At 35.2% G+C, this 56802-nt stretch carries 49 protein-coding genes and 14 pseudogenes; 27 read left to right on the top strand and 36 right to left on the bottom strand.

What is annotated here, in order from left to right:
* Window positions 1-554: pseudogene (locus WIW72_RS00600) on the bottom strand (IS701 family transposase); the annotation flags it as partial.
* 45 nt (window positions 555-599) lie between these two features.
* Window positions 600-755, bottom strand: a pseudogene (locus tag WIW72_RS00595) (RNA-guided endonuclease TnpB family protein); the annotation flags it as partial.
* Window positions 756-1492: 737 nt separating this feature from the next.
* Here WIW72_RS00595 and WIW72_RS00590 point away from each other — a divergent pair.
* The 3 genes from WIW72_RS00590 to WIW72_RS00580 all read left to right on the top strand — a co-directional run bounded on the left by WIW72_RS00590 (window position 1493) and on the right by WIW72_RS00580 (window position 3870).
* Window positions 1493-2755: an ATP-binding protein gene (locus WIW72_RS00590; RefSeq protein WP_337703260.1), complete on the top strand. Its 1263-nt coding sequence runs from the start codon at window positions 1493-1495 to the stop codon at window positions 2753-2755.
* A 447-nt stretch (window positions 2756-3202) separates the two neighbouring features.
* On the top strand, window positions 3203-3430 hold the full coding sequence (locus WIW72_RS00585) for a hypothetical protein (RefSeq protein ID WP_337703261.1): 228 nt from the start codon (window positions 3203-3205) through the stop codon (window positions 3428-3430).
* The gene (locus WIW72_RS00580) at window positions 3427-3870 is read left to right on the top strand and encodes a hypothetical protein (protein WP_337703263.1); all 444 of its coding nucleotides are present in this window, start codon (window positions 3427-3429) and stop codon (window positions 3868-3870) included. The genes WIW72_RS00585 and WIW72_RS00580 overlap by 4 nt, the downstream gene beginning before the upstream one ends.
* A gap of 568 nt (window positions 3871-4438) precedes the next feature.
* On the opposite strand, the gene WIW72_RS00575 is transcribed toward WIW72_RS00580, so the two are convergent.
* Window positions 4439-5356 carry a hypothetical protein gene (locus WIW72_RS00575; RefSeq protein WP_337703265.1) on the bottom strand — a complete coding sequence of 306 codons (918 nt, stop codon included), beginning with the start codon at window positions 5354-5356 and terminating at the stop codon, window positions 4439-4441.
* A 1225-nt stretch (window positions 5357-6581) separates the two neighbouring features.
* Window positions 6582-6830: a hypothetical protein gene (locus tag WIW72_RS00570; RefSeq protein WP_337719424.1), complete on the bottom strand. Its 249-nt coding sequence runs from the start codon at window positions 6828-6830 to the stop codon at window positions 6582-6584.
* A gap of 353 nt (window positions 6831-7183) precedes the next feature.
* Here WIW72_RS00570 and WIW72_RS00565 point away from each other — a divergent pair, with 353 nt between their 5' ends.
* The gene (locus tag WIW72_RS00565; protein WP_337719423.1) at window positions 7184-7426 is read left to right on the top strand and encodes a hypothetical protein; all 243 of its coding nucleotides are present in this window, start codon (window positions 7184-7186) and stop codon (window positions 7424-7426) included.
* Between the two features lie 3 nt (window positions 7427-7429).
* Here WIW72_RS00565 and WIW72_RS00560 read toward each other — a convergent pair.
* The 10 genes and pseudogenes from WIW72_RS00560 to WIW72_RS13205 form a co-directional block, all read right to left on the bottom strand.
* A pseudogene (locus WIW72_RS00560) lies at window positions 7430-8325 on the bottom strand (lipopolysaccharide biosynthesis protein); the annotation flags it as partial.
* A 187-nt stretch (window positions 8326-8512) separates the two neighbouring features.
* Window positions 8513-9418 (bottom strand): type III-B CRISPR module-associated protein Cmr3, encoded by a 906-nt coding sequence (gene cmr3, locus WIW72_RS00555; RefSeq protein WP_337719422.1) that lies wholly within the window; start codon window positions 9416-9418, stop codon window positions 8513-8515.
* The gene (gene cas10 / locus WIW72_RS00550) at window positions 9411-12515 is read right to left on the bottom strand and encodes a type III-B CRISPR-associated protein Cas10/Cmr2 (protein WP_337719421.1); all 3105 of its coding nucleotides are present in this window, start codon (window positions 12513-12515) and stop codon (window positions 9411-9413) included. The genes cmr3 and cas10 overlap by 8 nt, the downstream gene beginning before the upstream one ends.
* A complete protein-coding gene (gene cmr6, locus WIW72_RS00545) occupies window positions 12515-13135 on the bottom strand; it encodes a type III-B CRISPR module RAMP protein Cmr6 (protein ID WP_337719420.1) in 621 nt (206 codons plus the stop codon). Before cmr6 ends, cas10 begins: the two co-directional genes overlap by 1 nt.
* A 284-nt stretch (window positions 13136-13419) precedes the next feature.
* Complete coding sequence (gene cmr1, locus WIW72_RS00540; RefSeq protein ID WP_337719419.1) at window positions 13420-14892, bottom strand: type III-B CRISPR module RAMP protein Cmr1; 1473 nt, start codon at window positions 14890-14892, stop codon at window positions 13420-13422.
* The gene (cmr5, locus tag WIW72_RS00535) at window positions 14885-15379 is read right to left on the bottom strand and encodes a type III-B CRISPR module-associated protein Cmr5 (RefSeq protein ID WP_337719418.1); all 495 of its coding nucleotides are present in this window, start codon (window positions 15377-15379) and stop codon (window positions 14885-14887) included. The genes cmr1 and cmr5 overlap by 8 nt, the downstream gene beginning before the upstream one ends.
* Window position 15380: 1 nt before the next feature.
* Window positions 15381-16250, bottom strand: a complete 870-nt coding sequence (cmr4, locus tag WIW72_RS00530; RefSeq protein WP_337719417.1) for a type III-B CRISPR module RAMP protein Cmr4 — start codon at window positions 16248-16250, stop codon at window positions 15381-15383.
* Window positions 16251-16421: 171 nt separating this feature from the next.
* A pseudogene (locus tag WIW72_RS00525) lies at window positions 16422-16708 on the bottom strand (lipopolysaccharide biosynthesis protein); the annotation flags it as partial.
* Between the two features lie 147 nt (window positions 16709-16855).
* A complete protein-coding gene (locus tag WIW72_RS00520; protein ID WP_337719416.1) occupies window positions 16856-18238 on the bottom strand; it encodes an oligosaccharide flippase family protein in 1383 nt (460 codons plus the stop codon).
* 385 nt (window positions 18239-18623) lie between these two features.
* Complete coding sequence (locus WIW72_RS13205) at window positions 18624-18701, bottom strand: transposase (protein ID WP_443294708.1); 78 nt, start codon at window positions 18699-18701, stop codon at window positions 18624-18626.
* A gap of 856 nt (window positions 18702-19557) precedes the next feature.
* Between WIW72_RS13205 and WIW72_RS13200 the strand changes: the two are divergent.
* Window positions 19558-19752: pseudogene (locus tag WIW72_RS13200) on the top strand (transposase); the annotation flags it as partial.
* Window positions 19753-19876: 124 nt separating this feature from the next.
* Here the strand turns inward: WIW72_RS13200 and WIW72_RS00515 are convergent.
* A pseudogene (locus tag WIW72_RS00515) lies at window positions 19877-20853 on the bottom strand (IS630-like element ISC1048 family transposase).
* A gap of 197 nt (window positions 20854-21050) precedes the next feature.
* Between WIW72_RS00515 and WIW72_RS00510 the strand changes: the two are divergent.
* Window positions 21051-22274, top strand: a complete 1224-nt coding sequence (locus WIW72_RS00510; RefSeq protein WP_337719415.1) for a glycosyltransferase — start codon at window positions 21051-21053, stop codon at window positions 22272-22274.
* On the opposite strand, the gene WIW72_RS00505 is transcribed toward WIW72_RS00510, so the two are convergent.
* Both WIW72_RS00505 and WIW72_RS13195 read right to left on the bottom strand, forming a co-directional pair.
* A complete protein-coding gene (locus tag WIW72_RS00505) occupies window positions 22255-24375 on the bottom strand; it encodes a hypothetical protein (RefSeq protein WP_337719414.1) in 2121 nt (706 codons plus the stop codon). The genes WIW72_RS00510 and WIW72_RS00505 overlap by 20 nt on opposite strands.
* Window positions 24376-24620: 245 nt before the next feature.
* Window positions 24621-25181: pseudogene (locus tag WIW72_RS13195) on the bottom strand (IS630 family transposase); the annotation flags it as partial.
* A gap of 322 nt (window positions 25182-25503) precedes the next feature.
* Here WIW72_RS13195 and WIW72_RS00495 point away from each other — a divergent pair.
* From WIW72_RS00495 to WIW72_RS00485, 3 genes are all read left to right on the top strand, one after another.
* Complete coding sequence (locus WIW72_RS00495) at window positions 25504-26613, top strand: transposase (protein WP_337721209.1); 1110 nt, start codon at window positions 25504-25506, stop codon at window positions 26611-26613.
* 206 nt (window positions 26614-26819) lie between these two features.
* Window positions 26820-27005 (top strand): class I SAM-dependent methyltransferase, encoded by a 186-nt coding sequence (locus tag WIW72_RS00490; protein ID WP_337721208.1) that lies wholly within the window; start codon window positions 26820-26822, stop codon window positions 27003-27005.
* A 44-nt stretch (window positions 27006-27049) separates the two neighbouring features.
* Window positions 27050-27484, top strand: a complete 435-nt coding sequence (locus tag WIW72_RS00485) for a class I SAM-dependent methyltransferase (RefSeq protein ID WP_337719411.1) — start codon at window positions 27050-27052, stop codon at window positions 27482-27484.
* A gap of 134 nt (window positions 27485-27618) precedes the next feature.
* Here the strand turns inward: WIW72_RS00485 and WIW72_RS00480 are convergent, their stop codons facing one another.
* On the bottom strand, window positions 27619-28740 hold the full coding sequence (locus WIW72_RS00480; protein WP_337719410.1) for a glycosyltransferase: 1122 nt from the start codon (window positions 28738-28740) through the stop codon (window positions 27619-27621).
* Between the two features lie 1201 nt (window positions 28741-29941).
* Between WIW72_RS00480 and WIW72_RS00475 the strand changes: the two genes are divergently transcribed.
* The 5 genes and pseudogenes from WIW72_RS00475 (at window position 29942) to WIW72_RS00455 (ending at window position 32748) form a co-directional block, all read left to right on the top strand.
* Window positions 29942-30709: a glycosyltransferase family 2 protein gene (locus tag WIW72_RS00475; RefSeq protein WP_337721207.1), complete on the top strand. Its 768-nt coding sequence runs from the start codon at window positions 29942-29944 to the stop codon at window positions 30707-30709.
* 332 nt (window positions 30710-31041) lie between these two features.
* A complete protein-coding gene (locus WIW72_RS00470) occupies window positions 31042-31167 on the top strand; it encodes a hypothetical protein (protein WP_337703307.1) in 126 nt (41 codons plus the stop codon).
* Window positions 31168-31442: 275 nt separating this feature from the next.
* Window positions 31443-32043 (top strand): annotated as a pseudogene (locus WIW72_RS00465) (IS6 family transposase).
* A gap of 107 nt (window positions 32044-32150) precedes the next feature.
* Window positions 32151-32363 carry a VapB-type antitoxin gene (locus WIW72_RS00460; protein WP_337703309.1) on the top strand — a complete coding sequence of 71 codons (213 nt, stop codon included), beginning with the start codon at window positions 32151-32153 and terminating at the stop codon, window positions 32361-32363.
* Complete coding sequence (locus WIW72_RS00455; RefSeq protein ID WP_337703364.1) at window positions 32356-32748, top strand: PIN domain-containing protein; 393 nt, start codon at window positions 32356-32358, stop codon at window positions 32746-32748. Before WIW72_RS00460 ends, WIW72_RS00455 begins: the two co-directional genes overlap by 8 nt.
* 613 nt (window positions 32749-33361) lie before the next feature.
* Here WIW72_RS00455 and WIW72_RS00450 read toward each other — a convergent pair.
* Window positions 33362-33718: an aspartyl protease family protein gene (locus tag WIW72_RS00450; protein ID WP_337703311.1), complete on the bottom strand. Its 357-nt coding sequence runs from the start codon at window positions 33716-33718 to the stop codon at window positions 33362-33364.
* A gap of 230 nt (window positions 33719-33948) precedes the next feature.
* On the opposite strand from WIW72_RS00450, the pseudogene WIW72_RS00445 reads away from it, so the two are divergent.
* Window positions 33949-34123, top strand: a pseudogene (locus WIW72_RS00445) (DUF4322 domain-containing protein); the annotation flags it as partial.
* Here WIW72_RS00445 and WIW72_RS00440 read toward each other — a convergent pair.
* The 5 genes and pseudogenes from WIW72_RS00440 to WIW72_RS00420 form a co-directional block, all read right to left on the bottom strand.
* The gene (locus WIW72_RS00440) at window positions 34118-34414 is read right to left on the bottom strand and encodes a PIN domain-containing protein (RefSeq protein WP_337703313.1); all 297 of its coding nucleotides are present in this window, start codon (window positions 34412-34414) and stop codon (window positions 34118-34120) included. The pseudogene WIW72_RS00445 and the gene WIW72_RS00440 overlap by 6 nt on opposite strands.
* 114 nt (window positions 34415-34528) lie before the next feature.
* Complete coding sequence (locus WIW72_RS00435; protein ID WP_337721206.1) at window positions 34529-35026, bottom strand: hypothetical protein; 498 nt, start codon at window positions 35024-35026, stop codon at window positions 34529-34531.
* 17 nt (window positions 35027-35043) lie between these two features.
* Window positions 35044-35643 (bottom strand): hypothetical protein, encoded by a 600-nt coding sequence (locus tag WIW72_RS00430; RefSeq protein WP_337721205.1) that lies wholly within the window; start codon window positions 35641-35643, stop codon window positions 35044-35046.
* A gap of 618 nt (window positions 35644-36261) precedes the next feature.
* A pseudogene (locus tag WIW72_RS00425) lies at window positions 36262-36378 on the bottom strand (IS1 family transposase); the annotation flags it as partial.
* A gap of 259 nt (window positions 36379-36637) precedes the next feature.
* Window positions 36638-37412: pseudogene (locus tag WIW72_RS00420) on the bottom strand (Zn-dependent hydrolase).
* Between the two features lie 568 nt (window positions 37413-37980).
* On the opposite strand from WIW72_RS00420, the gene WIW72_RS00415 reads away from it, so the two are divergent.
* Window positions 37981-39120 carry an AAA family ATPase gene (locus WIW72_RS00415; protein ID WP_337703320.1) on the top strand — a complete coding sequence of 380 codons (1140 nt, stop codon included), beginning with the start codon at window positions 37981-37983 and terminating at the stop codon, window positions 39118-39120.
* Window positions 39121-39458: 338 nt separating this feature from the next.
* On the opposite strand, the pseudogene WIW72_RS00410 reads toward WIW72_RS00415, so the two are convergent.
* A pseudogene (locus WIW72_RS00410) lies at window positions 39459-40465 on the bottom strand (NAD(P)-binding domain-containing protein).
* A 113-nt stretch (window positions 40466-40578) separates the two neighbouring features.
* Here WIW72_RS00410 and WIW72_RS00405 point away from each other — a divergent pair.
* Together WIW72_RS00405 and WIW72_RS00400 are read left to right on the top strand one after the other, a co-directional pair.
* Entirely contained in the window at window positions 40579-41697 is a 1119-nt protein-coding gene (locus WIW72_RS00405; RefSeq protein WP_337721204.1) for a hypothetical protein, read from the top strand.
* 227 nt (window positions 41698-41924) lie between these two features.
* Window positions 41925-42191, top strand: a complete 267-nt coding sequence (locus WIW72_RS00400; RefSeq protein WP_337703324.1) for an HD domain-containing protein — start codon at window positions 41925-41927, stop codon at window positions 42189-42191.
* 82 nt (window positions 42192-42273) lie between these two features.
* Here WIW72_RS00400 and WIW72_RS00395 read toward each other — a convergent pair whose 3' ends face one another.
* From WIW72_RS00395 to WIW72_RS00385, 3 genes are all read right to left on the bottom strand, one after another.
* Window positions 42274-42618: a nucleotidyltransferase domain-containing protein gene (locus WIW72_RS00395; RefSeq protein WP_337721203.1), complete on the bottom strand. Its 345-nt coding sequence runs from the start codon at window positions 42616-42618 to the stop codon at window positions 42274-42276.
* Complete coding sequence (locus WIW72_RS00390) at window positions 42594-42980, bottom strand: HEPN domain-containing protein (protein WP_337703328.1); 387 nt, start codon at window positions 42978-42980, stop codon at window positions 42594-42596. Before WIW72_RS00390 ends, WIW72_RS00395 begins: the two co-directional genes overlap by 25 nt.
* Before the next feature lie 262 nt (window positions 42981-43242).
* The gene (locus tag WIW72_RS00385) at window positions 43243-43404 is read right to left on the bottom strand and encodes a hypothetical protein (RefSeq protein WP_337703330.1); all 162 of its coding nucleotides are present in this window, start codon (window positions 43402-43404) and stop codon (window positions 43243-43245) included.
* Window positions 43405-43961: 557 nt separating this feature from the next.
* Between WIW72_RS00385 and WIW72_RS00380 the strand changes: the two genes are divergently transcribed.
* Window positions 43962-44408 carry a hypothetical protein gene (locus WIW72_RS00380; RefSeq protein WP_337703331.1) on the top strand — a complete coding sequence of 149 codons (447 nt, stop codon included), beginning with the start codon at window positions 43962-43964 and terminating at the stop codon, window positions 44406-44408.
* Between the two features lie 28 nt (window positions 44409-44436).
* Window positions 44437-44892 carry a hypothetical protein gene (locus WIW72_RS00375; protein ID WP_337703333.1) on the top strand — a complete coding sequence of 152 codons (456 nt, stop codon included), beginning with the start codon at window positions 44437-44439 and terminating at the stop codon, window positions 44890-44892.
* Window positions 44893-45008: 116 nt separating this feature from the next.
* Here WIW72_RS00375 and WIW72_RS00370 read toward each other — a convergent pair.
* Window positions 45009-45351 (bottom strand): annotated as a pseudogene (locus WIW72_RS00370) (IS6 family transposase); the annotation flags it as partial.
* A 275-nt stretch (window positions 45352-45626) separates the two neighbouring features.
* Window positions 45627-46855: pseudogene (locus WIW72_RS00365) on the bottom strand (ATP-binding protein).
* A gap of 275 nt (window positions 46856-47130) precedes the next feature.
* On the opposite strand from WIW72_RS00365, the gene WIW72_RS00360 reads away from it, so the two are divergent.
* Together WIW72_RS00360 and WIW72_RS00355 are read left to right on the top strand one after the other, a co-directional pair.
* Entirely contained in the window at window positions 47131-47358 is a 228-nt protein-coding gene (locus WIW72_RS00360; protein WP_337721202.1) for an antitoxin VapB family protein, read from the top strand.
* Window positions 47355-47606 carry a type II toxin-antitoxin system VapC family toxin gene (locus WIW72_RS00355; protein ID WP_337721201.1) on the top strand — a complete coding sequence of 84 codons (252 nt, stop codon included), beginning with the start codon at window positions 47355-47357 and terminating at the stop codon, window positions 47604-47606. The genes WIW72_RS00360 and WIW72_RS00355 overlap by 4 nt, the downstream gene beginning before the upstream one ends.
* Window positions 47607-47833: 227 nt before the next feature.
* Here WIW72_RS00355 and WIW72_RS00350 read toward each other — a convergent pair whose 3' ends face one another.
* Window positions 47834-47956, bottom strand: coding sequence for a hypothetical protein (locus WIW72_RS00350; protein ID WP_337721211.1), 123 nt, complete (start codon window positions 47954-47956; stop codon window positions 47834-47836).
* 390 nt (window positions 47957-48346) lie between these two features.
* Between WIW72_RS00350 and WIW72_RS00345 the strand changes: the two genes are divergently transcribed.
* Entirely contained in the window at window positions 48347-48472 is a 126-nt protein-coding gene (locus WIW72_RS00345) for a hypothetical protein (protein WP_337721200.1), read from the top strand.
* A gap of 153 nt (window positions 48473-48625) precedes the next feature.
* Here the strand turns inward: WIW72_RS00345 and WIW72_RS00340 are convergent, their stop codons facing one another.
* Window positions 48626-48964 (bottom strand): nucleotidyltransferase domain-containing protein, encoded by a 339-nt coding sequence (locus WIW72_RS00340; protein ID WP_337720502.1) that lies wholly within the window; start codon window positions 48962-48964, stop codon window positions 48626-48628.
* A gap of 36 nt (window positions 48965-49000) precedes the next feature.
* Here WIW72_RS00340 and WIW72_RS00335 point away from each other — a divergent pair, with 36 nt between their 5' ends.
* Complete coding sequence (locus WIW72_RS00335; protein WP_337721199.1) at window positions 49001-49390, top strand: HEPN domain-containing protein; 390 nt, start codon at window positions 49001-49003, stop codon at window positions 49388-49390.
* A 528-nt stretch (window positions 49391-49918) separates the two neighbouring features.
* Here WIW72_RS00335 and WIW72_RS00330 read toward each other — a convergent pair.
* The 3 genes from WIW72_RS00330 to WIW72_RS00320 form a co-directional block, all read right to left on the bottom strand.
* The gene (locus WIW72_RS00330; protein WP_337703348.1) at window positions 49919-51163 is read right to left on the bottom strand and encodes an ATP-binding protein; all 1245 of its coding nucleotides are present in this window, start codon (window positions 51161-51163) and stop codon (window positions 49919-49921) included.
* Window positions 51164-51501: 338 nt separating this feature from the next.
* A complete protein-coding gene (locus WIW72_RS00325) occupies window positions 51502-52929 on the bottom strand; it encodes a phytoene desaturase family protein (protein WP_337703350.1) in 1428 nt (475 codons plus the stop codon).
* On the bottom strand, window positions 52926-53393 hold the full coding sequence (locus tag WIW72_RS00320; RefSeq protein ID WP_337703352.1) for a sterol desaturase family protein: 468 nt from the start codon (window positions 53391-53393) through the stop codon (window positions 52926-52928). The genes WIW72_RS00325 and WIW72_RS00320 overlap by 4 nt, the downstream gene beginning before the upstream one ends.
* Before the next feature lie 98 nt (window positions 53394-53491).
* Here WIW72_RS00320 and WIW72_RS00315 point away from each other — a divergent pair, with 98 nt between their 5' ends.
* The 3 genes from WIW72_RS00315 to WIW72_RS00305 are packed head-to-tail and all read left to right on the top strand — an operon-like array spanning window position 53492 to window position 55939.
* Window positions 53492-54382 carry a phytoene/squalene synthase family protein gene (locus WIW72_RS00315; protein ID WP_337703354.1) on the top strand — a complete coding sequence of 297 codons (891 nt, stop codon included), beginning with the start codon at window positions 53492-53494 and terminating at the stop codon, window positions 54380-54382.
* Window positions 54343-55041, top strand: coding sequence for a lycopene cyclase domain-containing protein (locus WIW72_RS00310; RefSeq protein ID WP_337703356.1), 699 nt, complete (start codon window positions 54343-54345; stop codon window positions 55039-55041). Before WIW72_RS00315 ends, WIW72_RS00310 begins: the two co-directional genes overlap by 40 nt.
* Window positions 55031-55939, top strand: a complete 909-nt coding sequence (locus tag WIW72_RS00305; RefSeq protein ID WP_337703357.1) for a hypothetical protein — start codon at window positions 55031-55033, stop codon at window positions 55937-55939. Before WIW72_RS00310 ends, WIW72_RS00305 begins: the two co-directional genes overlap by 11 nt.
* A 108-nt stretch (window positions 55940-56047) precedes the next feature.
* On the opposite strand, the gene WIW72_RS00300 is transcribed toward WIW72_RS00305, so the two are convergent.
* On the bottom strand, window positions 56048-56802 hold a 755-nt coding region (locus WIW72_RS00300; RefSeq protein WP_443294701.1), incomplete at its 5' end, for a hypothetical protein.

The raw sequence follows: 56802 nt of genomic DNA, 5'->3' as shown, positions 1-56802 counted from the left end.
AAGTACCCCTTGAGCACGTCCAACATCTCCTTGGCCAAGTCGATCTTGGTCTTGAACTCGGTGACCATCCCCAAATCCAACATCTTCCTCACGGCGTAGGGGAAGGCTCCCACCATGAACGCCCTGCCCGTGGAGAGGTCCACTATGGCGACCGTGAGGAGTTGTATACCCCTCTCGAACCTCCCGTGGGCGTGGCAGTAGATCCAGTAGTTCCCGTGGGGGCTCACGTCCTTACCGCGGGAGTACTCCTTGTGGTCCACGGTGTCGTCTATGATGACAACAACCTCACCCTTCACCAGCCCCGACAGGACCTTCAAGTAGTCCCTCCACGCGTCTTCGAGTTCTCCCAACGCCTCCAGCAGGTTTGCGTAGTCTAACCCGAACGTCTCAGCAGCATTCTTCACGCTGGCCCTACCACCTAGCAGGACCATCAAGACGAGTGCTAACCCGACCTTCCTGCTCCTCCCGTTCCTCCTGACCACGCCCAGAACTTGGTTGACCGCCTTGACCAACTTCTCCCTAGCCAGTTTGACCTGTCCCTTCCGGTTTGACATTTTCATCTTTTCAGTGGAACGACGTCTAAAATTAAAAACTTCTCGCTAATACCGGCTTCTTGGTATTACCTCCCTAAGATTCCCATAACTGCTGTTAACTATTACAATAACATCACGATCATTCTCATAACCACAAACACACTCAAACCAACGATAATCAACTTCCCTCATCTTTCTACCACACTTAGGTGTAGTGATGGAAAAGGAGTGATAAGGCCGAGTGATTAATAGTCACGATGAAGGATGAAATCTACTTACACGTTGTTGCTTAAGATTATAGTCAATCTCTTCTCTAACTTTATCATCTTTAACATAATATTCTATCTTTTCATCAAGTTCACCTAGATTGGAATACATCTCTATATTTTAAAAATACTTTCCAAAGTGCTCCTTCTTTCCTCAATATAAACCCAGAACATCCCGCAATTTCAAAAACTCACATATTACACGCCTCTGCTCTTAAATCAGTAGGGTGATGAATGTTGAGATTAACCTTAGTCTGATTTATGATCTTTAGATAATCTTCTCCATATATTCGGTAGACCCCAAAAATCATTTCACAAAAATTATCTCAGCAAATTATTTACATAATAGAAAAATTAGAAATTAATAGGAAAAATTTAAGGTTAGGAGAGCTGGTATTACCAGTGGGAGATGAAACTTGATAACACGAAGCTCTCCAACTAAGTAAATGTTCACCAATAGCACTTGTAGGGAAATCGTTACATTTTTACGTTAAAAACATATAAGAAAAATCCTCCTATTGGTTAAAAAAAACATATGATAAGTAATAAATAAAAAATAGAGGAGTAAATTCAAAGTATTTATTATCTCATGAGCGAATATTATAATTTTTTGTGTGAGGAAATTTCATTAAACTACTGTTAATTTACTATTCTTAGACGTTAAGCATAATTTTAAATATCATATTTCAGAATATGATATTTATGAATATGGTAGATAGAGAAAGAGAGTTACAAGCCCTAAAGAAAAGGTTTTCATCAAATGACTTAGAGCTTATAATAATCTATGGAAGGAGAAGAATAGGAAAAACTTTCCTCATCCTAAACGCTGTTAATGGTTATGATTTCATATATTATTTAGCCACAGAAAAAAACAATTTGAGAAAATTCAAGAAATTGGCGGAAAGCAAATATGAAGACATAAAATACGTTAAGGAAGATTGGGAGGCAATTTTTCACTATTTGAGAGATAAGATTATCATAATAGATGAGTTTCCGTATATGATAAAAGAGGATGAGAGCGTATTATCAACCTTCCAAAAAATTGTTGATGAGACTCTAAAAGGTAGTAAAACTAAACTAATTTTACTTGGCTCTTCCATTTCCATGATGGAAGACGCGATATCCTATAAAAGCCCTCTTTACGGTAGGAGGACTGCGTCTTTCGAATTAAAAGAGCTCAAATTTAAAGATCTGAAAGGATTTAATTTCTCTCTAATTGATGCAATACACGTTTACGGTTTTGCCGGTGGAGTGCCTTTTTACCTCACAAAGGCTAAAACTCCATTCTTAAAATGGATCAATGCAGAATTAAAAGAAGTTGACTCTTTTATAAAAGATGAGATAGACTTTATGTTAAGATACGAGTTTTCCGAGATTGGTACGTATAAGGAAATATTACACGCAATTTCTTCTGGCAAAAATACGTTAGGGGAAATAAAGGACTTTGTTAAAATAAGTGGAGACGTTTCTTCATACTTAAATAAACTTGAGAAAATAGGAATAATAGGAAAGGAGTTCCCCTATAAGATGAAGAAGGGTGCTAGGTATTATATTAAGGATAATTTTACACTGTTTTGGTTCACATTTATTTATCCAAACTTAAGCTTAATAGAGGAAGGAATTTATGAGATAAAAGAAGACGAATATAACGTATACTTAGGGAGAATTTTTGAGAAAATAGCCAGAGAATACGTGGAGGACGTGTATAAAGTTAAGGTAGAAAGGCTCTGGTTTAAGGATGTGGAAATAGATATATATGGAGGCGGAATAGCTGGTGAATGTAAGTGGAGTGAAGGAATAAATGGGGAGAAAGTACTTTACGAATTAAAAAGAAAAGTTGAAGATTTAGGACTAGACGTTAAAAAATACATAATATTTGCAAAAAGCTTTTCAAAAACTAGTGAAGAGGCTGAGTTTATAGATCCCAAAAATCTAGAACAATGGTATAAAACTTAAAATGAAAAGATATATTACAAAACGTATAAGATTCTTAATAACTAGAAAGACTAAAAAATTCAGATACATTAACCTAGAGTATGATTAATAATTTCATTTATTTGAGATTTATTCAAAATTACAAAAATTGGGAGTTAAGGAGCAAAAAGCCCCGCCAGCGGGAATGTGAGTGCGGGCAACAATTTTGTTAATTCAGTATAAATTATATAAGGTGTAAATTTAATTTCAATTCAACACAAGATTTATCAGTTAATAAAATATAGTGTTGTAATATTAACCATGTCCAAAAATTTTATTGTGAATCAGAGAGTTTAAATGATACAACTTTAAGAAAATTTTAACCAAATTTCAAATGAATAAAATTGTTGTCCACACTCAAAAATGCTGACTCAAACCTAAATTTATTAGAGGAGTAAAAGTTTTTAGCGTCAGATGAGTTTTAATTCTATGTATGAGTTTATTTTACAACAAAATGTCTCGTACAATGCTTCTGTTCAGAACTTTTCATTGAATATGATTTTACCAACCATTAGAGAATATGATGACGGTATTTTGATAGAATTCGGAGGTTCTCCTTACGATGTGGAATATCACAATGCCAACGTTCAAATTTGGAGGGATAAACACGGTAGAATAGTCGCAATTGATATAGTTTACGAGGACGATAGTAAATGATAGTTCTTGATGACTATGAGTTAACTTCTATTAAGCCCGGTATTCTAATAATGAGGGTAGGGGATGAAGAGCTTAAGATCAGAATTTATCCTATACCAATTCACGTGATTAAGAGCGGTGAAAATTACAGCGTCCAAGTAAATGCAGTAGTTTCTGTAGATACTAATCAGCCTAAATTCGGTGAACCGTGTAATCCCCAAAATCTAGTGTTCCATAGAGGTATAGTGCCTAAAGAGGTTAATGTTGTTGAGAAGCCTGAAGTAGAAATAAGCGTAGAGGGTAAGAGAATTAACGTTTATTTGGAGATCACAAACTTAACGGTTTACCCGGATTTAAGGGACTCAGGGGGGGAGTCCTTGTACAATGATTTCATGGAGTTTATTCCAAACTGTGAAATAAGCCAACACGCATTAGATAGAATTAGCATTTTCAAGTCTTAAGAAACAGAGGGATAGATACTAGTGTTATCATTAATGCTATAAGGAGAGTTTGTAATAATCCTGAGTTCTATGATAGAGAAGAACGAGAGAGTAACAAGAGATATGTTTGCTTTAATCTCCCTCAAGGGTTTTACTTCATTATTGTTTATATTTTAGTTCCTCCTTTAGTTAGGATAATTACTGCAATTCTAACTAATAAATATCGTGATGTGCTAAATAAGTGTGGTCGTTCACACAATTTGACAAGTTAAAAATAATTCCATTCCTTTTATTAATGCTTTAAGAACCTTATACTTTAAGAATGGCATATTATAAGTATCAAATACTAATTTAGAATATATTTTGATTTTAAATAATATAATAGAATTGTATTTTACTTTTAATATAGGAAAAATTAAAATTGGCTAGATACGTTCTTTTTACAAATCAAGGAAATTACGATTATCTCCTAGATTATGTGATAAGATGCAATTAATCAGATCTATGTAATACGGATCTGACTAATATGTTTTATACAAGGGAAATAAGGAGCATGAGGCCGAGAGGTTGAATACAAATTCATGAAACATCAATGAAAGTTTGAACCCCTCTCTATATAACTCATTCCTTTGAAGCTTATATTGACTAGGAATTCGGTAATTAAAACGAACAATACCAGAACGGTAATCATTGACATCGTAGAAAATACAAAGACAAAGTCTTCTATTAGATATGCGATATTAAAATAAGCCAAAAAAGTTGTAACTATTGAGATAGCAAATGTAATTATAACTGAAATTTTAATTACTAATTTCAATACGTTAATAACATGTTCCAATATTTTATTAAAGGAATAAAATAATTTCACTGCTTTATCAATTGTAGTAGGAGTTGATACAATTTCGTTCTCGGTAACCCGTTCCATTAAAAACTCTACCACAAATAAAAAGATATCTAAACCAAAGATCAGTGAATCTATCATTGAATAAGCAGAGTCTAGAGGTAGCAAATGGTCTATTGCATAAAGAAAAGTCAAATGGATAGGGAAAATCGTAATAAGGAAAATAAATCTTAGAGATAAAGATATGAGTATAATAATGATAAGTTCAACAATACTAGGAAATAGAGTATGGAAAACAGAGCTTGGCAATAAATTTCTAATAAAAACCTTGAAATAAAGGAAAATATATAGTCCGTAGAATATTATTAACCCTGCAATCGACGCTAACAAATAGCTAATATCGTTAGTGTAAGTTCTAGTATTGTGTATTAACTCAGTTAACTCACTTTCAGAAACATTATAATACATAAGCTCGGATGCCGTATCGTTCACTGTTATTGATTTATCATTTGGTTTTATTTGCTGAGGTGATAAGAAATATTTCATTATAGAATTCTGTGTGTATGCATACGCATTAAATATATTTTCAAAGTAAATTGTGTAAATTATTCCTGAGAAAATTAAAGCGATTATGAATATAATAGAAACGACTGTGGCCAACTTCATAATAGGAGCAAATCTCCTAAGCGAATAAAAATCTACTTTAGGAGTATAGTGGTACAAATTCGGCATATTGTCTTAGGTATTACCAGAAGCTTTGTAGAAAGACGTTTATGCTATTTGTGTCTATGAATGGAATAATCAGGTGGAAAGAAGTGGATTATAAAAAAGTTATCGACACTGCCCAAAAGGTGCTTTATTACGTTAGATATGGAGTATTGGATAAAGGAATAGATCTAGTGAAAGCAATTATTATTTCTAGTATAATCAACGTGGTATTTGAAACCTTAAAATATTACAACTTGAGAGTACTACCACAAAATTCTTTTTTTTTTTTTTAGCTCTAACCTTAGTATCTCTTGTTTTCGTCCTCGGAAAGGTTTTCAAATATCGCAAACTTTACGACGAAAACAAATTCTACGTCATACCCTACGTAGTAGGTGAAATAATACTTCTTGCTTTAGTCGTGAAGCCTCTAAATGCATCATTGCCGACTGAGATAGTAAAAGACGCTATACCGCTGTTTATAGCGATAACGTTAACACGTGTTAAAAAATGAACTGAATTATAATCACACAATTCTTCTCAGATGAGGTGAACAAGTTGAACCCAACTGCCATGTTGATTCCCTTATTTCTCACAAGTCTCACATCACCCATAATTTCCGAATCAATTTCAGGTATATTATCATTCATATATCATTATATGTATATATGTAGCGATACGAAGTAGGAGTTAACAGAGTGGGAGTATTGGGAGCACTATTCAGGAATATTGAGATACCTCTAAAGGGAGGATATCAGAAAAAACTACTTAACCTTCATGACGCGATATACACATTAAAAAACTCCGAACTTTTTTATATTTCCTCGCACTCGTAATTTTTACATTACCGCGTTATCGCTATCTATTGTTCATTCTTCCCTCTTTATTCAACATAATCTATATATTTCTGGATCCGCTAGTAGTAGGATCGGCAATAACAAGGTTAATTAGAGTTAATTATGAATAAATTGCCTACGAAACAACGAAGAAGTCTCGGTCTTATTTTTGACCCCTATTTCCTCCTAATGCTCAGTATTTTTCACTGCATTTGAAATTCTGACTTATAGGCTTTACTCAAATATAAACCTTGAGAGTGTAATAGGGAATGAATTGATCACAATAATTGCAGTTCAAGTATAAGAGAGTTCTTATAGCGTCAAAACTGCAATGCAAAGAGGACTTTGAATCAGTATTTTTTCTTAGCTGGTGTTATAAGACCAAAAATTAAAGCACACACAAATAACGGTGTTGTAGAGGGAAAAGTGGTAGACATAAGAGACGATTTAGTTTTAGATACAGAAAAGGTGAAGTTTATATCGCTTGGAAGGACATAACCTATTATGAAGTAGTAAAAGAGGAATGGCAAGACTTTATAAGTTATAGCTAAGACGACAGTTAACAATAATGAGTTTCTTATGTTAGTAAACCTTAACATAAGTTAGCTTCTAATTCTCTCTTTTTCCCGTCGTTTGTCTCTAATCCTCTCCTTTTCTTTTGAACAGTCTTATACCCCCCGTACTTGAAGTTGTCACGTCACGTTTCCTCCTCGAGTAGTTCAGAAACACTTAGTCCTTACTTCCTCCTCATAAGCGAAACGGGATGAAGAAGAGAGTCTTGATTGTACTCTTAATTAAATCTCCTTCGTTATGAACCTAGTTATGAAACCCTTATTTCTTAATGTTATTGGGACAAGCTTCAACGCCTTCTCTGACGTAAAGTTTAATCATTATCCACTTCGTACGATATAATCACTCGTAGTCTTTCATCACCCTTCTCTCAGCACCTCTTATGTCCATTTTAACAATCGAGATTTTGTCTGATGATTTTATCGTAATACCAGACATGACGCCTTTTCTTGATCTTAGAGCTTTGTTCCTTCATCAAAAACATAACGTCATCAATGTCATACAAGCCTTATCCAGTAAGACCACGTCCCATAAGTTATCCATCTCCGCGTTTTTCGTAATAAAGACTCAACAGCTACTTAAACTTCTAGCAACTTATACAACTAAATTCTCTGTGAATACTTGAGCGTCAAGCACTGTGTCGGTATTTTCTGTCTTTTAAAAAATTTTTCTTAAGCGTATAAACTCCGTTCGCACTTATAACCCTCATGATCGCGACAATAAACTTCAGCTTAGAAGGTAAAAAAGACTCAATAATTTTTACATCTTCGATTATACTATTTTCAACAACTTAAACAGTAGAGGAACGAGAAGAACTAACAAAAAGTCTAAATATGGTGGATCCACGAACACCTCATGAACTCCTATTAAAGGCATCATTACGAACAGTGTAATCTCCCTCCTACCGACCGACGGTGAAAGTGTAGGTCCTTGTAGCGTATAACACAATGAACAAGGAAGAAATTACGGAGACTATCACCTGAGACAGAGCACCACCTATTATACCTAGCCTCGGAATTAGAAGAAATGAAGTCGGTATGACTAAGCTACCGTTAAGAACAGACAAGACCAGGGAAGGCCTCAACGATTTTCTTACCGCGATTATGAAATTAGTTAAAGACATTATTGGATAGGGCAGAGTCGAGGCTAGAAGGAGTAGAACTAGAACTTTTATCCTTCTGCGTATTCCGGAAAGAATTTGTCCACGACAAATATTGCGTCGGGTATCGATATTATAACGGCTAAGAAGGAGATTAGAGCTAGCACGCGGAAGGAATGCGAGGACATTTTCTTCTCGTAACTACCTAAAGCCTTGTAAAATGATGCTGCAGGTAATAGAACTACGCTCATTGAACCTAAAACCATTGAAGGTACTCCAGCTACTAAAGCAGAAAATTGATACAGACCCAAGTGATGTGAGCCAAGTAAGTAAGCAGCTGTAACTCTGTCACCTTGTGAAGAGAGGAAAGTTACTGAAGAAGATAGATAAAGAGGTAAACTTTCCTTGAAGTGCTTATAGAGAAAGAAGGTCAGACTTCTATATAGTTTCGCGATTTAACCTCCTCATGCTCCTTGTCCAGCCCCTATGCCTAGAGCTCTTATCTGAATGGTGATTTAGCTTATCAAGTAAACTGCCCTTAAAAAGAAGAGAAGGTCGACTAATATCATCTTGATTATTGTTTTAAAAACTAATAGTTATTTAAAAAATTTATCATCCCAAATTTAACGTGATTTGACTACTATATCCTAAAACATTATATTTAGTTATCGGATTAGCACTCATTACAATGCTACCCTCAAGAACAGCTTTTACTATCTCCTTCCTTTTCTTATTTCTAATGTCAAAACCCATGCCTATAATGCCAAGTTCTCCTATGAATCTATTAGCTTCATTTACGGGCAAAGGAGATAATAAAATTCCATTATTAGTAATCTTGCTACAGTTGAAGGTCTCGTTATCAAGTATACTTAGTTTTACTATCCTTCCTTCTCCACCCAGAAAAGCAATCTTACCATCTAATGCCATTTTAATTTCATTTTTATCACCAGTTAGAATGACATGAATTTCGGCATCTATCGAAACGTAATTCGCGATATACAACATTCCTTCTTTAGTAACCTTTTTATCCCTGTCAAGCCCTATTCCTAATCTAGGTTGAATGAATACAACGGATGATAAATCTTCTCTTGTTAATTCGCTCATTTCAGTATCTATCTTGTTATAGTCGATCTTCTCTTTATCTTCATCTTTATAAAACTTAATTATATCGTAAATTTCGTCTCTAATACTTTCAGATAATTTATCCAAAGGAGCTTTAATAAGAGTGAATACACCCCCTATTCTTAGTGGAACATAAGCGTAATTCTCTTTAACTAATAGAGGGCCACAAATCTCGTTTATCGGTTTCATGTTCTCCTTTACTTCATCTATCCAATTTTCCTTAACTACTCCTTTATATAATAAGGACGCTAACATTCCTGCTATTGTAGAGGGTCTAGGAATTAGTAAAGTTTTAGCATATGATGCCGGACCTTTAGTTTCTATATCAAATTCTCCAGAAGATCTTAGCATTAATGGCTCTAAAGGTTTAATTACTAAGGTTACTTTCTCACTCACTCTTCTCAGCCCCTAAGATATTGCTTAAAGTCTGAAATAGATTATATATTAAAGTCTTAGAGTTATTATCAGATTTGATTTCAAGCTGTATTAAATCTTTATAATCATTAAAACTAAATTTTAATTTTTTATCTAACCTATTTCTATTGATCAAATAGTCTAAATATATAGCTAAGAGTTCATCTTTAATTTTTCCATTATTAAGTAATTCATCAGATAAAACATTGTAAATAACACTTTTTGATAATTTTTCTTGTTTAATTAGTTCATAAAGCTTACGTAATAGTTCTAGGCTCTTAGCAATACTATTGAGATATTCGTCAATATCACCTTCATCTTCATTAGGTCTCTTAATGGATAATGGAAGAACACTAGCCGAACCCCTATATTTAACTATCACTATATCCTTTTTATAATTCCCATATCTTATCCTCTCTTTCCCATCTTCAAGTAAATTATAAGAATCCTCCAATACCAACTGTAATGGGTATTTTATATGGGAAAAGTAAATTACATAGCTACGTCCTACTAAGGGAAATAAGCTAAAATATGCGTTATTTAACTTAACAAATCCCTTACTCTCGGTTTGCATAAATTCGCCAATATTATCCCTAATTATCCCCGCTATTGCTTTACGACTCTTTTCGACGAATTCTAAAGCTTTCTCCACTGGTAAAATCGCTAATAAGTCATCACCACCTGCGTAGACCACAAAACCATCTAAATCTTCTGCTAACTTTATCTCCATAAGTAATATTCTATTTAACATGCTACTAATGCTAACGTGCCATGACGGGAACAGAACCAGTCTATCTCTTCTTAGATTTTCCTTAATAAATTCCTTGATCTGATCTATTATGTTATTTGTCAATTTCTCATCTTTTATTTCTTCTTTTATAATTTCTTTTGCTTTGCTTTCCTTATTATTTAACATAAGCTTCATAACGTTTTTATACGATCCCTCTCCCGCGTTTCCTAAATATCTCCTAATAGCTTTCTCAACAACATTTTCTTTGCCATCTTTTTTACCACCGTAAAAAGTAGAGTCTATGATACCAGCAAGATAAGGAGTTAGCTTACCCTCTAATAAGTCGCCTAGATAATCTGTATCTGCTCTAATGAGGGCATAATAAGGTGATAAAGTCTTATCTCTTGTTCTTCCAAACCATAGGGTTTCTGGGTCTTTAAGAATTAAACATCTTTTATCCTCAGGATAAGTTTCATAGTATTTCCACAAGGATATCATATCTCTTATTTCCTTGCACTCTAACTCCTCATTTTTAAACGCCTCATATTTTTTGTAAGATGCTATGTGACTCACTGACGGTATAAAAACTCTTTTACTTTCTATCTCTTCTTGTCCAAAATCCCCATTATTTACTAGAACTTTAAATACTTCCGGTCTCATACCCAATCCTCGTTTAATCAAACACCACGGACACAACTTCTCCCCTGGTGAAAGTACAACCTTTAAATCATCAAGCTTTTCATCACCTATTTGTTCCCCTATAATTCCCTTAACAAATTCCTTATACTCTTCATCACCTTTAGGTAAAATCAAAATAGCTGGTAATATACCACAAACACTGCAATACTCAAATCCTCTACTACTCTTTCCTATGGCATCTTTATAATACTCAAAGTTTGATAGCTGAGTGGCTGGAGAAGTACGGGATAACTTATGCTTCTTAAACTCACTAACTAGCTTAATATATTTATTATCAAAATCCATATAATCAGGTTCCTTGTCTTCATCCTTCTCATCATTAGGTATTTCTGTAACAATAACTCTCAATGCCAACGGGGGCTTTTCCTTGAATTCTTGTACGCTGGTTATACTCATTACTTTATTGAAAACAGCCCAGAAATAATCATTGGGATTTTTGGAAGCATATTCTATTAGGAAACTTACTAATTTTTTCCATCCTTCTCTGAACTTCTCATCTACATAATTACGGATACATTTCTCATATTTGTATCGAGAATTCTGATCTCTTTCGCATTTAAGATTTAGTTCTCTTTCAACATACCCTATTCCTGGCAATATTAAAGTGGCTCTAGCTGGGATTATAGCGTATGGAGGAATACCTAACTTTTTATATGTTTCATCATTGTTAAATATGTATTTCGTAATGAAATTAACAACTTCATGGATAACTGTCTTACTATTTTCTTTATCTTTAAGGTATTTATTGTAAATATATGAAGCAAAGAAGGGATTAAATCTTAATGACGGGAACAGCACTACATCAGCTCCAAACTTTTCTACTATGTTAATTAATACATACCACACTAGGGCTGACAATAAATAACTTGAAGCCCACAAATCTCTGAGCTTCCTGGACTTATTTATGTAGTCCGCAACACCTACTATGTCTAAACCTACTAGGAATTTACTGGTGCCATAAAACCAATTTAATATCGACGCAGTAGCGTATAAATGATCAAAAATTGAGTGAGTAGGGACTCTAGTTTCTGCTGGGCCAACCGAATAACCTTTAGCTATCCATAACAACTCGTAAAGGAAGTAAAATACGTTATAAGTCTCAACACTTATCCCGTTAAGATTTAAGGCCTTAAATACATTTGAAATATACTCGAATAACTGAATAATGTCTTCTTTAGAATAAGGATCTTTAAAGAAACATTCTGCGTTTATAGGTTCTTTTTCACACTCAATTGTTTTTAATTTGACCTGAAGCTCTGGTACTAAAAAATTCTTAAGCTCTATATTGTCATAGTTTGCGAAAAGTATCTTTCTCCATTTATTGTATAAAGTTGATGTTAAATATCTATCAAACTTACTTGCTTTTCCATCGGCACTATTAACTATAGATTTCTTATTTTTGATACTTTTTTTAATTATCTTCATTGTATTATTTTCATTTAAAAAATCTAAATGCGATATTAACTCTATCGCTATATCTTTATGCCCAATTTTATTTTGGGTTAAATTAGATAGGTACTTAAATTTGGCGTTTTTTAAAGACTGTTTCGATACACGATATCGTGTACATTTTAACATAAACGGCTTATTCGGTGGGTCATGAAGTAAAGCTGCAAACTTTTCTTTAATTATCCCTTCTAAACTCTTCATCAATTTTTCACGCTCCACGAGATTCCATTTACCGTGAATTGAGAGAAGCCTAACGTAGTCTTAGCCCCTATTCCTTCTTTACTCATTTTAAAAATCAAATCTTTTATAATCTCTTTTTCTTTATCATCCAAGTTTTGATCTTTATAATAAACTAAAAATTCAAATGTCACTCCAGGGGCAATTGCAAGTAATATTAAGGGATTAGGGCTTACCTCTGTCTCTTGCTTTACATCATTAGTATAATGCGGTGTTATTATTTCTGGTAAAAATGTATTTCGTTCCGCACTTATTGGAAATGCATCAGTTATCATTAGAAGTCCCTCATTATTCTCCGTTCCAAATAATTTTTCTACTAGTCTCTTATCTTTATCCTCAATACAGCTTCTCAAAATTCCCTTAATTTCAGAGGCTGGGATATATGGGGCATTAAATATTGGATCGAAAGAGATTCCAGATTCAAAAATGGTAAATCCAAATTGAGTGGAAACCCCTATAAATGTCTTTGAAGAAGTCTTTATCCTGACATCAATAAGGCTGTACTTTAGCTTTTCCAGTATTTCCTTTATATTATTAATTACGTCACGTAACATAGAAAAGCCCGGTTTATAGCTAATTGACAATAATTCGACTATCTGTCTTTTCTTTAAATTATATATATCTTTGATAGAATATCTTTGTTCTTGGTAATTTTTAAATCTAATATAATTTTTATATATTTCAGCGATAGGTATGTTTTCAAAATCATCTAGTTCCTTTTCACCAGCTTTATTATTGGAGTAAAGTCTAAGTATGCCTATGATAATTCCCTCTAACTGTAATATGGAATAAAGATTGATAGATTGAAAATTAGTATTTATAGATGAAAAATACGTTTCGTCGATATATTTTAATAATCTAAATAAACTCAGTGAACCTCACCCAACTTTTGTTGTGCATTTTTTATGAATCGGGCTATCTCCTCTTTGTAGGATTCAATGAAACTATGCGAAGAATTTGCATCACTATATCTGTCTAGTAGATACCAGATTAGATAATACTTATTTCCTATATATAAGATCTTAAATCTAAATGCTGAGGGAAGCCTAATGTCGTCACGTTTTCTAGGTCTGCCAAGTATTTCATTTGCAAAAGTTGGATCGTTTATACTGGTAGATAATGTTAATTCACCTAAAGCGTTAAGATATTTTAACGGATCATTAATTTCCCTTGTGTAAAGACACTTAAGTGAATAAGTCGAAATATAAAACACATTATTTACCTTACTTGTGTTTCCAATTTCATTAATCCAGTTTTCGCTTAATTTTTCAAGACTATCAAAATCTATCAACGTTCTAATAAAATCGATAATTTTATTTTCATCAGATATTTTTGAAAACTCGTTAAATAACGACACTAAATTCTCACATAAGTCGTTATCACGGCATTCAATTCTAGATGGTGAAGGTGATAATGAGCCCATCCCCCTATTCGTCATCCTTCCAATTCCTCCCAGTATTAAGTAAACAAATAATGAATAAAGAGCAAATTTTAACTTTTTAACTTTATTCGTATCTAATTCGTTCTTTTCATTTTTTAATCTTTCCGTATCCACTTTAATACTTATTGTAAACTTGACCTCTTTTGGTATTAGAACTGTCGTAATAAGATCTAAAATAATCCTCATTAACTCATTTAATTCACGATCGTTTAAGCCTTTTATTTTAAGTCCAGTATTATTATATCTAAGCATATCCAACTTGATTCTAGGTATAGATAAGAAGTCCCTCATGTTGTCTATTGTTAAATGTTTATCTAAACCTTCAAGCTTCAGCTCACCAACTCCTCTAATAGAGATTTTCTTATTATTAAAGTCAATAACTATGAATTTATCATCTGGTTTTGGATCTCTATCGTCTCTCCTAACTCTTATATTTTCTAAATTATTATAGGTATCAATATTAATAACATAAACATTTTTTCTAACATTAACATTGGGATTTTGCACCTGAATAATAATATTATTTTGACTAGATACATTTCTTTGATTAATGACTTGACCTTTTTTGAAAAAGTCTTGCAAAAATTGCCATATTTTTTCAGCCACACTAATAAAACCATCATTAACCTTAACATCAATTCTAACTAACGACTTTTTATCCTCACTACCGAAAATGTCCTCCATAACTTTATCTATTTCAGAATACGGAACGACATAGTTCCCCCGTTTAAAAATCACGCTCTCCAATAAAATCCTTGTCCACCATTTCCACAGCCCCTTTATTTCAGTAGCCCTTATTGGTTCTTCATAGCCCACTGTTAAACTTACTGGATAACTATTGTAGCCTCCAACTATAGGGTATAAAGCTATGGCATCTATGCTCAAGATTTCTTCATACATTTATTATAGCCTCCGCAAGTCTCTTTAAAGTTAATAAATAGTTCTTTGACAGTATAGTTACAATTGAGGAATTAAAATAAAGCCCGTTTAAAATTTCCTCAAGCTTTTTGGCACTCTCGCTGTTATTATTAGAGCATAATTTACCTAAGTCATTAAGTCCTAACTTATCTTTTAGTTCAGTTTTTTCTAGAAAATAAATCACTAATGCAGTAAATATTGTGTAAGCAATAGTTTGCTTTGACTCGTTTTTATCAAATTTATCAAATTTGCTTTCAGAATTATTATTAAGATAATCCAAAAAATCTATCATGACACAAATATTTGATTTCGAAAGATAAAATAGGAAAGCCGGCAAAAAGCCGCTATTTAAGACCTCCTCTGGGAAATCCCTACACCTACTTTTTAGATATTTTAAAACATCCTTATCCTCTATATTTGAAATCGTTTTAGGAAAAACATCAATTGCTAACTTGATACCATCTATCATTTTAATCAGCCCATATAAGCCTAACTATACCCTTACCTATAGTTTCATGACCTCCGATAACTAAGTAATTTAATTTATTTTTAATAGAATTAAATAATTCTAAAGTGCTCTGTGACCCACCGTCTTTCTTACCATCTTCCCTTACTAACGCCACACTCATGAAATAAGTATCATGAGGAACATATTCCTCAGACCATAAGCCCCCAATCTCAACAGTCTTTTTACTCCTGTCTATCCTTATCCTCCTAACCCTAATCAAAGACCTATTAATAATATCCTTGCCTATATTACCCTCAAAGACTAAAATAGGTTTATTCACACTGGGTGGTATAAGTCTGGAATAGTTGTTTTTTAAGTCGTCATTTTCCTTAAACTTAAAATAACTCTCATTAACTATTACTTCCAAGTTTCCATTTTCATCGACCTTATAGAACTTAACGTCATCATTCTTCCCATCGAGATTACCTTGAGTAAGTGAGAAAACAGCATCAAGATAAGACTTTGCAGTATCTAAAAGCTCAACAGTAGTAGCATAGGCATAAACTCCACTAAAACCATTGGAGACCGAAATTATCCTAGCTGGAATTAAGAGCAATACCGCGTCTAAAATTGAAACTTTAGACGCTTCATCCGCACTCTCATCCTTGCCGAATAAATAAAATACATCACCTTTTTTACTATCTTCATAAGTTCTTAAAAGAAAGGACTTTATTGAACCCTTTAAACTTGAAGCGTAAATTGTAGGGTAACCTAAACTATCCCTCTGGAAGGGTAAGTCAATCTCTTCAGAAGCAGTAGAACCACTGCCAACATGACAATTCGTAACTGTAAATATATAAAAAACATGGGCTTTCGCAAAGTAGTTAGCCATTATATAAAAAATATATTTACTATTATATATCTTTTTTACTCCAATACGTGTGATTTATGGAAAATAACCCCTTTCTTTAAATGTATAATCAAGTAAATAGGACTAGTATCCAGTAAGACCTAAAAGACTTTACGGGTCGCCTCAAAAAAGTATTCTTAAGTAGGAAAACATGTTCATTGAGACTGAGATAATCCTTCCCAAAGTCCATATTTCAATGAAAATTGTGAGAGGACTGCAATTATCGAGATCCCCCACCTTATTGTGAGGTTTCCTGTTATTGCTCCCTCTGTAAACATGTCCATTCCTACCATTATTGACCCAATGATACCATTCAAGGGGTAAAGGAAAATGTAAGGTATTGCTAACTTAACGTAATTTGAGAAGAGGAGGACTAAGAAAAATTGTAAGGCAAGGAAAGAGAATGAGAGGAATTTCCCTATGACCTCCTTATCAATCTTATAACAGAGTGTATAAACGGAAAAATACCAAAGGAGTTTTTTCTACTCTTATTTGTCGTATAATGTTCTCTTTTGATTTTAATATTTAACAAAGCTCGCTATATAGCAGCTGTTGGCTAGTAGAAACTTACCTATCAAACTCTTTCATTATCTCGTGATTAAATAAAGAATCCTAGCTATCCTCTTTAAACTAGAGGGGATAAAGCCTTCAACTATTTTTACTTCCTCACTACCTATTATTCCTAACAATTTGAAACCCAAAAGAACTACTATTAATATAACTTCCCACCAATTTGTCAAAGCTAAAAAAGATAAACCTATTAACACAAGACTTGCAATTTCCCTCCTTTCCAGTTTGAATACACCTTGGATGTGAGAAAAGAGTAAGTAGAGGAGTGAAGTAATAATCGCGTTAAAAGCTTGAGCAATTGCCGCTCCGTAGATACCTATCCTAGGAATAAGATAATAAGACACTCCTACAACCTCTGCTGCGCTAATAATGCCTATAATTATGAAAGGTCTATAATTCTTTTTTGCGGCTATCATAAAAGTCGATAAGAGTTGTAACGGCATCGTTGAAGTTAAGGACAGAATTAACAACTGCATTGAAGGAATACCCGGCACGTATTGAGGGAAAAACTTCGAAATGAAAAGGGGGGAAAAAGCGTAACCTAAAATAGCCATGGGTAGGGAAATTAGAGTCAGAATCCTAAAGCTAATCGAGGAAATCTCTTTCATGTCCCTTCCCTTTGTGTAATAATACGTCGAGGAAGGGAGAAGAGAAGAAGAGAAAGATGAGATAAGCATTGATGGAACAACTGCAGCTAAGGCTACTAATTGGTATACACCCAAGTAATAGGAGCCTAAAAGGAAAGCAGTAACTACTCTGTCCCCTTGACCAGAAATGAAATAAACGATACCGGTTAAGTATATAGGAAAACCCACCTTTGCAATTTCCTTAAACGTAGCCTTGTCAAAAGAAAACTTGAATGGGAGGTAAATTTGATAGTATACAGCTTTCATTACGGCCCCTAAAGTCCAAATCAAAATCAGGAGCTCTACACTATGGTAGAAAATTGCTATGATTGAAAAACCCCACCTGAAAATAGTGAAGACTGCGTTACCTACATTAACTTCAGTGAACTTACCTAAGCCCGTTAACAATTGGCCTTGATAGTTTGTGAAAAGATAGAGCACGAAATAAGGTATAGACATCCATAAATATGACGGAAAGAACAAGAGGAAGAGGAGGAGGGGAGATACCAGTACTGCGTAAGAGAGACTCGTATAAACTATTCTATTATAGCACTGAGAAGAAGAGTAATAATGAGCTACTTCTCTAGTAATTAATTGATAAGGTAAAATAGAGAAAAGATATCCAGTAAAAATTTCCGTGACTTGAATTATGGAAATTTTGCCTATAAACGAAGGTGTAGCAAAGTAACCCGCTATGAGGAAGAATATCAGTCCTAAAACAGTATTAAAGAGAGATGTAGAAAGAAATTTTAAAGCTCCTCTTAATGGATTCACATTATGTAAATATTAAAGAGGTTTTTAAACATTTAGCTGAAAGCACTTCGGTGTAGCGTTTAGTAATAGATTTCTCAGTTAAACCTCAGGCACAGTATTTGGTAAGATTGTCACGCGAACACTTTCAATCAACGTGATGATTCGGGAAAGGGTTTATTTATTTAGGCTTATATGACTTATTGTTACACCAAACGCTCCGAGCTATTCTAGCCAATTCCCCGACTAAAGCAGTGTACAACCTCTTTCCTTTCAACCCATGACTTTCCTAGAATTTTAGTAATGGAGTACTACGAGAGTAATTAATCTAAGTAAGGAATTAGAACAACCCGCACGACTACTCCTTACCTTTCTTCAGTATTCCCTTACTTAGAGGAGCCTTACAGTTCTACTCAACTATTGGATCTAAACCACAATAGGCTACGAAAGGTGCGGGATTAGGAAAGCGTTTAATGTCCCCAACAATAACTATTATATCATTCCTGAATTAAGTTTCCCCATCTCCGGGGTAGTTAATAACACGTGAAATTCAAGAATTTATAATTATGTTGTTTCTTCTACTTCTAAAATTTTCTAGCTTGTTTTCAAAAGCGCTTTAGATAATACTTTGACTTTTTCATGTATGATCTTTATGTACTATAAATTGTATAATTGCATTATGATGTTACTCTTAAGAGAATTCTTCAGGATTTTCTTGCCCCCATTACTAAGTTTAGGAATAATGATCTCTCTACCTTCACTTTATTAAAGGCTTTTTAGGAAGACTTATGGTGTTATTAGTTCGTTTGATGGTTGTAGTTATACTCCTTTACCTTGTTTGTGATGTTTACTAGTTTTTATGCTTCATAAAAATCTGTTTTCTTTCCTCTCGGGTCTTTCTCCCTCAACCGTATATTTGGCTTACATATAATACTCTTACTCCTTACTTTCTGAAGTATTAGCATAGTTTTACTGGGGCGATTCAGGACTCCATTGCGATTTCTATTTGTTTCTATAGAATGAAAGTGGCTTAATTGATCCTACATTAGTAACACTAAAAAGGGGACGAGCGCTAGGCCATACCGTGAGATGTTTATTCAATCACGTGGTGACCGCGCTCCCCCTTGAGGTAGTTGGGGAGGTCACGCTATTAAATGAATGAGATGGAGAGGAGGATGGGTTACGCCGGGTACAGATTCCTGAGGGGTTTAAGGTCTTCCTCCGGGGGTCTTGTACGGGCTGGAGTGGGTCACGGTGAGGTTGTCGTACTGTACAGGTGAGGAGGTGCTCAGGGAGGAAAGGCTAGTACTCAGGGCCCTCCTCCTGCCCGTGCTGAGAACGCCGAGCTCTGGCCCCTCCTCAGGTCCAACAACCCGACCAGTTCTTCAACTCCCCCCTGGAGAGTTCTGCGAGTGCCACTTCACCTGGAGGATCGTCGGGCTATAGCCCTCAACTACAACCTCTCGACCTGTTATCCCATTCTTGTAATATTGCAAGAACTCTTATTTCTTCGTAAAATGACTAAATACATTCAGTAATTCCTCCATTGAATAAGCCCAAATCAACAGAGATATTACAATTCGCAAGGGAGCCCCGAATCGCCCTTTTACTGAGTATGCATCTATTTATCTGATCATTATTGATAGTTTCTCTAAGAAGTTCTTAAACGTTAATTTTATCTAATTTCGAGTAAATTATTGCATTAAAACTAAATTTATACAAATTTTCCTTAAAGAGTTGTTTATTACAATTTTATATCTTTTATTGTGTAAAATTTTCATTACTCACGTATTCCTTGAGGGGGCTTGAAGATCACCTAGTTACGTTAAGGTTAAGCGAGAAGGAGGAGTAAACATGAGATAAATATCTTCCTACAACAAATCTCAATGGTATCCTTGGTCTTATAAGGAAATAATTATCCTTAACCGCATAAGCCCTTCCACTATCAAAACATGGCTTGTAATACCTTAAGCGGCGCTTAATAGATTCCAATTAGGCCTCCTAAAAGGGAAACAGCAACTTCAGGTGATTATATCAGGCAAGATCGACATAGATATAAGGAAAACCTAGGATGACGTCCGTTAGTGCTTACTACCGATATTAGCGGAAACATTCTTGATCAACGTATAAATTATCATCCTACTCTCACCTAGAAAGAACAGAGCTTTTCCTTTTTATGCCCTTCATTTTTTAAAGTCTTCTCACATGTCCTTTATAGCTTAAACGTTTGCGGGTCTAGGTTTCACGAGATTGTATCTTAGCTAGTAAAGCTGTACTCATAACTCGAATTTCTTTTATTCTATTCCTAGTTACAGTAGTACTATTTTTAATGTTCACGTTGTCCGGCATTCTTGTTGTATTAAGTATTTTCCAGATCAATCGTCTAATGTTAGTTCTATTTTCTTTTCTTCTGCTTTTCTCGGTATATCCGATCTGGGCTTGTATCTTAGACCGTCAAGACCTTCTTTCTTGTACCTACTAATTCATCATCTTATTATTAGATAATATCTTGTTCAGCATTTGTGAAACTTGTTCTTATAATTTACTGTCTTCTATATACAACTTCACCGCGTAAATTCTCTCCTAATCTTCGCGTCCTTCTCTTCCTCGCAAGCTAAAGCTAAATTTCTGTAATTCAAATTAATAATACTAATTTACAAACTTTTTCAGAAACACTAAGGTATAGTTTTACTCTTAGATTTCTTAATTTTACTTCATATTATTCTAGAATTTCCTAACTGCATAACATTATGTTTATAACGTAACAAAGTTATTGATAGTGTACTAAATGTTATCAGGGTAAAACTTTTGTTTTGTTTTTTGTTTCATTATTGTCGTGAGAAAGGTTTTAATAATAGGCGAGGCAATAGTAGGAAATAATAATTCTGATGCAGTATCAGGTGGAAGTATCAGAAGTACAATTTTCCTGTCTAAAGTATCTAAATATTTTGATAAGGTTTATTATATTCCAAGTATTTTAGGAAATCTTAAACGAGTCCCTAAATTCGGAGAACGTTATGTAGAAGATATTTACCGATTCTCTGGAGTCTATAATCTAGAAATTCCTTTTGATCTATACTCAATTCTGAATCTAAACCACAAACATTTTTTCGATATCAGATTAATCCAGTATATCAAAAGTAAGCTAAATGATAATTATGACCTAATCTATGTAACAAGTGAAGCCTTTACTGATCTTAATCTAGCCATTCAAATTAAATCTAGATTGAGAGGGTTTATAGTTCATGGGTCATGGATTAATGGTGGATATTTAGATGAGATTAGATATATATTGAATACCTATTCATGTGTTAATCCTCTGCTTTCTGTGAAAAAATTAAGCGAGAAATTACTATTACACATGATGTTTAGGAAAATTTTTTCAAGCAATAAATTAAATTTTGCTATCTATATAAATACTAATTCATTGAGAAAATATTCGCTGTTCAAATATAATATTATCACCAAGAGACTTTTCCCTGGGATAGCTATAAACTTATATGATAACCATAATATTTCTAAAAATAAAGAAGGTATTGTATCTATATCTACGGCATTTACTCCATTTAAAGGACTATGTAGGTTGATAAAGTTCTTAAAAATATTAGGTCAGAACAATGATGAGATTAAACTGACATTAATTGGAGATCTACCTAGAATCGCTCAGAAACAAATTTTTAACTTAGTTAAAAATAAAAATAATGTAATAAAAATATTAGGTAAATTACCCCATGAAGAAGCTTTAAAAAATCTTAGAAGCAGTAAACTCAATATTAACTTTTCTTATAGTGAAACTTACAGTTTTGTGAATTTAGAGTCTATAGCTAACTATACGCCAGTGATATCATTTTACAACGGGACTGAAGAAATATATAAAAACATTAAACCAGTAATATTTGTTCATAATGAAAAAGAATTGTTTCATATAGTCAAAGCGTATTATAATAAGGATTTAGATTATTTATTTGATGAAACTGTTAAAGATTTTTTGAAAAAACATTCAAATTGGGATGAAATAATACAAAATGAAATAAAAATCATTAAGTCCTTCTCCCCTTGATTCTTATTACAATGGTTAAAACACTTATTATAACATACAATGAGATCGAAAGATAGTTCAAAGTTCTGTATGTAGTTTCTCCTTTATACTTCAATATAAAATGCGTAATATTAACATGGGATATATTAAAAGCTTGTAAGCCAAATGGTCCTTCAAATCCCTTTATCTGCTTATTCCCATAAACTAAAATCCAATTAGGGTCATATTTAAAATCAAGAATTAAATAGTAAACTCTCCCTTTAATTTCATTAATATTAATATTAATGAAATTATAATTTTGTACAATATTAATTTTTTGAGCATTTGTGAAATTCACTATGTGTATAATCTGAGATATATTTAAATTGCTTAAGTTAGAGGAATTAAAAGGAACTAAATCCAATGGATATCTAGATAATAAATTATTATATATAGATACATTAATGCTATTATAAACAAGTGAGAAATCTTTAGAGCGTGAAAGCGTAATGTTAACAAAATTAGGTGAACCCGTTATAAAGTAATTATACCCCCAATTAGATACCGTAGGACTATCATAGGCATGAGGCCATGTAGTATTATAAATATAATTCATAACTACTATATATTTTATGCCACTAAAAGCCAACAAATAGCCGAATTCTGTTATATTTTCATATAAGAAACAATTTGCCTCTTCGGCGTAACTTTTAGACGGAAAATATGCACTAAAACCTGGTGAGATAATCGGCATAAAATAATTAGGTAAAAAATTTTGAGGATATGGTGCCATTGGAATCATAGTAGAATATAGAGAGTATCCATAAGACAGATTTTGTTTAATTAGAAAATTTGATACGTTGATGAATGGATATTTTATTTCATGATAATAAAATATATCTTTATAACTGAAATTAAAGAATTCCTCATCACTATACGCCGGCCATAAACTTGTATGTATAAAAATCCCAAATTCAGACAAAATTATAAATATAAGACTTAAATATAGTAATTTTCTTTTATCAGCTTTTACTAATTTTAAAATAAATATAGCTAATATAGTGAAAGAGAGCGGCGTTATAATTCCTGCAAAGTAAATATAGTGTATAAGTACTGCCAGAATATAACTTTTTGCTATACTATATACAAAAGATGAATCTCCATTTAAAACTTGACTATATATATATACAAGTAGAGTCATGTATGCAAGGACAATAGCAGATATCTTTACCAATCCTTTTCTACTTATAAATAAAAATAATGTAGAGGTAATGAACAATGAAAACAAAATAAAGTGAAATGTAGAAATTCCAAAATTCGTCTTGAATACATTTAGATAAAGTGTATATCCATAATTTTGATCGCTAAAAAAAGCTCCCTTTATTATAAAAGTATTAACAATAATAAATAGATTTTGTATATTTAATATAATTGATACAATTAATGTAGAAATTATTTTTAAAATTTCCAAAAGCTTTTTATATTCAAATAATAATTGATATATGATAAATGGAATCATTATAGCGAAGATAAATGAACTAAACTCAAACGACACACTAATTAAAAAGGTAGAAATGAGAATGCTTAATAATACATCATTTTTTGTAATTTTCTCGAAAATTGCTTTAAATAGAAGTAATAAATAAAAAGGTATAAAGCTTTCCATAAACATAAAACCTTCTTCCCCATTTAGAAAATTATTTAAGATAAAGGGTGATATTGAATAAACTAACGAAAGTATTATTTCTATTAAATCCGTAGTATAGCTGAGTCTTATTTTTTCTAATTTGAAAATATAATCTACGAAGTTCAGAAATAAAATTGAGCTAATATAAAATGGCATAATATATATAATCCGTTGTACAATACTTGGTCCAAATATTACAGATAGAATACCTTTAATAATATAGTAGATAGATATGGTATTTGGACCTCCGAAATTATAAAAGACATAAGGCAATTCTAAGTAAAGCATGTCTTGTTCTAGATGATAAAAGGGTGGAAGTTCATCAGTCAGTTGGAATATATTTGGATTAACTACAAAGTCAGAAAATATAATGGAATATATAGAAATTAAAATTAAATAATTTCTTAATTTTCTGCTGTTTATTTTAACCAGTAGTTTAGCCAAAGCAGATGGCATATCCTCCCTTAGTAATGATTATTGCTTCTGTATATATCTTCTTTTTTCATAATAGTTGTAACGGTTTAAAAATTTTATCGGTATAAAATATAGAAAAATCTTCAGAAAAGGTTGCTTAATTAAGAGAATAGACTTGTTAAGACTTGTTAACAGATAATATTTGAGAATTAGCAAAAATTTTTCCTTAACAACACCTTCCTTAAGCTTATCGCTAAACAACTCAACCTAATAACTAGTACCTTGAGAAATAAGATAATAGAACTCATCCTCAACATGATCCAACTCGGGATTATAGTAAGTATTAAGCCAACTCTTCAAATCCTTCCAGTTCAATAGGGTTTAAGTCTGGAGAATAGGGAGTAAAGTAATGTTAAGCCTAGAAGCAACCGTTAAAACATAAGAACTCTTATGAAAACTAGCATTATCCAAAACAATATTACCGGAATTCCTAACCCTAAGCAAGTAAAGAAAACTAGCGAAAAACCCTAGAATATTAGAAGGAAAAACTCATAAAAACCAGAAAACCATCAATCAAAGGAATACAACCAAGACCATTAACTCTAGGATAATCAGATGGCAAACCCGAACGCCTAACCTTAGAAGGGTCTTGACGAAAAACCACACTCATCCATGAAAAATGTCTTAACACCCTTCTTAATACACTTTAACCTCTCCCTAAGTATGTCAACTGCATCTATTGGCCTCTTCTTATGTAAGGTTTGATGTTAGGGTATTTTTGGCCTTTTCCTTGTTATCCTCCAAGCGGTCACATAGCTTATTTTCACCTTGAATTTCTCTTCAATGTAATTGCTCCTCTTATTGTCTCCCCTTATAATTCTTGTACACTTGTTTCCCTCTTAAATGGTCTTGGAGGAGAGGAAGAGCCTAGAAGAATTCTAAAACTAGAAAATACTCTCAAACTTTTACATAGATTGTCTACTTCTATGTTTCCTAACTTGCTAGTGTCTAGCGAAACTGATAACGAAACGATTACAGGCTCGTAGTTACTTAACCTTTTTATTCCCTTGGCAAAATTTATTCAGCAGTTATGGGAATCTTAGGGAGGTAATACCAAGAAGTCGGTATTAGCGAGAAGTTTTTAATTTTAGACGTCTTCATACTGAAAAGATGTCAAACGGAAAAGGACAAATCGAGTTAGCTAAGGAGAAGTTGGTCAAGGCAGTGAACAAAGTCCTGGGCATAGTGAGGAGGAACGGGAGGAGCAGGAAGGTCGGGTTAGCACTAGCCCTCATGACCCTGCTAGGCGGTAGGGCCAGCGTGAAGAATGCTGCTGAGACGTTCGGGTTGGACTACGCAAACCTGCTGGAGGCGTTGGGGGAACTCGAAGACGCGTGGAGGGACTACTTGAAGGTCCTGTCGGGGCTGGTGAAGGGTGAGGTGGCCGTAATCATAGACGACACCGTGGACCACAAGGAGTACTCCAGAGGAAAGGACGTGAGCCCCCACGGGAACTACTGGATCTACTGCCACACCCACCGGAGGTTCGAGAGGGGTATACAACTCCTCACGGTCGCCATAGTGGACCTCTCCACGGGCAGGACGTTCATGGTGGGAGCCTTCCCCTACGCCGTGAGGAAGATGTTGGACTTGGGGATGGTCACCGAGTTCAAGACCAAGATCGACTTGGCCAAGGAGATGTTGGACGTGCTCAAGGAGCGCTTTAGCGTGTCCATGGTCGTCTTCGACTCGTGGTACTGGTCGGAGAAGCTCGTGAAGGACAACGTAGTGTCTGAGCTCAAGTCCAACCGGAGGCTCCTCAGGGTCGAGTCGGCCCGGGGGACCCTCGAGGAGGTGGAGGGACACCTCCGAGTGGGAGACCTACCCCCAGGAGTCTACTACGCCGACCTGACCCTGGGAGACCGAGTGACTACAGTAAAATTGCTAGTCCAAGAATATAAAGGTGACTCCGGTACACACGTTAGGTACCTCTACACGACCGATCTCTCGCTCAGTGAGGAGGAGATCGAGGAGGCATGGAGGATGAGGTGGGAGATTGAGGAGCTCCACAGGGACGTCAAGGCCTTGGGACTGGAGGACTCCTCGTTCTGGAGGAGAGAGAGGCTTCAGGGGTACCTCACGATCTTCACCATCATGGTCAACGTCGTCAGGGAGCTGGTGGGGGCTCTTAACCTGAGGAGCGTGGAGGCGTTCCTCAGGTTCGTTGAACGTTATTTAGGCGGACCACCTGGGCTGATGAAAATCTTTAAGTTACGTTAAAGTCCCATAACTGCTGTAAGGAAGAATTCAAAATACTCTACGGTAGAAGATATAGCTAAATTTTGATGTTAAAAGTTTAAACCTCAAAACGCAGAAGCATTAAAGAAAAGTATGTAGCAGGATTTTGCTTAAATGCAAACACGGAAAAACATCCCATAAAGGATTTTTATAAAACACACTATGTTAAGTTGGATTTAACTAAGCACATGTTAGAAAGAATTACGTTAACCGAAAAGGCCTTATCACTCCTTTTAAATGAAAAAAGGACTATAGTTGAAATAGGGTGCGGTAATGGGAAAAATTTGAGGTATTTTAAGGAAAGGCTAGGATTTAAAGATGCTTACTGTATTGAAATTGCCTCTTCTGCTGAAGATGAGATAAGGAGGAACTGAATTACGCCTACGTAGAGGACGTTAATACATCTAAACTCCCTTTTATGGATTCTAGTGTTAATGCGGTTATTTTTGAAGAGGTTATAGAGCATATATATAACTCAGATTTAGTATTGAGCGAAATCCATAGAGTATTAAAGAAAGGAGAAAACGGTATTCTAATTTTATCAACTCCTAATCTATCATCATGGATTAATAGGCTGGCACTATTTATGGGTTATCAGCCCTTTTCTCACGACGTATCGTTTGTAAAGGGCTTCGGTAGGTTGGCATATAAAGACCAAACTAATGGCCACGCAAAATCTTTCACTTTAAGGACAATGATTGAGTACCTTGAATATTTCGGCTTCGAAGTCCTAGACAAGAGGGGACTTATTGCAGATGGTATCCCTTCATGGCCTTCTGCTCTAGATAGATTTTTCTCCCATTTTCCGTCATTAGCTTCTCACATGTTCATAGTAGCTAAAAAAGAACAGTAGTTATTAGATTTTATCTTAATTTTAAGCCAGAGCTTATCGCAAGACTCCATATAACTACTAAACAGCAGTTATGGGTCTTTCCCTTAAATATCGATCTGTAATCGAGGCGAGATCTAATAAATGCTTTACTAAAATTAAGTTATGCCTTCAACTAGTTTTTTTGTATGATTTTCCCATGTATATTCCTTCTGTATTTTAGCTATACCTAACTGTAATTCCTTATATTTATTTTCATTCATATTTTTCAGAAATTCTTTAATTTCTTTAATATTGATACCATGGATAACTAAACCTACATTATATCTTTTAGCCAAATCAGCTGTTCCCAATTCATCATTAATTATCGCTGGTAATGTATGCTGCATAGCCTCAATAAACGACATAGTTGGACCATATTCACCGTAACCAAACCTAATAAGGAATTTGCTTTTATCGTATAACTCGTGGAGTTTACTTTCACTTATACCTTCTAGTATCTCCACTTTACTTTCTATTCCTTCTTCTTTAACTTTCTTAAAAAAATATTCTTTAGCTTTTTTAACTCTCCAATTACCTACAAACAATAGTTTATAATCATCTACATTTTTTATTACCTCTACATAATCCCAGGGCTTCCTGCCTAGATCCCAAAATGAAACTGTTATTAGATAATTTTCCTTTTCTCTAAAGGATTTTTCAGAAATTTTATCCATACCAGGATAATTAGATATTGCGTTTATTCCGTGTTTCTCATAGATAGTTCTGGCGACCTTATCAGTAACTGCGAAAACTTTTTTTGCTTTAATAAATATTTTTTTTTCAAAGTTATTAATTATTTTTCCTAAGATCGGAAGGGAATAATTAGTTACCTTTTCGTGAACGAACACACTAAAAGGAATTTTGTTCCTTTCAAAGGCTTTCAAACAGCCTATTGCTGTAAACTGATCGTGGCAAATTAAATAATCAGCCTTTTCTTCTTTGGCTATACCACTAATCTTCATTATAAGATCTAGATCTACAGTACTTTCAATTCCTCTATCTCTAGCGAACATTTTTGTTCCGACGTAAAAAATCGGCGTGAATATGCCATGCCCTTCTCTTATTACTTTGTAGTCTATGTCTTTTAACATCTCTTCGTAGCCTTTAGTGTTTGTTCCCCTTAGAAATATGAGCTTAGGCTCATATCCTAACTTTTTTAACCATCTATATTCGTTGATCGCTATTCTCTGTGCTCCCGCGGTCCAAAGAGTCCTTAGGATTATGAGTATCCTCGTCATAGGGTATCCAATTATTTTGCATATTTTTAATCTTTTGCTCTTTTATATGACAGTGTCATGTCTATGATAAGCAATGTGAGGAGGAGCATGAAAAATATTAAATCATTAAAATATAATTTTAACAATATATAAATTGTAACTCCTATAACTAGGATTGGAGTAAAGGAGACTATTGGATTTTCCATTTCGTCAGCTGAGTAAAAGGGCGGCTTGAGTAAGTCTATAAGATAAAATATTATAAGTATAAATGCGGATATAAACATATTTAGGAATGAAAATAAAAGAGATAATAGCGTAAATGTAAACATTGTCATGACGTTAATCTTCCAGTTCATAACTTAGTTATTTCTTTCTCACATTTATTTTTAACACATTTATTTAGGCTGTTTAGTGATTGAGTAATAAACTAACGCAAATACAATCTGAAACCAGATAAATAAGTAAGTTGAATTGGCCAATAATAATGAACCGAACTCCAAGCTTCTAAATAAGGCTGATAGAGTGAGAATAATCGTGTAAGATCAAGATGCCAAGAATTTCTCACAAATAGATATGAATTTCAGTCTTCTTGCTTTTAGCCACTTATTCTCAACTAAGTTTATTTTTTCTAAACTTTTATGGTCTTAAGATATCCTTAACTTGGTCAGTTGGAGTGAATAGGACTTTCTTTATACACAACCCTCAATGAAGGTATATCACTCGTTATTCGGTAGAAAGTACACTTCAGTTTGTAGCTACTACAACAAAAGTCATGGATAAAACTAAGTTTAATCTTGAGAGCTTAAGGCCTAAATCCTAATTCCTTTAAGCTTTTGGCACTTAATTCCTCGATAATAGATTTGATACCGTACCGTGTCGTATTAAGTAATATAGAAGGTGAGGTATTTATTAGCCCAGACGGAAACCAATGTAGGTTTTGAACGAAAATGACAGCTTTATATTCCTCCGATTTAAATAGTTGATCTATTAAATGATTAGAAGACTTTGAAAAGGAGTACTTTTTGATAGTGAAAGAACATTAGAGAAGATAAGGGAGGTAATAAAAAGTTGAACGAACACAATAAAAACTTGTTGATAATATAATAGGTAATCATGGAATAGTTAGAATAAAGAGGAAGAATTAACTTAAACCCCAAGGGACGAATTTACTACGTTAAATATTCTCGTAAAAGCTAAAAATTGCCCCTCTAAGCTAGTAAGGATGAAAATAAGTGTTGTAATTCCGACGCTTAACAGCGAGAGGACAATTAAACTTGCAGTCAGTTCCTCTCTCAAGGTGGCTGACGAAGTAATAGTAGTTGACTCTTTTTCCACGGACAGAACAGTAGAAATTGCTGAAAATGAAGGTGCAAGAGTTCTTCAAGTGAGAGGCAGTATGTTAATAGCCAGGATTGAGGGAGCAAAAATTGCAAGCGGAGATTACGTAGTTAACCTTGATTCAGACATGTACTTCTCTGAAAACTTTAAGGGATTTGAAGAGAAAGTTATAGCATTAGGGGAAATAACTGTTGGCAAAGGCGTAGTCCACAAGTTAATGAGCATGGACAGGGAAATAACTCATAATAAGTGGGCTGAGAATCTATCAGTTGGTAACGGTGGTATAATCCCCAGAATGTATGATAGACAACTTCTATTGAAGGCTTATGAAATGATACCTTTAAACTTGAAAGACAGGCTTAACGCCTTTGAGGACAGTGTGATCTATTATAATGTTATGAAGCTGTACAAGGAAGGAAAAGTTCAGTTTATTCCTAATGCAGTTTATCACGTGGAAGACGACTCCTTTTGGGGATTTATGAGGAAATGGTATAAGTATGGTAAGAACGCTAAATTATTGAGAGGGACTGAGTATGAGAGGTTTATTTACGAGAGGAAGACTAGACCGGGGTTGACTTTTAGTGAGAAGGTAAAACTGCTACCAGTAACTTTAGTTAAGGGAATTCCGTTTGCTTTAGGATATTACCTATAACGCTAGTACTTTTAGAAAGTTTATAGCTTTATCTTAAGGATTTACCGTTAAATCCTAGTCTAAGGACTCTTAGTAAATACTATCGGATGATTCTAATAGCACCGACAATTTTAAGATGCACGTCTTGTGAGTTAATACTAAGTAAAAAGCATATTGGAGGGCCCGTATTTAGTACATGTTAACGAGCGTTAAAATTAAAGAGAAAGAGTGATAAAGCAGAGTGCGGGAAGAGAAGGATTTATAGTTATTATACTGCCAAGATATTAAAATTTTGTATAATTAATTTCTCTCACAGCTTTAGGCTTAATACTTTCTTTTTCCTATATCATACTGTGAGTTTATTACGTTACGGAAGTATAGGGATAGGGATACCTATAGGATACGATTACGTTTATTACTCAACGTTCAGAGAAGGTGAGTATGATTTCTTAAGTTTCAGAGAGAAGACACTGTACTAGATGCCGGAGCTTTTATAGGCGATTTTACAGTGAAAGTTGCTAGGAAAGTTAAGGAAGTAGTAGCTGTAGAGCCGTTACCTTAGGCTTTCAAAATTCTTAAGAGGAACGTGAGTGTGGACAACAATTTTGTTAATCTAAAATGAATTATTTGAATTGTTTGTGCTTTATTGATAGAACGTTGATGATAATACTTTTTTAGGGTGAGCACGGGAATTAATTGGAGATGAGCACATGGAAACAGATGGAAGGTTACCGTGCTCACCCAATTAATTTTAATGGAGTATATTAACCTTAGCCCTAAGTTTTACTCTAGGGATACCTTAGCCTATGCATTGGCCAACCAGTTTCTGGGTTATCCTCTTGGAGGGTAGTTTTACCCCATTCCACTCTGCTTTACTATCATAGGAGGTTGAGTTATGTTAAGTACGCTGTGCCATTGAGTATTGTTTACGCTATTGATGAGACTAAGGTGAGGCTAATTAATGGTCAGTTACGTGTGGATCGTTAGGGATGTTAAAACTAAGGGTACCTTTCTTCTTACTAGTGTTAGGAGTGGGGTACATGTCTTAGTAGTTCTGGCAAATATGAAGGGGCTGAGGAAGTAGTAAGGAGAAAGTGAGGGTGGATAAGTTACTTGCACGATGGGGGAAATGCATACAACGCCTTCACATGGTTAAACGTAGAACACGAGAAGTTCAACGAGAGGGATTACGCAGAACAAGGGCTTAAAACACTTGCATCGATGGACTTCCACTTCCCTTGGAATACTGACAATCACAATAACTAGGTGGTTATCAACATTCTTCCTAACCTTTACACCCCAACGTACTTGTTAGATAAGGGGTGATAATAAATGTAAATATTTCCATTGAATGAAATTGTTGTCCACACTCAGACGTTGAGTGAATAATGATATTGAGTTTCTTAAAACTTGTATATCCTAAAGTAAATAAGAATTTAAGGTAGAAAGTAGAAAGTATACTATGCAACAAAAAGTAACCATAAAAGTGAGCGAGTCTACACTTAAAATTTTGAAGAAGCTTAAGGAGGAAAATAATTTCTCATCAATAGATGATACCATTCAATACTTAATAAAAATGTATAGAGAGGAAAAATTAAAAACAGTATTTGGTATAGATAAAGGAAAAATAACTCCATTTACTAGAGATGATAGGATTGAAGATCGTAATGGATAGCTATGCGTGGATAGAATTATTCTTGGGAAGTGAAAAAGGTAAAAAGGTTGTAGAAATCGTATCTTCTGCCGACGAGGTCATAACTCCCGATTTAGTATTGGCTGAAATCGGAAGAAAGTACATTAGGGAAGGGGCTAATGAAAAGGAGGTCAAGAATCGACTTAAATTTGTAGAGGAAAATAGTATAGTTGCTTGCTTAGATGCAGATATAAGCATAGAAGGAGGAAAAACCTACCTGGAATTACTGGAAAAGTCTAAAAAAGAGCGCAAAAATAAACCAGCATTGACGGACAGTATACTATTAGCATTAGCTAGAAAGTATAGTGCAAAAATCGTGTCAGGAGATAAAATATTTGAAGGTATGAAGGAGGTAATATTAATTTAAGGAGAACGGTAATATCTAGGTTAAGGAGCCGGCCACGACATGTGGAGTTTCATTGGTGCCTTCCTCCACCTCACATAGACTTCATAGTGGTGCCCTCCATTCCAATGTTAGCATTTTATAACTAAAAACCACGTATGGAGCAAATTGTTTTCAGGTTAACGGTCATCAGTTACGGATAAATGAGGTACGGAATAACAATACCTGCGAAGATAAGATAGAAAGGTGAGTAATTATACGGCAAGGAGGTGATAGTAATTGTCATCCTACCAGATGATGAATAAATTAATAAAGAAGCATTAGAGAACTTTCAATTTACTTCAATAAACGGTAGGATAAAATTTAACGATGTAGGAAAAGTAGTTAGAATTGCTAAGGTCAACCAGGGTAATATGGGGTATGTTTGAAATTCATTTTCTCAACTATAAGTTATTTTATATTACAATAAAATATTAATCTCCCCTCATATTGAAAGATATAATTGACTTATATTCTCAACTAGTTATAATATTGTTTTCCTATCACATTATATTTATTGAATTATTTGCATTCTGGACACTCTCTTGAGGGATTATTAGATAGTAAAGAGGGCTAGCACAACCTCATTCTGTTGTCTTTATTTCATTATAATCCTACCTTGTCTAATTTCCCTCTTTAAGGGATCCAAGATAAGGCCAAAAATTTCTAGAGTAACAACTCCTAGTAAATTTTCATCCTCGCTCTCTCCTAAAATAACGGGGGAGTGTCTTTCTCCGTAAGGCGGAAGTTCAATAATCGCTTCTGACACTCCCCTCTCTATAGTCGTACCGTCCGCTAAAATTAATGATACCCTTGAAATCTCCTTTAATTCTAACTTTTCCCAAATTTCCTTTTTTAGCACAGTGTAATAAGCACCGGAATTTATCAAGAACCTAACCTTCTCACTATCTCCTTTCTCGTTCTTTACTATGCCGTCAACGTAAATTAGTCCCACACACTATGTATATTTCCACGATCTAAATTACTTATTGGTCTTTACGAAGAAAGGGGTTAAGGGGCGGAGAGCCTCGCCCTTCCACGGTAGACCCAAAATCATATTAGAAAAAATATTTCTGATAGGATAATATCTAATCTGTGAAAGATAAAGAAATTTATAAGAGTGTAAAGAATTGGAGAAAGGGTTTAAGGTGAGGGAGATAGAATATTACCACGTGAGATAGGAAGATGGTAACACCGGGTCTCCCTCACCAAACATTCAACAAATAGGATATAAATTACTTTCCATGCTTTAAGGGAAAGAAAGGAGAAGAGGTGGCAAAAACTCTCATCTCCGCGTGTTTACGATTCAGTAGAGAACAAGTCCAGAGCGTATGACGTATCCCCACAGACGTTATTAAACGTTTACGCGCTTCGCGTAATCCTTTAGCCTATCCCAATCCCTATCGTTAGATAGAACATTAACTCCTTGCCTTTTAGCTATTACAGCAAGGATCGCATCAACTGCATCAACGTCTTTATCTTTCATTACTTCAAATGCCTCAACAAAATCCTTTATGTTCGGATAATCCAATTGAACGTTTTGCTGATATAATATCTTCAAAAATTCTCGACCGAACGCAAAATATTTATTTGCAACTTCCCGTTTATTTTTCTTCTGAAATTCTAGTGTATTTTTCCTTATTACCTCCATAACTTCTGCTAGAACGAGATCCGAATATATTGGATCATAGCTCCCAAGTAAGTTAAATAGCTTATTTCTCTTTTCTGATTATATTAGTATCAACGAGTACTTTCAATTTCACCACTACTTAGAAAGCCAATACAGTTGTTGTAAGAGGTGCTCCTTGTATATATCCATTGTGAACTCTCCGCATACTGGAATAATTTCTTCACCTAAGCCATTAATCAGAGTCAATGAAAGAACAACGTACTCTACTCTCTTTACCAATCTACAGTCGCTTAAATAAAGGATCTTTGTCTCTCGGTCTACAGGAGTCAGGTTTTGCTTTATTTCTATTTTATATTCCCAACCAAGATCTTTCATCACTTCTTCCAGGTCTAATGACTTAACGTCAGGTAAAACTATCTCCTCTAAGTCGGAGCCCCTCACGTATTTCAACCAGTCGTCGAATGTGGTAAAATATATTGGATTCTCTTCATTATCATAATCTATACGCAACACTCTGAAAGGTGGAGCATATACACTACTGATAGGATATGAAGATTGTAAATATGTAGTAGCCATTAATAATATATTATTTAGTATTTCAGTTGTAGATCTTAAAGACTCTATCTCGCGCAACTTTTCTCTAGTCAAGCTTAAGCTAATTTTTCATCACCTCTTACTATCTTCTCTATCTCATTTATTAGACTTTTAATTACATTTACGCTTACTTGCCTATTCCTATAAATTATTTCGACTAAGGATTTCCTCGAGTCAAGAACATAAGGCAAAACATTTATTGACGATAAGTATTCTGACTCTCTTAAGTCGCCTTCGTTACTATAGTCTAATAACACGTAGCCTGCCTTTTTATATTTAGACAATCCGCGTAATTCTACGTCCAAGACGTAAATTAACATAACCTCAATTAAATAGTCTATATTTAACAATTTTCCTAACTCAGATAACTTCAAAATAGCGTCCTCAACTTTCTCATCAGTAGTTTTACCTAATGCTGCCTGCAAAATAATTTTCTTCTTTTCTGTGAAAGAAACCTCATATAACAGTAATTGCAAGTCATCATAAGTTATGGTAGTAAGAAGGGAGGAAGGAACCGGGACATTAGGATACAACGACTCACTTACAGAAATTAAAGGCAATTTTAGGTTTACTTTATCATTAGACAGTACCTTCAAAATCGCATCCTTATTAGAATTTGTAATAAGCGAGGCGGAAGCGTAACGAAACTCGGTCATAATTAAAATCTAGAGTCAATTCTAATAAAGGTTAATAAATAATTAAATCCTAGTGTCGCCATTTTAAGTGAATTTGCCTTTACAATAGATTGAAAGCCTCGAGAATGGGCTGGGATGATGCTTTGTGGAATTCTTCAGTTTTTCTCAAAAGGAACGTATAGTTAGCTTTTAACTCATCATAAGATTTAGAATTTATTTTACTTCTCCTAGCTTAAGATCTAAGAAAATTCAACTAATCCACAAAGCATCTCCGAGGTCAAAAAATATATATAAACGTCACCAAGCATATATATAGTAGGGAGATCCTTGAAAAATATTGTATCAAAATTTGAGAAAATTGCTAAGCTTGCGGAAGAGGCTAGGTAAGTAAGGAGGAGCACAGCTAATTGTGATTTCATTAGAAGTCTTCCTTCCGAGCTTAGAATAGCCATAGAGTACTACATCGAGACTGGTAGTTTTGGAGAAGCAGCTAGAATGGCAGACATGTCTGTAGACGAATTCCTATACTTTTCTAAGGACAAAGCTAACATATATGATATGTCTTAAGATTTTAGAGGTAGGAATTGCTGAGACCGGAGTGTTTTCATGCAGTCATCTATTTAAGAGCTTGTAGCAAAATTATATCAGATTTTCTCTAATATTCAATACTCCCTTTAAATAAGCCTCGTTCAAGGGAGTCTTCTCCCTTGAATAAATTACTGGATACATGACATTAAGCAAGGCAAGACCAAAATTAACCATCCTCTCACTTATAAAAGTAATACTCTCCTTAACTAGGGATATGGTCGAGAAGGGAACTGAAGCTAAGTCTTCTGATGAGGGCGTAACAAACCCCTTATATAAAACATATTAGTTAGATCCTTATTGCACGGATTTGATTGATATGGTTTATATAAGGGGCGTCATTAGCATCACTAAAAGACGTTTTGATAAAGGAGTATTTAAACATAAGGGGGATATCCATCCTCACTGGCGAGGCTTTACACCCCTTAACCTATTTTGTAAATTCCTTAAATCTGTTCAAATTCTCTGGATCATAAGCTGGGATTACAATATTACAATCTCTCCTCATGTAATCATAAGTTCTTAAGCACTCATATATGTCCTCAGCTATTCCTATTGGTATATTTTGCTCAAAATTTCCCATTAAAAACGCGGAGTCACTAATACAAACCCTTTTACCATTGTAAAAGAATTTAACTACCATTGAACTTCTATGATGACAACCAGACCATTTAACTTCTACTCCCTTAATGACTTCCTCATCCTCAACTAATCTAATCCTATTCCAAGCTTCCTCGAAGATGTAATTTCTTATATGTTTAGGGAAGTAAATATCTCTATTTAGAAATCGTGAAGGAGAAGGATTTACCACGTCGTGATACCAGCCGATTTTAGAGAAGTATATAAATGCTCTATTTAAATAAGTGAAGCCTACCTATTGTGTAATCTTGAAATGGCGTAATTATGATGTGGGATATATCGTCAGTATTTAGATTTAACCTTCTTAAAACGTTCTCTATTTTCTCCTCCTCTCTTACAGTAAATTTACATCTATCACTTTTAGCCCAGTTCCTTAGGAATTCATTTCTTAAGGATAAATCATCTGGTAGGCTAGTGTTTATTAACACGTATCCATCATCACTCTCTAAAAGAAATGAATAAAAATATAATCTGTACCATTTGTCGAAATCCCTCATCCAATAGACCTCAGCCCTTGGGACCTCACCATGATCTCCTACTTTGAACGTTTTAAACGACTTTATCATTGGTTTAACTTGTATTTCCCTTATAGATAATTATTTTCCCATACGGGTTAGGAGGGAAAGATCATAGTTTCAGCCGTCTAGCTATCATTTATTAAAAAGAAGGAAATACTCTCCGATGGAGTACGGTGTTTACCCGTGGCGTAACTTTTCCTTACTTTTAATTACTTTTAATTCCGCCACGGGCACCTATATAGGGGTCGGACTTTCATTGAGGTTTCATGATTCAACTTCTCGTACTCATACCCATTGTCCGGCTCCTCACGCCTAGGTTAGGGAGCCAGCCACGACATGGGGAGCCTCATCGAACCCCCTCACATTGCTCATAGAGTTCATTGTAGGGCTCTCCTCTACATGGTAATATTAACGGCAAAAATTATAAACTTTCGCGGAAAGAAAGATTAGGAATGATAAATGATAACAAATGGCATAAAATTCACGGTTTATCGGAAACTGCTGACAACGGCACTATACTTGAATTTTGACTGAAAGGTTTGTTACTGAACGCTATACTCGTTTTACATCATCGTTAAATTAATAAAGTATGGGTACCTATATTTCATAGGTACCCGTGAAATTTGTATTTGGCAAACCTACCGATGAGCCCTTTGATAGGGAGACTGAAATAAACATTCTAACTTCTATGATTTTAAGAAACCAACCCACCGCAGTTATTGGAGTTAGGAGAATAGGTAAAACTTCTATAATCTTAAAGACAATAAAGAATATAGAAAGGCCTAAGATATACATTAATGCTGAGGAATTTGTCGAAGGGAAGAGTTTTGATTTGATCTCTTTTCTTTCTTATTATTCTTCTTTAATAATAGCTGAGGCAATAAAGTTTCTAGAGCCTAAAAAGAAATTCTCCTTTGTGTTAAAACAAAGAGGTGAGGAGGCAATAAATACCTTGAGAGAACTTTTAGGCTATGTTAAACTATCATTTAATATTAACCTAGTAAGTATAGAGCTTTTTATTAATAGGAAGAGCGGCAATAGTAATGATAGTATAAGAGAGTTACTTAATTTGCCTCAAGAGATCGCTGAAAAGATAGGAAAAGATTACTTAATAGTAATAGATGAATTCCAGTTTTTAAAATTAGCAGAGCAAAATTTGCCTGGATTATTTCACTTAATGAGAGGAAAGTGGCAGTTTCACAAGAATGTAGAATATGTAGTTTCTGGGTCTTCAATAGGTATGTTAGAAAGACTTTTCAGTTCTAAGAATGAATCTTTCTATCAATTCTTTTTCCCCGTTTATATTAATCCATTTTCTAGGGAAGTTTCGTTAAGTTTCCTTAAAGAGGGCTTTAAAGAAGAGGGGATTAGTTATGAAGAGGATAGTTTAAACTATGTAATTAAAGAATTAGATGGTATCCCTGCTTGGTTGAATTATTTCGGCTTAAAATCATTAGAGTGTAAAGCAGTAAACGAAACATGTGTTAAGAAAGTACTTAACGATATGATGGTTGATCCTATAATAACTTCTATTGTGAGAGATGAATACAATAAGCTTAGTAAAAATGCTAAAAAAGTTATTAAATTCTTAGCGGAGAAGGGAGGAAGAGGAAGCTTAAGAGGAATACCATTAGGAAGATCTAGCATAAATGAGGGAGTAAGGAAATTAATTAACGATGGATATATAAGAAGAGAAGAAAGAGGAGTTTACTCAATTATCGATCCTTTAATAGCTAAAATATTAAGAGTAATTTAACTATAATTATAACAAAGAAAATGAATATAAATGTTTAAAATCAAGTATAATAAATGTCTTTTCACTATAAAATATACGAAACTATTCTAGATAATAAACAAATTTGTTAAGCGTATAATAAGCTGACTTCCTTATATAAAACATATTAGTAAAATGAAAACAGATAAATGTAGTTATAAAAATAAGCTTTATATTGATATTCACATTTAATCTTTTTCATTATTATTGAAAAGATTTTAAAGATAAGATTTAGGAAATTTATGTAATTCTACTATAGTGGTTGTAGGATTTTCTTTCGTGTTAAACATTAGATTAAAATTAATCCAAGATCTATACTATTAGTCTTTCCTAATTCTTCCTAGTACCTTATACATTTCCCTTTCAGCCTTAGCCATCTCACTTTCAATGGCTAAGTTCCATAATCTATAGAAAACTGAATATCCAGCCTGCTGTTCTAAAGTCCACTCCTTTGTGAAATTGTCATTCTATATATCCTTTGCCTCATCTTCAACTATCTTCCTTATTAAATCGTAATACTTAAACATTCTAGTCAACGTACTATATTGACTTGTAGTACTATGATGAACCATCTAGTTAAATATTCCCTCTCCTGCCATTAGTCTCGCTATTTCTGAAAGCTCTCCAAGAGCGTAGAACTCTAATAGGGCGGCCTCTGGAGAAACCCCGTATTCCTTTACTGCTATATCGAAAAAAGCTTTAATTGCGGAGAAGAGAGCTGGAACCTACTTGTGTTCGCTTAGGAGATCTATTAAAGCTTCTTCCTCGAATGATCATTTAACTGCTACACCTCTTGGTAATCCTATGGCGCCTATACCCTTTGCAATAGCCATCGCGTAATCCCAGGCTTTTCCAGAATGATCTTATTTAACCCCTATTAAAACTGGATATCCCTTTTCTCTGCCTATGAAGGTCTAAGATTCCCTCTCCTATCATCCTTGGAGCTACTAATATGACATCCGTATTGCTTAGCGGTCTTATAAAGCCGAAGACTACGTTTTACCCGCTAGCGAAGTCTAAGACGAAATCGCTTTTATATGAAATTATCTGATGTATCTTCTTTTCGTAAACTTCCTTCATTACTTCATCTGGAACTAAAAGCAGAGCTATATCTGCTCTTTTAACGGCCTCTTCTATTTCATAGACCTCAAAACCCTCCTTTTTTGGCTAAGTCGAAATACTTATCCTTTATGTTACCTATTATTACGTTTAGTCCATTATCCCTCATTACAGTTGCTTGTACCCTACCCTGATTTCCGTAACCTATTACTGCTATTATCTTACCCTTTAATAGGTCTAGGTTAGAGTCCAAAACTATATTACTCACAGGGTAATATTTGATTAATAGTTATAAATATGTCTCCCTACTCGTTAGGGATGCTAACTGGGTTGATAAGAAGAAACTGGAAAAAATAAATTTCACATAGTCATTCCATTATTATGCTGAGGGACTTTGAAGAGATCGAATGCACGAAAGAGGAATATTATGATGATTTAGGTAAATTTCATGAAGTACCTTATTACGTCCCAGCTAAATGTTATATGAAAGAATACGAATGGGGTACTGCGACAATTTTAGAGGACGATTTAGATTTAGGAGATTCAATAATAGTTTACTTAAATATAGTTGACTTCCCTCCGCCAATTGTGAACAGAGTAGTAGAAGAAGATGAGGGATATGATTCAATAGTAGAGGCTACTATGGACTACGATAAGGCTGATATATTCTTCTCCTCAGCTACAATACCAGTAGATTACAATCTAGAGCTTGAGTGTGCAAAGGAAAAATTAGCTGAATGTGTTGATAACGTATCTTCGTGGATAAACGATTATATTAAATACTTAGTTAAGGTGGCTGAGGACTTCTTAAGGAAGAATAAGCCGGATGAGCTAAGTGAGGTCAAATGTGAGAAATGCGATATTACGTTAAGGAAATATGAGTATCCCTATCATTTAGAGATGCATGAGATTAATGAGGCTAAGAGACAATTAAAGGAAATTGAGGAGAAAATATATGATGGTATTGATGAAAACGAGTATCCCTTAGCATTTAAGTATTTTAGGAATGAAGTCGATAAATTAATTAGTAGTAAACTTCTGCCTGTTTTTAAAGATTTAGCGGAGAAAATAAATCAAGAAATCTCTAAGATGGGAATAATTCATCTAAACTCGAATCAATTATACGTTCTGAGGGATATACAAGAGGAAATAATAAAGAACGTACCTAAGAAGATTAGGGATAAGTTTATCTTAGAGATGACTATAATACCGGCAATATTGTCTACCAGTGCCTTAAGTAAATTCATTAACATGACAGTTAACGAACAAATAATTCAAGAACGGTCCCATAACTTTAGCGTAAATGTGAAAAGAAAGAGAGGTAGATTTTACGTACATATGTACCTTAATGGGAACCACATAGCTTACTTTAAGGTTGACGGTAAAATTAGGGATAAGATAAGAAGTAAGGTCGCACAATACGTAATGGATAAAGAGAAAGTAGAGAAGATTAGTGAAGATTTGTATAGCCAAATAAAAGAGAAAATAGGAATAAAATAAAACATAGAAAAATGGAAAAATAATGGATGCATTTTAATAAAATATACGATAATTTCATCAGAAGGGATATTTACCTTTTATAAAAATTTAATATGAGGATGAGCTGAAACGTGTGATCTTGAGCATAAACTAAATTATTTAATATCATATCAAAAGATCCTTTTCCACCCACGAAATACCTTCTCTTGTAGTGAGCCTCTCTAGGCGTTTATCACATAGCCTCTAAGATGATAGACAGAATACGGACAGAGAGCTTAACTATAAAATTAGAAAGTGATTTAAAAGATAAGATAAAGAAATTAGCCTTGTATCACGATTTAGGTCACCTACCTTTTTCACACACTTTTGAGTACGCTTTTGAAGTCCTCAAATACATAAACCCCAGCATATATAATCAGATCCTAAATTTCACGGGTTTTCAGGTTAAGTTGTTTAAACTTCATGAGATGATAGGGATAAGGCTGTTAGAAGAAATGGGAGATCAACAAAAATGACATAATAAAAATACTGAATAATGTATATAATTAAAAGCAATTTATATCTAAATAAAGTTAAAAACGAATAATAGAGCGTGGATCATAGAAATTCCTTTATATCTACAAATCCCTTATTCTTCTTCCAAAATAATTTCTTCTCTTTTATTCTATTCTTTTCATCTTCATCTAATACGATATAATCTAGATTTCCTTTTATGTATTTACTTACCATATACATCCTATCAATTACGTTCATTTCCTTTATGCCCTTGAAAACGAAGATAACATCTATATCACTAGTATCTAAGTAATTTCCTTTAGCTCTAGAACCAAAGATATAAACTTCATCTAACTGCTGGAAGTCCTTAGCCATTTCTTCCACTATCTCCTTTACCAGATTTATTATCTTTATTTGGCTCTCTATTGCAGATTTTCCTCTACCCATCTAACCACCTCTTTTGCTCTATTATAAAGGTCCTCAGAAATTGATTTACTATATTGCTTAAAAGGAACTCCATTTGCAGCATCTGGATATCTTGAAATTATAAAATGAGGAGAAAGAACCATTAGATTTTCTTTAATTTTTGTTGGTACAGTAACTCCTTCCTTCTCTATCATTTCAATAAGCTCAATAAGTGAATGTGTCTTGCCTGGGTCTTTTCCAAGATAAATCATAATGGACTTTAATGAATTCTCTACCGCTTGCTGAGAATAAAAGGCAGAAGCGTAATATTTCCCATTATTTAAAAGAACTTTTGCAGTATCGAGATCTTCCAAAGCTTGCTCTATCCATTCCTTATAGTTCATTAAACTGAATATTTGAAATATAACTCATATATCTTTTGTCCTTTTTATTTACTCTTCAAGTATTTGTTTATTATTTATGGGGTAGTAGTATTTTACGTTATTGTTTGATAAAGTTCTTACTTAATGAATTTTTCTCCTAAATCCGAATCCTTCTAAAACCTCAACTAGCACTGCAGTATCAACTACTACCCTCATCTTCTATTCTCGACCTCTCTAGTTCCTCCCTGATCCCTTTTGCAGAACCTAAAAGGGAAAACAGTAATTAAGTGTTCTTTTGAGATTTTCTGTTCTCTTCATAAAAAGTTATTAAATACTCTACAGCTTCATTTAGGCTAACTCTCTTACCCTTATTCAACTGCAGTTCAGCACTAATCTTAACTAACTTCTCCTTCACATCTTTACTAACTCTAATAATTTCACTCATAACTTAAGAATAGGAAAAGTGTGCATATAAAGTAAACTTTGTGCACTTTGATTATAGTGTTCATCTTATGTCAGTTTAACGAACCTTTCAGTACATAGAAACTCTCATCCTTACAACATCCGAAATCTCCTTATTTATAATATTTAGTAACGCATAATCTACTCAAGTTCAAACATAATGATTGAAGAGAAAATCAACAATGAAAGGGCTTAAGTCGCTGATTCTATATGAAAATTATTTATGATGAACAATATAAAAATAAATAGTGATTATCTAAACTCAGAGAGCTATTTACGAAACAAAATCCCTCAAATAAGAACTTCAAAGCTTTCAACGTTCCATACAATATTCCGGATACTGCATTTTATAATAGGATTAGCTTGAGAGAATAAGAATTATATGTGAAATCTTATATGAGGGTTTCACAGTAGTTACAAAAATACTAAGAATATTTTTACTTATCGTTTTTATAGTAAAGTTTAGGCTTCTTAATGACTTCGCAACTGTAGGTTTAACAAACAAAAAGTATATTAATGCAGAGGGTAAATACTCACCTTATGGAGAAGCATATCAGATATGTCATTGACGGCTATACTACACGAATAGCCAAGGATATTAAAAATGCGTTAAAGTCTCACTTGGCTAACTTAGACGATGATATAAAGATAAGTAAGAACGGGTATAAAATTTCATTATCTTTTAGAACTCCAGCTAACGTTAGAGTGATGCAGTGCGAGGAGATTGATGAGCTACTGTCAAAATTGGGGGTAATGGCTATAAGGATAATAGTTTCAAATGTAGTAACTTTTGCGTTCGAAGGAGCTACATCATCTGCGACAGTAGGTGGTATAACTGGTGGAACAGCGGCTAAGAGACTCAATGTTGGTCTTCTTATAGCAGCTCTTTCTGAGTTGGCAGGATATACTGTCGGAAAAATGGTCGAGAAAAGTGAGGGAATAATTCTTTCATGTAAGAAAAGGAACGGAAGATGGGTAAGAATTTAGGAAGAAGGATAAAAAGAATAGTGAGGAATTGTATAGATTATATCAAGAAGGAAAGAAACTTAGGCTTAGTAACAATATTTTAGCCTTCTTACTTCTTTCTGCTATTGAAGAGATGAGTAAATATTTCATCGAGCTTTTATTAAGCAAATGTGGGAATTCTACACTAAGGAGAAATATTAGAACTAGAATTTATAATGAACATATAATTAAATATGAGTTTTTTCTATCTATTTATTATACAATACAAAACTACGATGTTGAAACAATACGCGAGATAGCTAGACTTTTGTCTTCCAGGTGGATAAATATAAGGAAGAGGTATCTCATTAACGTTTCTAATATTGATGTAAAGATTGAGGATTTGAATGAGATTGAAACTTATTATATTCATTATGACGAGATGGAGAAAGCGATTTCGGAACTTGATAGGGATGAGAGCTGTCATATACTAAATACATTAGTTCAACTTATTGGAAAGAAGTAGATTAATGAACGGAATTTATTTAACTCATTAACAAGTAGTGCTAATTTATTCTATATCTTTTCCTGCCAGAGAATATATATAAGTTTTTATTAGATCTGTGAGTGTGGACAACAATTTTATTTATTTGAAATATTTACATTTATTGTTACCCCCTTATCTAACAAGTACGTTGGGGTGTAAAGGATATATTAGGAAGAATGTTGATAACCACCTAGTTATTGTAAACTTGTTAGTATTCCAAGGGAAGTGGAAGTCCATTGATGCAAGTGTTTTAAGCTTCTGAACCCTTGTTCAGCATAATCCCTCTCGTTTAACTTATCATGTTCCACTTTTGACCATGTGAAGGCGTTGTATGCAGTTGCCCCATTGTGAAAGTAAATTACCTTATCAATCCTAAACACCCTCATTGCTATTTCCTCAACCCTTCATGTTCACAAGAACTACCAAGACATGTACCCCTCATCAACGTTCTATAAATAAAGCAAAAACAATTCGAATAATTCATTTTAGATTAACAAAATTGTTGCCCACACTCTATAATTTGAATACAGTGCTTATCTTATGTATATAACACCGTTCTTGAGTTTAAGAATATGTTAGGTAAAAATGACATCTCCTAACCCAAAGGATAGACCTAATATGAAAGAAGTCAAAAAGATGTCACAAAAATTTGTGATATAAGTAGGCAGTACTGGTACCTTTGATGCAATTAAGCGAAAACTGAAGAGGTCTCATTATTTCAATAAAAACTTCCACAAGGGCTCTAACTCTATTTTCTTACCGTTATAATCCATTATGTCCTCCATGTCCCACGTTACAATTTTAGGTTTGAAACCCAATGATGAGGAGGCTTTAGTTAAAGCACTTGACTCCCTCTCCTTTATCCCTTCCTCGTCATAAGTTACTTGTATTAACTCCCCATTTTTCTCATCTAAAAAGTCTACTTCGTAGTCCTCACCTTTAACGAAATAAACTCCCTTGTTTTGGTTTTTCCTAAGCAAATGTATTGCGATTAAATTCTTCATTAATCTCCCCATATCCTTTTTTATAGAGACCTCTTGAATAATTCCCATGTCAACTACGTAAACCTTCTTGTTTTCTGCAATTCTGCTCAACTTTCCGGTATACCTTTCCACGGAATAAATCAAGTAACTTGAGGTCAGACCGTAGAACCACTCGTCAACAGTTTTATAATCAATTCTGAGCATTCTAGCAATTCTATTTAGAGAAACTTCAGAAGAGTAAAGGGAAATTACTGCTAAGGAAAAGTCCTTAAACCTAGATATCCTCTTTATCTTAAGCCTCTGTACTACGTCTTTGAACAGTATATCATTATAAATGCTGTTGACTATTTGCTTACTGTTTAGTAGTAACGCTTCAGGAAAACCTCCTATGCTCATGTACTCCCTCAAGTAGTTCTTAATCTCAGCCCTCTCCCTTGTGGTAAGCGGCTCGGAGTAATTAACTCCCTTAAACCTTAGAAACTCCTTGAAGGAAAAGGGGAAGAGCGTGAAGTCCACATGCCTTCCGGTTAGGCTTGTGGCCAGCTCACCGGAAAGTAACTTAGAATTACTCCCGGTTAATACTATCCTTTTAGTTTTCCTCAGCCTGCTCACGAAGGGCTCCCAACCTTGAATGTTCTGTATTTCGTCAAAAAGTATGTAATCCACGTTACCGTAAAGCTCGTAAATTGCTTGTTCAACAATATGCAGATCGTCAGATTTTAAATTTCTCAATCTCTCATCATCAAAATCGACATAAGCAAAGTTTCTGTCCTTTAATAATAGGAGTGATAGAGTAGATTTCCCGCTCCTCCTAACCCCTAATATTGCTAGGACGTTTGGGATTGATAGGTTTGTTAGCAACTCCCCTTTAGGCCGTCTCTGGGTATTGTCCTACTCATTAAGTTTTCTGCGTCCTCTCTTTGTTCCTTCAGAACGCTTTTTATTTCCTCAACGTTCACGCATAATAGGAGTTTTTTGCATTTTTAAACTTTTGGAGTATACTCCAAAATTCTTCCGATTAACTTATGGAGTATACTCCAAAACTAAATCTGAGAGTAATACCGTTTAATTAGTACTCTTTCTTTTAAGTTATAATGACATGGAGTACGGTAAGCGGTGCACGCAGTTTTAGAAAGTAATTAGTGAGACTGAGGTACCAACACTTTCAATGAAGTTTGAAACAAAATTGTTGGACGCTTAAAACCTTTATACGCATAATTATCAATTATTAATTATGAACAACAAGGTGACGACGATCTCTATTTCTGAAGAGGTCAAGGAAAAGCTGGAGAGGGAAAAAGGGGACTTGAGTTGGGATGAGTTCTTACTCCTTTTACTTTCTGAGTACCGTAAGAGGAAAGCTGAAGAAAACCTAACAAGGTTGAAGGATATCTTAAACGAAGACGATATTAAAAGGATAGAGGAGAGTCATAAGAAAATGCATGAGGAGTTTAAGTTATGACGTTAACTGATACTTCGATTTTAATAGACTTTTTAAAAGGGAAGATAAAATACTTAGGAGATTCGATCTCTACTATCTCTTTTATGGAGGTTAGAAGGGTTATAGAAAATAAGAGAAGACTTGAGGTACTCAAAACTTTAGAAGACATGTTTAAGGTGTATCATGTAGACGAAAAAGTAGCAGTAGAATATACTGAACTTCATTACCGTTTAAGGGAGAAAGGTAGGCTGATAGTCGATTTGATTTGATAATAGCATCCACTGCAAAGGCTTATGACGAAAAACTCCTAATCAGAGATAAGGACTTTTTAGTAGTGAAAGATTATGTGAAAGTTGAGATAATTTAAGTGGGAGGAATGACTTCTCGACGCTCTACAAGGGACAAAGATTTCCACCTATCATCGTTCCCGTTTGTCCCTACACTTTCATTTCAATCATTTTATGTTCATTCATGATCGAGTGTAGGGACTTAGCCCTCAACCACCACTTACTGTAGGTGGGTCATGGGACTCCTTCGAGCTCAGCGGCATGGGGCTCGCATCTCCGTAATCACTCCCACCCTTTTGCCCACATCGGTGTGAGAGATCATCATATAGCAACGAAAATTCGTCATAAACAAATATAAAAAAGTTCTCTGTTAACGTGAGAAAGGATTCAACCTATCGATTCGGGACCCCCATCTGAGGGGTAGCCACAGCCCTTACATGAGAGGACTTTTTAACGTCTAGTACCGTGGAGTAAGGAGATATATTGATTGCTCCTCCCACAGTCTCATTTAGCCCTCAGTCGAGCTCCTGAGGAACGCCGTTATCACCGCTAAAATTTATCCCGATAAATGAGTATATGGGACTATCCTGAAGACGGTTTCCGTCTCCTTAACCCCCTTTTCTGTAATAGAGCGACTTTTAGTAAGAAGAAGAGCGAAGTGATCAGCATATACTGAGGAATTTTCCTAAGAGGGAGTGTAAAATAAGGGGCTATCCATCCCCTTGGCTAGGATTTCCGTCTCCTCAACCCGCAATTTCTGTAACGATTTGTCAGAGGTGATGAAGTTCGTAAACGAAGCGGAAGTAGGCGTGGTTAAAGTGGATAGACCTACCATAGAGTTAGACTAACGGGTACCCTAAAGCGGATTTAAGGGATCGGGCAATGAGGTTAACAAAGAATTGGGTGAAGAAGCCCTGCAATTCCACAGCAGGACTAAGGTAGTGTACTTGAACTGGTGAGCTCTTGCCAGCTCGTACGTTTGGAGTACGGGTTTAAGTGTTTTATAATCCATTTTTTCCTTTCTCTCGTGAATTTACCTCTTCCGTTTTAAACACACCTAGACCGTCATAGAGCACTTTTTTGTGCTTTAACATCTCCTTAACGTCACCTAACTCTAGTTTATCGGGAGTAACTACAATGATGTCTGCTGAAAAACCCCTTTTCATAGTGTATAGTTTCGAGGCTTCTTCTATCTCGTCGTTGACTTTATCTAATACGATAAGCACATCGTAATCGCTTGAAGGCCAGAAGTCCCCTCTAGCCCTAGAGCCGAAAAGGACTATACTCACTTTCCCGTTATAATACCTGACTACTCTCTCCACAAACTGCTCAAACTGCATAATTTTAAAAATTCTTAGGGGGATTTTAAGGTATTGGTGGAGAAATTCTGGTTCGGAAAGGCTAGGGATTTCCTTAAAGTAGCGAAAGAGAGTAAGGAGGAGTATCCTTGGCTTTCGTGTTTCGCTTCTCAACAGAGTGTGGAGTTTACAATAAAGGGTATCTTAATGAAGTATAAAGGGTCTTACCCTTTCACCCACGACTTAAGTGAGCTATTAGACACTTTGAACAAGGAACTCTCGGTTGCCGTTCCGGAAGAAATAATGAAGGAGTGTGACTTCCTTACTCCCCATTACACTCAGGCTAGATATTCCATTGTAAGTAGTTATAACGTAAGAAAAGCTGAGAACTGTATCGAATCGGCGGAAAAGGTGCTCATTTGGTTGAGCGGGGCTTTTGACGAGGTTAAAGAGGTCATAAAAGAGTAGAACTTTTGAGTTTGAGTGTGTAGTAGGTATATGATTAACACTTGAGATGAGTACAGCATGGCTGTCAAAAGACGATATTATCACTATATATATAGCCTTAGAGAACCAGTGGTTACTCCACTCTATTGAAGCTACGTATGTAAATAGCACCTGACTTCCCCTAAATTCACGTAGGTAGGGGAGAGGGGATGGGGGTCCGCTAAGCCAGGGATTACCACATACATTATAGGGTACGTTGCAATAGTCAACGACAATGGTCTTTGTCAACGGTCAATCAACTGATTACTGTTCATGAGGGTAGACGAAAGCTTAGAGGTGGTGATGATAGAAGGCTGATGGTCTGTTACGCCTCAGTCCATGGCACGACTATAAGTAATTGAAAATAGAGGGTGTGTCACGGGCAAGCACGTTTTACAAGCAAGTGGTGACTAAACGAGATGTTACTCACTCCTCTCAGTTTCGCCCTCATTTTACAAATACGGTGTGAGGAGACAAAGTACACCCTAACATCAGACTAATTACTTATTATCACGCTGGTCGTAATAACCATTTCCACAGCGGTACGGCCTTAAACCCATTTACCTGACCCTCATAGTCCCACGTGAGGATTAGGGCTTCATCAACCTTTAACGCATCTTTAGCCTCAATGAGTCCTTCGATCTCCCTGTCCTCGATCTTATCAGTAGCGTGAGTCACTTGTATTAGGCTCTTTGGCTCAAAGTTCTTAGAGACCACGAAGTCCACCTCTCTTTTCCCCTTCCAGTAGAATACTTCCTTATACCCCCTCCTTCTTAATTCGATATAAACAATGTTCTCCATAGCCCTCGATATCGAGAACTCTAGACCTAGTGCCGTCGGGTAACCAGTGTCTGTTATGTAAACCTTTTTAGGGTTTGCCTTCCTTTTACTTTCACTCTTCTCAAATTCCTCGACTAGAAACGCGAAGTAAGTCTCGTTGGCCTTTGCGAACAACTCTATGACCGTCTCCTTCCCCACTTTCACCCCTAAACCCCTTAAGTAGTTATAAGTCTTGTTTATGCTTACCAAGTTGGAGTAATTAGAGACAATGAAACTTGCGAAGAGCTCAGCTATCGCTGGCTTAACCAGAGATAAGTCCCTTATTACTACGGATTCAAAGTAGGACTTTAATAACCCTATTTTGTCCTCTTTTTCCAAGACCACAGCCGGGTAACCTCCGTATTGTAAATACTCCCTAAGCAGTGACAATATCTTCCCCCTTTGCGGAGTGTAGTCCATTAAAGGTGTGTACGTGAAGCCCTTAAACTTAAGGAACTCACGAAATGACAAGGGATAGACTTCATAATTTACGCTCCTACCTCTTAACTCCTCGGCGATTCTCAGGGGCGTAAGTTCTGACGAGGACCCGCTTAAAAATACTTTATAGTTATACCTCTTCCTAAACCAACTTCCGTACCCTTTTACGTTCTGGATCTCGTCAAAGAAAATGTATTTAGGCTGTTTCCCGGTAAGTTCTACAAACGCTTTCACAACGTTGTCTAAGTCGTCCACGCTTACTCCCTTTAGCCTGTAATCCTCAAAGTCCACGTAAAGTATTTCGTCGAAGGAGGCTAGCCCGTTCTCTACTACCTTTTTTATGGTCTGGTATAATAAGAAAGTCTTACCACTCCTCCTACCGCCGGTGACGGTTATGACGTAGTCCTTGTCTACGGGTAAAGAGAGCTCCCTTTCAAAGAGTTTTGGCAATTTGTTGGTCAGCCATTCGGCTATGAAACTCTTTATCCTCTCTTCCACAGTATCTTTTTCGACTGGCCTTTAAGTCTTTTTCTGACCACATTAACGTTCTAACTGGTCTGATAGAGACCACTTATTGTAAACGAAAGGAGAGATAGAAAAAGAGAGTTGTAGATCTATCAGTGATAGTACGTGGTTTAGTCTTTGTTGGTTATGCAACTGAAGTTATCTCCTATCATCAAGGAGGGTACTCGCTCAAGAAGTTCTCAATTCTTCCTTTTATTTGAGTATACGTTAGGCAAGGTACTCAAAATCAACGAAGGGATACATCCGTTGTGTTCGTTCTCTTGTGTTTGTCTCAAAATACTGGAGGTACTTTTCAACCACGCCGTGAGGAGTCAGCGGTTGAATTTATTTGTTATAATTTCACTCACGACTTGAGCAGATATCAGGACCATAGGTACACCGATACCGGGGTGAGTGTACTGTCCCGTGTAGAACAAGTTTTGTATCCTCCTGTTCCTAAACGCCGGTCTGAATAATGCGGTCTGTGATAGCGTGTGAGCTAAACCAAATGCCGTACCTAGAGTCGCATTATATTCTACTTCAAAGTCACTGGGGGTGAAAAACCTCATGTAATCGACGTCCTTAACACCGTGTTTGCTCAGGTACTCATTAACTATCCTTCTTGCTATGTGTTCCGTATCTCCCCTAAACCCGGGCGGAAGAGGGATTAAAAAGAACAGTGAGTCACCGCCTTCTGGTGCTAGACCTTCCTCGCTCTTACTTCTAATACTAACGTAGTAAGATAACTCCTCAGGAAGGGGAGAGCCGTTAAAGATTGAGGAGAAGTGTTCTTTCCAATTCCCTTTGATCACTATGTGGTGGTGGGGCTCGTCTATACTGTCCCTTATTCCAACGAAAGCTAAAACGGCAGATGGTGCGTAAACCCTCGTGTTCCAGTAATTTTGGTCGTAGTTAGAATAACCCACCGGTAAGGCGTTTTGATCTAACCACTTGTAGTCACCTGAAAATACGAAAACATCACCTTCAACTTCCCCTTTATCAGTTTTCACACTGTGAATCTTACCGTTTACTACTTTTGAGCCCCTCACTTCCTCTCCCAATCTAACTTCATAATTTCCTACCAAACTCTCAGCTACTTTCCCGAACCCACCTTTAGGATAATACACGCCTTGACCGAATATCGGATAGTTCACTAACGCATAAAGACCGGGTATTACATCTGGAGAACCGCCTAAAAATACGGAAGCGAATCCAGTGAGTTTTAACATGTCCTCCGACTGGAAGAACTTCCTGTTAAAGTTCTCCAGACTACTAAAAAGTCCTAATTTTAATGCTTCTCCCATAACCTCTCTTGTGAAAAGGTCTCCGATACTCTTGTATTCTCTATATAGAAATTTCTCCATGGCCACTTTGTACATGTACCGCGTGTAGTTTACGTATTTTTCCATTTTCTCAAAACCATTACTTTCGATCTTATTCAACTCCTCCTTATTGTCATCTAAGTCGGGGTATATTACTATATCCTTTTTCCAGTCTATTGTGAGCTTAAAGGAAGGAGAAAGCTTAACGAGGTCGTAGGGTCTTCTCTTTCCGATTGACGAGAATAAGCAGTCAAACACCTCAGGCATTAAGTACCAAGAGGGCCCCATGTCAAATTTATACCCTTTTTCTTCCAATACCCTAGCTCTGCCTCCCAGAGAGTTGTTCTTTTCTATTAGAGTTACTTCAAAGCCTTGCCTAGACAAAAGAGACGCCGTAGCTAGACCGGAAAAACCTCCACCTACTATTACAGCTCTCATTGAGCCCTAACACCTTCTTTTTTGGGTATCTTATCAATTCCCGGGATAACGAATAGGAATCCCCAATTACCTTTTCCTTCTTTGTGGTGCACGTCGTGGACTTCTATTAAAGTCCTTAATAAACTGTTTTTCATTGCTTTTTTCCTTAACCTTAAGTGACGGTTATGTATAATCATGTCGTGAATTGTAAAGTATGCTATACCGTAACCGGTCATCCCCAGAGCGATAGCCAAATACATTAGGTTCCCACCTATCATCCACTCGATGATCAAGTAAATTGATATCCCTGCAAATATCAACCCGAAAAGGTCATTCCTCTGAAAAGCGGAAGAAGTAGGGTAGTGGTGGTCTTTGTGTATACTCCAAAGTATCCCGTGCATCAAATATTTATGCATTAGTCTCGCGACGAATTCCATAGCTATAAAAGTCGTGATCCCCACAAGTAAGTAGACTAATGGTATCATAAAATAATCTTCGTTAAGAATAAAATAAGAGTGTGTCCTAATACTTAATACAAATAATCTTAACTTCTTTAACAGAGTTTAAGTTGGTGCTTTATGTTTTGAAAAATGAAAACGATCACCTTTACGTTGATTCAAAACTGTTGGAGATATTTAAAAAGGGTAGTACTACGTACTTCAATAGTAGCCTCTTCTTCCCTCCTAGAGTTAGAAAGGATGTAACCAGGCTTTATGCCTTTGTAAGAGTTGCGGATAATTACGTAGATTCGATCCCGCAAGAGGTGGAGAAGTTTTATCAATTCGTTGAGGAGTTTTATCGTGCCAGAAGGGAGGGGAAGTCTAAAGATTTGGTGATAGATAATTTTGTAAAACTGGAGAGAGAAAAACAATTTGAAGAGTCTTGGGCTGACAGTTTTCTGAGGTCTATGGAAATGGACATCTACAAGAAGAGGTACGAAACAATGGAAGAGTTAGAAGAGTACATGTACGGATCCGCTGAGGTTATAGGCTTAATGATGAGCAGGATACTGAACCTAGATAGAGAAGCTGAGCCTTACGCTAAGATACTAGGAAAAACTATGCAGTTTGTTAACTTTATTAGAGACATAAAGGAGGATCTAATTTTAAACAGACAGTACATACCGACTGAAATACTAAGAAAATTCAGTCTATCTTCTCTGCAGGAGGAGGAAGTAAAGGAGCGTACCAAGGAGTTTGAAAGTATGATGAGGAACTTAATAAAATTGTACTTCGACTGGGTGAAAGAAGCAGAAAAAGGGTATAAATACATTCCGTACCGTTACCTTATCCCGATAAAGACGGCTAACGATATGTATAAATGGACGGCTAAGGTTATATATAAGTCGCCTCTAGTGGTTTACTCAACAAAAGTTAAGCCGAGGAAAAATAAAATAATCACGAGGGCTATAGAAAATGCATTAGGTGTTCCGATTTGGAGATATTTCTCAAACATCTCGCTTATGAGGAAATAGACTTATTGATTTTACTACCCGGTGTAGTGTTCACGATAATACCTTGGACGAGAAGACTAAGGTCTTACGGAGCTATTTTATCTGCTATAAGCCTTACAGCATTACTCTACCTGATATGGGACTTCATTGCCGTGAAAATAGGTACATGGGGCTTTAACCCTGAATATGTTTTGCCTTTTAGAGTAATTGACTTACCCATAGAAGAGATAGAGTTCTTTTTCGTAGTCCCGTTTAGTTCGTTAGTGTTTTATGAGATTTATGATTTAAAGGTAAAGACTAAGTTACACATTAAGAGGGGAGTCTTTACTTTACTGGGGGGGTCTATAGCTTTGTCTAGTATTCTATTTTTTACTCACAGTTACACTTTCGTGGTATTGATTTACCTTGGCTTGGCGATTCTTCTTTCGTCGTTTCTAGACCCAGATATGCTTAGGTCTTTATCATTTTGGTTGTTTATAGTAACTACTTATGTACCTTTTCTCGTCTTTGATTACTTTCTTACCTCACTACCAGTAGTGATTTACGGTAAGGGTGCAATAATCGGTATAAGAGTAACCACTATACCTATAGAAGACTTCCTCTACTCCCTTTCGATGTTTATATATTATGCATTATTTTATAGAGTCTTTTCAAGGAGTGTGATTAGGAGTGGTAGATGAGACGAAATTTCACAGTGAGGACTATAGAGAGGTATTAGAATTTTATGAGCAATTCAAGAACAGAGAAGAGTTAATAACATGGATGAAAAACAGACCTATAACGGATATTAAGATAAAGGAGAGTGAAAAAGGGGACAGTGAAGTCGTAGTAGTAATTCCGAGTATAAATGAGGAATATCAGAGAAGAGCTTTAACGGTTTTTAACGGTCTCAAAATTATCTTTGTGATATCTGGAGGAAAATACTTTAACTATGCTAGGAGTGTAAATGCGGGGGTAAAATACGCCTTAGAAAAATTTTCTCCTTCATGGATAGTAGTATCTAATGACGATGTCTATAAGGTAGATGAAAGCAAAGTATTGGTAGATGAACTATCTACCTTAAATAGGAAAGACGTTGAATTGGTTTACGCTGATAAGGGTAAATACCATTCTTATAAGATGTACTTGTTCAGGATAGCCGATTACTTTCCCGAGATGATGGTAAAGTTCGGTAAAATAACCAGAAATCACGTAATAGTCGTGCAAGGAGAAGCTTACGCTAGGTTTTGGAAAAAATTTGATACACCCTATTTGGCTATAATGGAATCACAATTGGGTCCATTAAGGGGGGCTTTAAAAAGAATAATAGGAGAGGAGATTACTTCGTTTTATAATGTAGGGAGTTTCTTTGTAATTCCTAAGTCCTTTGCGGAAAAAGGAGAAGTATTGGACCCTACATTCATAAATTCGCATGAGGACGTTTGGCTCTCTTTATCAGTAAAAAAGAGGGAATTTATACGATATAAGATTAGAGAAGATTTTGGTGGGACTCTCGGATGGTCTCCAGCCAGATTCGCAAGAGTATTCTGCAATGAAGTTTACTTAAGCTATTTAATAGCCACACGCTTTATAGAATAAAGACACTAGTCACATAGATTCTAGTCAGTATTTGAAGCAACGTTAATCATGTGTTGCCTTTAGGAAAATGTTGAAAGACTCGTGAAAGGTCAAATATAAAGCTTTTAATCACTTAATAACATGAGAGGCAATAATTTCTACTCCCTCTTCTTCTAACTTTTTCTTTACATTCTTATCAACAAAATTTGCTACTAAGAATATTTTTATTTTCTTATTCTTGTACTTGGTAGAGAATAATTTCTTCCTAATGATGATCTGATCATACGCTCCTTTATCAGCTAAGTTCTTTATCTCAAATACATAAACATAATCATTCGTCTCATAAAAATCAACCTCAAACACTTTACCCTTCTCAATTACCCCTTCGTCATCTGTGATAAAGCCGTGAACAACTCTCCTTGGGTCAACCCCGTGAAGTTCTAATGCCTTCTTATAAAGCTTCAACATCGCTTTCTCCATACCTTTCCCAGCTCTATTTGTAAAACTACCTACTTCAACTGAGAGTTTCTTAACCTCTCTACCTAATCTAAGCACCGCCTTTTGCAACGCTTCTATTGCTTCCCCGTGTTTTTTAACGGTTTGCTGAAGAGACGCAATAGCTTCCCCTTGCTTCTTAACAGCTTCTTGAAGCCCCTCAATGGCTAATGTGTGTCGATTAACAGTCTCTTGAAGAGACGCAATAGCTTCCCCTTGCTTCTTAACAGCTTCTTGAAGAGACTTGATTGCTTCTGTATGCCTATCTACAGTCTCTTGAAGAGACGCAATAGCTTCCCCTTGCTTCTTAACAGCTTCTTGAAGCCCCTCAATGGCTAATGTGTGTCGATTAACAGTCTCTTGAAGAGACGCAATAGCTTCCCCTTGCT

It is taken from the genome of Stygiolobus sp. CP859M, from assembly GCF_037389975.1.
Taxonomy (GTDB): domain Archaea; phylum Thermoproteota; class Thermoprotei_A; order Sulfolobales; family Sulfolobaceae; genus Stygiolobus.
This window is presented reverse-complemented; position numbering and strand designations above follow the sequence as displayed.

Excerpts from the sequence above, each read along its gene's own strand:
- WIW72_RS00340 (WP_337720502.1), bottom strand. The coding sequence starts at position 48,964 with ATGCAGTTTGAGCAGTTTGTGGAGAGAGTAGTCAGGTATTATAACGGG.
- WIW72_RS00460 (WP_337703309.1), top strand. The coding sequence starts at position 32,151 with ATGCAACAAAAAGTAACCATAAAAGTGAGCGAGTCTACACTTAAAATT.
- WIW72_RS00355 (WP_337721201.1), top strand. The coding sequence starts at position 47,355 with ATGACGTTAACTGATACTTCGATTTTAATAGACTTTTTAAAAGGGAAG.
- WIW72_RS00480 (WP_337719410.1), bottom strand. The coding sequence starts at position 28,740 with ATGACGAGGATACTCATAATCCTAAGGACTCTTTGGACCGCGGGAGCA.
- WIW72_RS00385 (WP_337703330.1), bottom strand. The coding sequence starts at position 43,404 with ATGAGTGAAATTATTAGAGTTAGTAAAGATGTGAAGGAGAAGTTAGTT.
- WIW72_RS00485 (WP_337719411.1), top strand. The coding sequence starts at position 27,050 with ATGGATTCTAGTGTTAATGCGGTTATTTTTGAAGAGGTTATAGAGCAT.
- cmr5 (WP_337719418.1), bottom strand. The coding sequence starts at position 15,379 with ATGATAGATGGTATCAAGTTAGCAATTGATGTTTTTCCTAAAACGATT.
- WIW72_RS00570 (WP_337719424.1), bottom strand. The coding sequence starts at position 6,830 with ATGTTAAGGTTTACTAACATAAGAAACTCATTATTGTTAACTGTCGTC.
- WIW72_RS00575 (WP_337703265.1), bottom strand. The coding sequence starts at position 5,356 with ATGAAGTTGGCCACAGTCGTTTCTATTATATTCATAATCGCTTTAATT.
- WIW72_RS00390 (WP_337703328.1), bottom strand. The coding sequence starts at position 42,980 with ATGAACTATAAGGAATGGATAGAGCAAGCTTTGGAAGATCTCGATACT.
- WIW72_RS00565 (WP_337719423.1), top strand. The coding sequence starts at position 7,184 with ATGTCCATTTTAACAATCGAGATTTTGTCTGATGATTTTATCGTAATA.
- WIW72_RS00590 (WP_337703260.1), top strand. The coding sequence starts at position 1,493 with ATGATATTTATGAATATGGTAGATAGAGAAAGAGAGTTACAAGCCCTA.
- WIW72_RS00475 (WP_337721207.1), top strand. The coding sequence starts at position 29,942 with ATGAAAATAAGTGTTGTAATTCCGACGCTTAACAGCGAGAGGACAATT.
- WIW72_RS00440 (WP_337703313.1), bottom strand. The coding sequence starts at position 34,414 with ATGGAGGTAATAAGGAAAAATACACTAGAATTTCAGAAGAAAAATAAA.
- cas10 (WP_337719421.1), bottom strand. The coding sequence starts at position 12,515 with ATGAAGAGTTTAGAAGGGATAATTAAAGAAAAGTTTGCAGCTTTACTT.
- WIW72_RS00430 (WP_337721205.1), bottom strand. The coding sequence starts at position 35,643 with ATGACCGAGTTTCGTTACGCTTCCGCCTCGCTTATTACAAATTCTAAT.
- cmr4 (WP_337719417.1), bottom strand. The coding sequence starts at position 16,250 with ATGGCTAACTACTTTGCGAAAGCCCATGTTTTTTATATATTTACAGTT.
- WIW72_RS00405 (WP_337721204.1), top strand. The coding sequence starts at position 40,579 with ATGCTGAGGGACTTTGAAGAGATCGAATGCACGAAAGAGGAATATTAT.
- WIW72_RS00395 (WP_337721203.1), bottom strand. The coding sequence starts at position 42,618 with ATGGGTAGAGGAAAATCTGCAATAGAGAGCCAAATAAAGATAATAAAT.
- WIW72_RS00455 (WP_337703364.1), top strand. The coding sequence starts at position 32,356 with ATGGATAGCTATGCGTGGATAGAATTATTCTTGGGAAGTGAAAAAGGT.
- WIW72_RS00585 (WP_337703261.1), top strand. The coding sequence starts at position 3,203 with ATGTATGAGTTTATTTTACAACAAAATGTCTCGTACAATGCTTCTGTT.
- WIW72_RS00360 (WP_337721202.1), top strand. The coding sequence starts at position 47,131 with ATGAACAACAAGGTGACGACGATCTCTATTTCTGAAGAGGTCAAGGAA.
- WIW72_RS00325 (WP_337703350.1), bottom strand. The coding sequence starts at position 52,929 with ATGAGAGCTGTAATAGTAGGTGGAGGTTTTTCCGGTCTAGCTACGGCG.
- WIW72_RS00505 (WP_337719414.1), bottom strand. The coding sequence starts at position 24,375 with ATGCCATCTGCTTTGGCTAAACTACTGGTTAAAATAAACAGCAGAAAA.
- WIW72_RS00320 (WP_337703352.1), bottom strand. The coding sequence starts at position 53,393 with ATGATACCATTAGTCTACTTACTTGTGGGGATCACGACTTTTATAGCT.
- WIW72_RS00490 (WP_337721208.1), top strand. The coding sequence starts at position 26,820 with ATGTTAGAAAGAATTACGTTAACCGAAAAGGCCTTATCACTCCTTTTA.
- WIW72_RS00580 (WP_337703263.1), top strand. The coding sequence starts at position 3,427 with ATGATAGTTCTTGATGACTATGAGTTAACTTCTATTAAGCCCGGTATT.
- WIW72_RS00400 (WP_337703324.1), top strand. The coding sequence starts at position 41,925 with ATGATAGACAGAATACGGACAGAGAGCTTAACTATAAAATTAGAAAGT.
- WIW72_RS00495 (WP_337721209.1), top strand. The coding sequence starts at position 25,504 with ATGTCAAACGGAAAAGGACAAATCGAGTTAGCTAAGGAGAAGTTGGTC.
- cmr1 (WP_337719419.1), bottom strand. The coding sequence starts at position 14,892 with ATGTATGAAGAAATCTTGAGCATAGATGCCATAGCTTTATACCCTATA.
- WIW72_RS00380 (WP_337703331.1), top strand. The coding sequence starts at position 43,962 with ATGGAGAAGCATATCAGATATGTCATTGACGGCTATACTACACGAATA.